We start from the raw sequence: 56836 nt of genomic DNA, 5'->3' as shown, positions 1-56836 counted from the left end.
GGCTACTGGTTCCTGCACGGCCGCAGCGACGACACGCTGAACGTCGCGGGCAAACGGATCGGACCGGCCGAGATCGAGTCCGTGCTGGCGATGCACCCCGCCGTCGCGGAGTCGGCGGTCGTCGGTCTGCCCGACGAGCTCAAGGGCGAGACGATCGCGTGCGTCGTGGTGCTCCGCGCCGGTGAAGGGCCGGGGAGCGCGCTCGCGACGGAGCTGCGCAGTGCGGTGCGTGAACGCCTGGGCGGTGCGTTCACGCCGCACACCGTGGTGTTCGCCGAGGGGTTGCCCAAGACACGGAGCGCGAAGATCGTCCGGCGGGCCGTGCGCGCCGCGCTCACCGGCGACGACGCCGGAGACCTCTCCTCGCTCGAGGATCCTCGGGTGCTCGACGCGATCCGCGCCGCCCGCGAACCTTAGCCAACGGCTCGCGAACGCCGTCCCCATGCGGTCGCCTGCGATGATGCCGGGGTGCTGACCCCCGAGATGCTCGGCCGCACGCTCGCAACGGCACCCGATCCCGAGCTCGCCCGGGTGGCCTTCTCGAGGGTCGGCGACGATCCGACGGCCCGTAAAGCGCTGGCTCGGCCGGAGATCACCGAGAGCGCGGCTCGTCTGCTCGGCTTCTCGAGGGCCGCGGCCGACTTCCTCGTGGCGAACCCGCACGAGGTGCATGCGCTCGCCGACGTCTCGGCACGCGGTGGTGGTGCCCTTCGCGCTGAGCTCGCGGCCGACGTCGATGGTCTCGGCCCGGTCGACGGCCTGCGCCGGTTCCGGCGGCGGGCGATCCTGCGAGTGGCGGCGCGCGACCTCGCTGGCGCGGCGCTCGACGAAGTCGTGGTCGAGATCAGCGCGATCGCAGACGCCTGCATCAACGAAGCGCTCGCCCTGGCGCCGGGCACCGGTGAGCTCGCCGTGATCGCGCTCGGCAAGCTCGGCGGGTACGAGCTGAACTACGCGAGCGACGTCGACCTGCTGTTCCTGCACCGCGACCCCGGTCCCGCGGCTCAGGAAGCTGCCGAGGGCTCGGTGGCCGCCGTGACCGCGATGCTCGCGGAGCCGACCGCCGAGGGCATCGCCCTGCGCGTCGACGTCGCTCTGCGGCCGGGAGGCCGAGCCGGTGCCCTGAGCCGTTCACTCGAGGCCACCCTCGCCTACTACGACCGGGAGTCCGCCATGTGGGAACGCCAAGCGATGATCAAGGCGCGGCCGGTCGCAGGCGATGCGGACCTCGGACGCGCGTTCGTCGAGGGCGTGACGCCGTTCGTCTACCCGCCCGAGCTCGCACCGACCGCGATCGAGGACGTCCGGCGGACGAAGGTGCGGCTCGAGGAGTACATCCGACAACGGGGCAAGGAGTTCACCGAGGTCAAGCGGGGGAGGGGCGGCATCCGCGACGTCGAGTTCGCGGTGCAGCTGTTGCAGATCGTGCACGGGCGCCGTGATGCCCGACTGCGCACCCCCAACACGCTCGCCGCTCTCAGATCGCTGGCGCTGGAGGGATACGTGGCCGACGCGGACGCCGAGATCCTGGCCGACGCCTACCGGTTCCTGCGGCGCGTGGAGCACCGTCTGCAGATCGTGCGGGACCTGCAGACACACGACCTGCCCGCCGGCCGGCACGCGCGCACGACCCTCGCACGCTCGCTCGAACTCCCGGACGCCGACGCCCTCACCGCCGAGTACGATCGGACGACCGGACTGGTTCGATCGATCCACGAGCGCCTGTTCTACCGGCCGCTCCTCGAGTCGTTCGCCGGGCCAGCGCAGCTGCATCCGAGCCACGGCACCGACCGACCGGCCACCGAGGAGCTGCTGGGCGGGCTCGGCTTCGCCGAGCCCGCCCGTTCCTACGACGTGCTGGGCCGCCTCGTCGATCCGACGAGGCGCATCGGGAAGGTGCTGGGCCACCTGTTCCCGGTGATGGCGCCCGCCCTCGCGCTCTCGCCGACACCCGACGCGGCCCTCGTGCGGCTGGAACGCATCGCCGAGGCGGTCGGAGACGGGCGTGCCGTGGCCGACCTCCTCACGACCGACCCGGTCGCGGCCCGCCGCCTCGCCCACGTCGCCGGGGCCAGCTCGTTCGCCACCGACCTGCTGGTGGCCGATCCCTCGCGCATCCAGGGTCTCTCCGACACCCTCCTGTGGGGAGAGACCGATGCCGCCGGCGACCTCGTCGACGCCGTCGCGCGCACGGCCGGGCGTGAGCTCACGCCGCGCGAGACCGGCGAGGCACTGAGCGCGGTGGCCGTGCGCGTGATCGGCGAGGCGCTCGAGGCCGCCGAGCCGCCGGCCGATCTGCCGTTCGCCGTGATCGGCATGGGCAAGCTCGGCGCCCGCGAGCTGAACGTTGCCAGCGATCTCGACCTGATGTTCGTGTACGACGGCGAGGGTTCCGAGACACAGCGTGCCGCCGGGCAACTCGCCGAGCGGATCCTTCGGTCCGTGCGCGATGCGGGTTGGGAGCCCGACTCCGACCTCCGTCCCGAGGGCCGCAACGGGCCGCTCGCGCGATCGATCGCCGGATACCTCGGGTACTGGCAGCGCTACGCGGAGACCTGGGAGTTCCAGGCGCTGCTGCGGGCCCGGGCGGTCGCCGGCGATCCCGACCTCGGGCGGCGCTTCGAACTGAACACCGCCGACGCCGCGTTCCCGCCCGAGGGCATCACGATCGACCGGATCGCCGACATGCGTCGCATGCGCGAACGGATCGAGCGGGAGCGGGTGAAACCGCCCGAGGCGGCGAAGTTCCACTTCAAGCTCGGCATCGGGTCCCTCGCCGACGTCCAGTTCGCGGTCGAGCTCTCGCTGATGCGCCACGGCGGCGAGCATCCCGAGGTCCGTTCGCGGCGGACGCTGGAGGCGATCGACCGGCTCGCCGCGGCGAAGCTGATGAGCGGATCGGTGGCCCGCGATCTCGGGGAAGCGTTCGTCTTCTGCACCGACGTGAAGAACGCGCTCGAGATGGACCGACGGCTGCACGCCGAGGCCGTGCCGCCGAACCCCGCTGAGCAGACGGCGCTCGCCCGTCGCCTCGGCTACGAGGAGTACCCCCGCCAGAGCTTCATCGACGACTACCTGCGCGTGACCCGCCGCGCCCGCCGCGCGATGGAGCGCGTCTTCTCCGAGGAGATCGCATGAGCGAGACAGGCGCGCCGCGGCGCACCGCCCTGGTCACCGGCGCCTCCAGCGGCTTCGGCGTCGAGTTCACGAGGTTGTTCGGGGCCGAGGGCTGGGACGTCGTCATGGTGGCCCGCAGCGGCGCCGCGATGGAGACCGTCGCCCAGGAGGTTGAGGAACGCGACCGTGTCGAGGTCACCGTGCTCCCGAGAGATTTGTCGGCAGCCGGCGCGAGCGCCGAGCTGGTCGCCTCGCTCGATCAGCGCGGGGTCGTGGTCGAGGCATTGGTGAACAACGCAGGGTTCTCCACCTACGGCGAGTTCTGGCGGGACGATCCGGCGACGCAATCCGAACTCCTGCGCGTCAACGTCGTCGCGCTGACCGAGCTCAGCCGCCTGATCGTTCCCGGCATGATCGAACGGCGCCGCGGCCGGGTCCTGAACCTCGGCTCGGTCGGCTCGTTCGCGCCGGCGCCGATGACCGCGGCCTACGCCGCGACGAAGGCCTACGTGCTCTCGCTCTCCCTGGCCATGGCCGAGGAGCTCCGGGACACCGGCGTCACGGTCACGTGCCTGTGTCCCGGTCCGACCGCGACCGGCTTCCAGGGGCGAGCCGACATGGCTGAGTCGGCCTTGATCCGCGATCGGGGGCTCCCGAGCGCCCGTGAGGTCGCCGAGGCCGGTTTCCTGGCGATGAAGGCGGGGAAGCCCTACCTCGTCACCGGTGGGTCCAGCAGGGTGTTCGTGTTCGGCTCGCGCTTCCTGCCGCGGACGACCGCTGCGCGGATCGCCGGCCGTTCGCAGCGGCGCGTCGAGGACTGACCCGGAGCCGACGTCCCCGACCCACGGGAGGAAAGCATGATGCTGAAGGAGTTCAAGCAGTTCGCCGTCAGAGGGAACCTGCTCGAGATCGCCGTCGGTCTGGTGCTCGCGCTCGCGTTCACCGCCATGGTCAACGCGCTGATCGACGGCATCCTGATGCCCCTCATCGCTGCGGTCTTCGGGGAGCCCAGCTTCGACGCCGTGGTGTGGACGATCGGCGACGGTCGCGATGCCACGAGGATCCTGATCGGGTCATTCCTCACGGCGGTCGCGAACTTCCTGATCATCGCGTGGGTGTTGTTCTTGATCGTGAAGGCCGCGAACCGGTTGATGCCCATCGAGGAAGAGGAGGTCGGCCCAACCGAGGTCGAGCTGCTCACCGAGATACGCGACTCACTGCGCGGCCGCAGCGACTGAGCTGGGCTGCGGACTAGGCGGTGGGCGGCTCGGGCACGGCCGCGCCGGTCCTTCCATCGCCGCGCCAGGTCGCGGCGAGCTTCCAGTGCATCTGGAAGAGCCACCATGAGGCACCGGCGAGCGCCAGCCCCGAGACGATGTCGGCGATGCCGCGCTCGCGCTCGGCGGTCTCGCTGAACGAGATCATCGCGCTCGTGTCGGGTGCGACCACGCGGAAGATGCCGTAGCCGGCCTTCACCGCGCCGACCGCGAACAGCACGACGAAGATCAGCACGACGGTGTAGGCGAACGCCTGGAGCACTCGGCCGGCCGGGGAGACGGCGAAGCCGGCGTCGTCGACCAGCGGCCGGCGCCAATCCTGATGGAGTCGATACAGGGCGAACGCGACGACGACGGTGACGCCCGAGGACACGAGCGTACGGATCACGGCGTCGGTCGCGTTGAAGCCGAAGTCACCCATGCCGGTGAGCAGGCCGCCGAGCCCGCCCATGTCCGTCCCCGGCATGCCGCCACCGGCGAGCCCACCCAGGCCGCTCAACAGCTCCTCCTTGCCCGACTCGGGCCCGAGGATCAGCAGCACCACGGCTCCCAGGAAGGCCGTCGCGGCCAGCACCCCGATCACGAGCACCGGCAGCATCGCGACCGAGAGGTAGATCGCCCGGGGGCGCATCGAGGTCTCATCGGGGAGCCGTCGGCCCGTGATCACCGCGACGATCGCCATCAACAGGCCGAGCACGACGAAGCCGGAGACCAGGCTACCGGCGCCACCGTTGAACATGCTCGTTCCCTCCTCATCGGGTATGTCAGCAGGGGTGTCGGCGCTCAGCATCACAGTCCTGGAGGGGTGTGTCGAACACCCCACGGACCCAGGTTCCGGGACCCTGATGATGTCGCACAGGATCCTCAGGTTGGCGCCGAGCACGCCTGATCGGCCTCGAGGTGCGAACCTTCCCATATGAGGAAGCGGACGGGGGCATGGCTCGGTCTGGCCTCCGCCGCGGCTGCGCTCGGCGTGGCCCACCTCGTGTCCGGGCTCATCGGGAGAGCCGAGGCATCACCGATCGTTGCCGTCGGCTCGGCGGCGATCGACCGAGTGCCGCGCTGGCTGAAGGAGTTCGCGATCGGGACCTTCGGCACCGCCGACAAGCTCGTGCTCGTGCTCGTGATGGCCGCGGTCGTGAGCGTGGTCGCGATCGCGGTGGGCATCGCCTCGCTGCGACGGCCGGAGGTCGGCTACGCGAGTCTCGTGCTGCTTGCGACGATCGGGGTGCTCGCGGCACTCACCAGGCCGAACGCCGAGCGGATCGATGCGATCCCCGCGTTGGCGGGCGCAGCCGCCGGTGCGATCACGCTGCGGCTCATGCGGCGCGAGCTCGTGGGCGCAGGTGAGCCGGCCGACACGGCCACGGTCGGGAACCCCGATGCGGTCTCGAGGCGCCGATTCCTGGTCGGAGGGGCCGTCGCGCTCGGCGCCGCCGCACTCGCCGGGGTCGCAGGGCAGTTCCTGTCGCGGCGCTCCGAGGCGGTGGCCTCCCGCTCTCGGGTCGTTGTGCCCACCGAGGTCGCGCCGGCGCCGCCCGTGCCGAGCGGAGTCGACCTCGGCATCGACGGGTTGACCACGTTCACCACGCCGAACGCCGACTTCTACCGCATCGACACCGCCTTGATCGTGCCCACGGTGACCGCCGAGGAATGGCGGCTGCACGTCCACGGCATGGTCGAGCGCGAGCTCACCCTGGACTTCGAGCAGCTCAACGCCCGGTCGCTGATCGAGCGGGACGTGACCCTCGCCTGCGTCTCGAACGAGATCGGCGGCGACCTGATCGGGAACGCGCGCTGGATCGGAGCGCCGCTCGGGGACCTGCTCGCCGAGGCCGGCGTCGATCCGATCGCGGACCAGCTCGTGAGCACGTCGATCGACGGCTTCACCTGTGGCACGCCGGTCTCGGCCGTCACCGATGGGCGCGACGCGATGCTCGCCGTCGCGATGAACGGTGAGCCGTTGCCGATCGAACACGGGTTCCCGGTGCGCATGGTCGTGCCCGGGCTCTACGGGTACGTCTCGGCCACGAAGTGGGTCGTCGACCTCGAGCTCACGACGTTCGATTCCTTCGATCCGTACTGGATCCGGCGCGGATGGGCCGAGCAGGCGCCGATCAAGACGCAGTCGCGTGTCGACACGCCCCGGCACGATTCCTCGGTGAAGGCCGGGGAGATCGTGGTCGCCGGCGTGGCCTGGGCCCAGCGCGTCGGCATCTCCCGGGTCGAGGTGCGGGTCGACGACGGGCCGTGGGCCGATGCGGACCTCGCCGACGTGGCCTCGATCGACACCTGGCGCCCGTGGAAGGTGATCACCCGCGTCGAGCCGGGAGCCCGGCGCCTGCAGGTGAGGGCCACCGACGCCGACGGCGTGACGCAGCCCGAGGCGCGAACGGAGCCCTTCCCCGACGGCGCGACCGGCTGGCACACGATCCTCGTGGACGTCGCGTGATGCTCCGCCGGCTCGCGTTTCGAGGCTCAAGCCGCTGCCGATGATGGGGGTATGCGGATCGTCGCTCCCCCCGATGTGCGCTCCCACGTGATCGAGCGAGGCGGGCTGCTCTTCGTGCGTGTCCGCAGAGCCGCCGGAGTGCACGCGGGGGGGATGGCGACGCTCGAGACCACGACCGAGCCGCCGCCCGACGCTCTGGAATGGCGTCGGTTCGAGGCCCCCGGGATGCTCGTCTTCGTCCCCTACGCCATGCGGCTTCCGCGGACCCTGCACCTGCGGCTGAAGGGAAGGTTCCGCCGGCGCGTCGCAGCCCTCTGGAACGGCTGCACGTACGTGATCTGAGTGCCGAGTGCTGGGCGCGAACGGGTCGGTGGTGGCGGCCGATGACGTCGGGGCGTTCGTCACCGGCGTGGGGGACTCCAAACGGAGGTCCGGTCGCCTCTGGCGATACCTGCTCGAGGGGTGAGTTCGCTTCTTCCGGACGAGGCCTCCTTGAAGGCTACGGGCTCGGGTCGGCGAGCTCGGCGCGCACGCCGAGCAGGCGAACCGGGCGGTCGAGCTCGAACCTCGCGAGCGCATCGAGGGCGTGCTCGACGATCGCGTCGGGGTCTCGGGTCGGCTCCGGCAGCTTGCGGCCGTGGGTCGAGGTGAAGAACGACGAGGTGCGGAGCTTCACGGTCACGCGCATCACGAGCCGGTCATCGGGGAGATCGCCGACGAGCTCTCGGGTGATGCGCTCGGTCTCCCGCCTGATCAGGCCGGGGTCGGTCAGGTCCCGCTGGAACGTGCGCTCGTGGCTCTGCCCTCGTCGCACGTACGGCTCGGCCGTGACCTCTGCGTCGTCGTCGCCGGTGCCGAGGCTGCGGATCCACGGACCGGTGTTCGGTCCGAAGCGCGCCGCGAGGACCTCGTCATCGGCGTTCGCGAGCTCGTCGACCGTGTGGATGCCGAGCTCGTTCAGCTTGTCGGAGGTCTTCCTGCCGATGCCCCAGAGGGCGTCGACCGGCTTCGGACCCATCAGCTCCGGCCACTCCGCGCGGGTGAGTCGGAACACGCCCCGCGGCTTCGCGAATCCGCTGGCGAGCTTCGCTCGATGCCGCGAGTCGCCGAGGCCGATCGAGCACCAGAGGCCGGTACGCTCGAGCACCTTCGACTGGATCTCCCGAGCGATCGCCTCGGGGTCGTCGGTCTCGACCGACATGAACGCCTCGTCCCAGCCGAGCACCTGCACCACGCCCGGGAACGTGCGCAGCGTGTCCATCACCCGCCCGCTCGCCTCGAGGTAGTGCTCGGCGTCGACCGCTAGGAACACGCCGTCGGGACATCGCTTCAACGCGGTGCGCAGCGGCATGGCCGATCGCACACCGAATTCCCGCGCCTCGTACGACGCCGTGGAGACGACGCCGCGCTTCGTCGGGTCGCCGTCGCCGCCCACGATCACGGGCTTCCCGCGCAGCTCGGGGTGTCGCAGCACCTCGACCGCCGCGATGAATTCGTCCATGTCGACGTGGAAGACCCACTTCATGCGCTCCGCTCCGCCTTCGGCTGCTCGAGCGCCCGTCGCGCCACGACGACAGCATGACGCCGTCGACCGACGTCGGCCGTCGGGTTCTGGGTTCTGCTCAGCCTCTCGGATCGATCGCCGGTGCTGCTGCCACCGTATCGGCGCGAAGCCGCATCGCGACCACGAGCAGGCCGAGCAGGATGCCCGCCCCCGTCACCGGCGTGGCGAGGTGCTTGATCTCGGCCGAGTCGGCGAGCAGACCGATCACGAAGCCGGTGACCCCGAGGTTGATCGTCCAGAACACGACTTGGTCCGCCCAGGACCACACGTCGCGGCGCGACGCCGCCGCGATGAACAGCATCCCGAAGATCGCGTTCGTGAGGATGCCGATGAAGGTCGCATGGTCGAGCGCGATCAGCAGCCGTTGCGGTGTCGCGTCGATGTCCTCGCTGTAGCGGACGATCACGTACCCCAGGACCACGAGGGTCGGGACCAGGAACAGGATCGAGGCGGCGCCGAACCTCGCCGGCGACGGTACACCCCACCCCACCGACGCGAGGCGTGAACGGTGCCGTGCCAGCACGATGCCCACGCCGATCACCTCGAAGAGCAGGTTCAGTCCGAGGAGCGGCATCACCTCGAACAGGATGCCGATCGCGAGGAAGATACCGGCCGAGAAGAACAGCCACGCCTGCCAGCGTCCGCCCCGCGTCAGCCCCTCGGTGCCGGGCCCACCGAGCAGCTGCTCGTCGATCGCGACGCCCGCGAGGATCAGGTACCCCACGACCATCATCGCGGGGTGAGCTCCCTGCATGCCCTCGGCCAGGTCGATCACGCCCGACAACATCAGCCCGAGGATCACCCCGAGCACTCCGCCGATCACGAGGTTGACCTGCGAGAGCAGCATCGACAGCCTCGGTACCGTGAGCGTCTGCCCTTTGCGAACGCCGAACGTCCAGACCGCGAACCACACCATCGCGGCGAGCATCAGGGTGCCGGCGACCGGGCGCAGGTCGGTGAGGTCGGCCCAGAACGCCAGCACGTACGCGACCACGGTCGCGATCGAGCCGTCGCGCAGCAGCCGAGGCAGCCGGTCGGCGCCGAAGATCCACACGGTCGCGGCGAAGATCGAGAGCGTGATCCACCCGAGCGTGCCGGAGTGCACGTGCGCCAGGATCGTGCCGTGGCCGAAGTCGACCACGTCGGTGCCGTTCAGGATGCCGATCACCACGGTGAACACGAAGATCGCCATCGCGGCGGCGAGCAACGGCACGACGGCGCGCGCAGGTGTGCGGTCCAACCGGGCCTCCCTCTTCCTTTTGCCGCCGAAGCCTAGGCCGAAGGCGGTAGGCGATTCCAGCGTCCCCGGGCGGAAACGGGCGCGCTCAGGAGCGCACGCCGTCGTGGCCACGGCGATTGGTGAGAGACTTGAACGAGGCACCGATCACCCTTCCGTCCCGCCGTGAGCCTGATCGTCGAAGGCCTTGTGGGAGGAGGGACGGACATGATCGCTGCGTACGCGAGTATCGGACTCGTCTTCATCGGCGTTATCGCCCTAGGCATCGTGACGATGTTCTACGTCATGCTGAGGCAGGCGTAGCACCGGGCACTGCGCCCCTGGCGCTCATCAAGCACGAATCGGCACGGCCGCGCGACGCGTCTTCACCTGACCATCCCCGGATGTGACCATGACGCCGAGGCGGATCGAGCACGTCCAGCGGGTACGCAAGGCAGGTTGTGTGACACGGTCGTGAGCGGCGCCGCGGCCGTCATGGCCGCCGCACTGATCGTGATCGGGTCCGCCGCCGTCTACGGCGGCAACTTCGGCAGGCAGAACGTGCAGGATCGGCTTGCCCAGGAGAAGGTCGTATTCCCACCCCTCGACGCGATGACACCCGAAGAGCGGGCACAGCTCGGGGGTTCGCAGGCCAGACCGTGGACACAGGCCCGCAAGCGGAGGTCGCCCGCTACATCGGCGGACACCTCGCTGAGGTGCAGGGACGGGCCGACACCCTGTTCAAGGGCGAGACCTCTCGATCGATCCTGCTGAACGCCAATGGATGGGACGGGAGCGGTCCGCCAGGGCCGAGCAGGGTTCAACGTTCCAACTGCTCCTTCAGCGAAGCGGTCCGCTGACGCCAGTAGATCTTCATGCGGTCGCGCTCGGCCGCGTCGGCGAGGCGTTCGTGCGAGAGGGTCACGGTGCTCCGATCATGGCCCTTCGCCGCGAACGTGACGTGGACGCGCTGGCCGTCGTCGGCCCAGTCGAACCGGGCCGACTTCGGCTTCGTCGATATCCGCTTCCGCAGTTCGCCGTCGGGAAGCCAGCGCTTGCGTTTGGCCGGCTCGACGAATGCGTCGAAGAGCCGCTCCACCGGCACCGCGACGGTCTTCGACGCGCTCAGGCGGAACCCGTCCACGTGCTGTCCGACCGCGCGTCCGCCACGGGCTCGCTCGTAGCTTCCGGTGATCGCCTGGGCGTTCCAGACCAGCGGCTCCACGCCGAGCTGGTCGGCGACCCAACGCGCGATCTCTCGGTGGGTCAAGTCCGCGGCTCCCCACTCGTCGAGCAGGTCGAACCACTCTTCCCAGCCGCGTCCGGTGCGCTCGCGGATGTTCGCGTCCGATGTCGCGAGCACCGGCTTGTTCGCGGGCTCATGCCCATCGGGTGCCGGTGCCAGCAGCGCGCTGCGCGCCGACGTGTAGCTCTCGCCCGTCTTCTGCATGCGCGTGCGGACGAGGCGCTTGAAGGATCGCTGTGCGGTCATCTCGTGTTCCCTTCGCGGCGGCGACCTCGCGACCCACGCTCACGACGCCCCCGCCGGTTCCAGGGCAACACGGACCGGCGTCCCGAGGGCTCGAGCCCCCTCTGCCCCCGCTTCGGCCGGTGGCGTGAGCACCGGAACCGGGGGTTGGGCGCAGGACGGCGCCGAACCCAAGGTAGCGCCGCCGAGGATCCTCCGCAACCGGAACGCTCGGCGATCAGGCGTCCGGTCGTCGTGACCGGGCGGATCGGTCGATCCAGGCGACCACGGCGATGAGGACCACCACGAGCCCGAGGATCGCCACGACCCAGCCCGCCGCGTGCAGGAATCCGGGCACCGTGGGCCAGGGCTCGGCGCCCTTGCACGCGGCGGTCTCCGTGTTGCAGGTGTAGGCGAACGCCCAGACCCCCAGCACGACGAACGCGATGCCGAGGACGACACCCCTCCAACCGGCGAACCTCGTGAGGCTCAACGCCGTTCCTCCGATCCATCGGGTCCGTCGAGGAGCATCTGACGCTTCGTTTCCGCGCGCAACTCCCCGCCAGTTCGCGCTTCCCTCAAGGAGGAGCATGATGGAAGCTGCGGAAGGAGGCAGCCATGTGCTTGACGTGCGGATGCATGCAGGCCCACCTGCAGATGGGTGAGCACAACATCAGGTTCGAAGACGTAAAGGCGGCGGCCGACGAGAACGGCCGCTCGGTGGCCGAGACGATCGCGATCATCGATCAGACGTGGGCCAAGGACCGCGCGGACCACGCCGAGGAGTACGCGAGCCAGTAGTCCATGCTGGACGACTGGGATCCAGCGTCGGCGCCCGCCCGGGTGGGAGCCGGTCGGAACACGTGCCGCGCCGGTCCGTGAGCACGAGTCGCGAGAACGAGGCGAGCCGCTCCATGAACCGCGCGTGCTCGGGGATGAACCAGTTCCCCACGACTTCTGGGTCTCCAGGGCAGGGACGCCATGTCCGCGGCCCGGAGCCGACGACCTGGCAGGCGAGCGTGAACCCGGCGTCGTTCTTCGTGTACTGGACGCTGGGGATGACGGTCATCAGGACGAACCACGGGAGGTGCCACCGTAGGCATGCTCAGCAGTCTCGAAGAGCAACCGTCGCAAGCTCGCCCGCACAGCATGGGATATCGTGGCGGAGCCCGGGTCTACATGGGAGGAGGCATGGCGTCGGACTCCCCACCGGCCGTGGCTGAGTTCCTCGCCCGGTTCCCGCCGTTCGCGGTTCTGCCGGCTGCGATGGTCGCGGATGTTGCACGCGACGTCCGGTCGAGGTCGTATCCATCTGGGGCGACGATCCTGCGACAGGGCGCGGAGCCGGCCTCTCAGCTTTTCGTGCTCCGTGAAGGCTTCGTCGATCTGTACGACGACGAGCGGGCCGTCGACCACCTCGGCGAGGGCGAGCTCTTCGGACTTTCCGTCCTGTCGGGGCTCGGCCCGGCACTGTCGGCGCGAGCGCGTGACGAGGTCCGCTGCTACCTGATCCCGGCCGATCGCGCGGCCGACGTGCTGGGGACGAGGGAGGGCCTCGCCTACCTCGCGGCCAGCATGGCGCGGTGGACGGAGGCGGCGTCGGTCGAACGACACGTTCGTCGGGCTCAGGCGGGCGACGATCTGGCCGATGCGATCCGGGCAGCGGGTGATGTCGTCGAGGTCGTCACGGCCTCGAGTGGACTGCCGGCGACGATCCGTTCCTTGCTCGACGACGGGGTCGACGCTGTTGACATCGGCCACGTGGTGGGCATGTCGATCGACGAGCTGACCAGGAGGTTCGTCGAGCTGTCGATCGACGAGCTGGGGCCCCCACCCTGTTCGTTCGCCTGGGTCGCCCTCGGAAGTGCTGCCCGCCATGAACAGGCGCTCGGAACCGACCAAGACCACGCGTTGGCGTACGGGTGCGCCGAGGGAGATGTCGATGCCGTGGATCCCTATTTCGCCCGCCTGGCGACCGCGGTCACCGACGGGCTCGAAGCCTGCGGCATCGCGCGGTGTCGGGGCAACGTGATGTCCGAGAACCCTGCATGGCGTCGGACCCATGCAGGGTGGCGAGCTCGATTCGAGCAGTACGTGTCCGACCCCGACGTCATGGCGGCTCGCATCACCGGGATCGCGTTCGACTACCGCAGGGTGACGGGGACCCTCGACATCGAGCCGACGCTCGATGAGGTGATCCGCGGGGCCGGGAAGGACCCCGCGTTCCTCGGCCGGCTCGCGTCGACGGTGCTCGAGTCGCGGGTTCCGGTGGGACGGGTGCGCGATATCGTCGTCAAGCGCAACGGTGACCGCGCGGGCACGCTCGACCTCAAGCACGGCGGCATCACGGTCGTCACGAACCTGGCTCGTTGCTACGCGATCGAGAGCGGCATCACGCAGAACCGAACCCTTGAGCGTCTGCACTCGAGCGCCGCGATGGGGCTGATCCCCGAACGACGGCGCGATGAACTGGAGGAGGCGTTCCGCTTCCTCTGGCGCCTCAGACTGAACCACCACGTCGAGCAGGTCGAGCGGGGGGAGCCCGTCGACGACTCCATCGACCCCGGATCGCTCGCTCCGATCGCTCGCCGGTCGCTGTCAGCGGCGTTGCACGAGGTCGCCGAGGCGCTCGCCGATCTCGAACGGCCTCGGAGACGACGTCACTCGACGTAGGAGGAGCAACGGGCCCCGTTCCGAGCTCAGCTCGGGAAACGCCAGGCCCGACCCCCGTCAGGGTGATGTGTGAACCCCTCCGGACTCGAACGTTCTCCCGGTTCGGTCCGTATCCCTGTCACGCAGCGCGCGTGCCGAGGGGAAGGGTCGTCCCTCGGCCTCGTCCCTACGAGGGAAGGAGCTCGGCATGAGGGTACGGACGATGGGCATCGCGGCCATCGCGGCTTCCGTGACGCTGGTGATCGGCGCCGCGGTTGCGATGGCGGTGAAGACGAACGCCGATGCCCAGCTCAACGGGTACAAGGAAGTGCCGGCGATCTCGACCACGGGCGGCGGACGCTTCGAGGCCGAGATCGGGAACAGCGAAGTGAGCTACACCCTGCGCTATCACGATCTCGAGGGCGGCGACGTGCTCTTCGCCCACATCCACTTCGGGCGGCCCGCCACGAACGGTGACGTGATCGCGTTCCTGTGCGGCGGCGGCGACAAGCCGGCATGTCCGGCGTCGGGCACCGTGCAAGGCGTGATCGACGCCTCCGACGTGATCGGTCCTGAGGACCAAGGCATCGCGCCGGGTGAGTTCCAGGAGCTCGTGAGGGCGATCAGGCGCAACGCGGCCTACGTGAACGTGCACACCGAGGGCTTCCCGACCGGTGAGGTGCGGGGGAACGTGATCCCTTCCTGACGACCCGCGGCGGGCCGTCGACCCACCCCGCCACGGTGCTGCAACGTGGAGAGGCCCCCCGATGCCGGGGGGCCTCTCTCCCATGTGGCGATCGCCCGAGCGGTCGATTGCCCGATCTTCCGAAAGCCCATAGGGTTGCCCGGCAAGGATCCCTCCCCCGAACGGACGTCGGCGTGGTCGGAGATCGGACGATGAACCTCGGCTCGACCCGCGTCGAGATGGCGGGCCGAGGGGAGCGGGCCGAGGCGCTCACCGCCGTGGTCGAGGACCTCGCGGGCGAGTTGTCGCTCCGTCCGCTGCTCGAACGGATCCTCAAGCGTTCGACGGAGCTCCTGGGTTGCGACGCCGGCTCGATCTGCCTCGTCGACGAAGCGGTGGGCGTCTACCGCAAGGAAGCGGACATCGGCATCGCCTGCCAGTCGGGCAAGGTGTTCCCGCTCACCGAGGGAACGACCGGCGCCGTCGTCGCTCGTCGAGGTCCGGTGATCTTCGAAAACTACGGCGACGTCCCCGGGGGTCACGTTCGCCCGGAGGACCGCGAAGAGCTGAAGGGCGTGATCGGCGTCCCGATCTGGTGGCGGGGGTCGATCGTCGGCTCCTGTGTGGTGTTCACCCGCGACCCCGACCGCGTGTTCGTCCACGAGGATGCCGAGCTGCTCGAGCTGTTCGCCAAGCACGCCGCGATCGCGATCACGAACGCCCGCCTGCACGAGGCGGCGGAATCGGAGGCCCGGGCCGAGGCCGCCGCGGCCGAGCGCAACCGCATGGCGCGCGAGGTGCACGACACGGTCGCGCAGGGGCTCGTGTCGGTCCTGTTGCAGATCCGAGGGGCGCAAGGATCGATCGCGGCGGGCCGGCCTGACGAGGCGACTGGCGCGCTGGCTGAGGCGCGAACGGCCGCGGAGGCGGTCTTCGATGAGACGAGGCGCAGCGTGCTCGGGCTCGCGCCGTCACCCTTGGAAGGGCGCTCACTGGAAGAGGCCCTCGAGCTCGAGATCGCGTGGGCGAACCGCACGGGTGTGCTCGAGGCCCGCCTCGTGACGGCGGGCACTCCGAGGGTGCCCGATCACGACGTCGCCCACACGTTGTTCCGGATCGCCCAGGAGGCGCTGACCAACGCGATCCGCCACGCGCGGGCGACCTCGGTCAGGGTCGGGCTCGTGTACTCGCCCACGGGCGTCAGTCTGCTCGTGCAAGACGACGGTGCCGGATTCGATCGGGCACAGGTCGTCGAGGAAGGGGAGGCACACGCTCTCGGTCTCGGCGGGATGGCCGAGCGGGCTCGGTTGCTGGGCGGCACGCTCGAGCTCGAGTCGACACCGGGATGGGGCACCAGGATCCGCGCCTGGATCCCGTCGGCGTCCGAGATGGCTGACGATGCGGACCGGCCCACTCAGCCCGTGCGAGTCCTGCTGGTCGACGACCACGCGATGACGCGTGCCGGCATCGCCCGACTCCTGTCGCGATCCGATCCCACGGTGCGCGTCGTCGGCGAGGCCGGATCGGGGGAGCAGGCGATCCTCGAGTGGCGGAAGCTGCGTCCCGACGTGGTGCTCATGGACCTGCAGATGCTCGACGGTGACGGGATCGACGCGATCGCGCGCATCAGGGCCGAGGATGCGACGGCGAGCATCGTGGCGTTGACCGCGTTCGCCAGCGACGACCTTGTCGCCGGGGCGTTCCGCGCTGGAGCCCGCGGCTACATCGGCAAGGAAGCGTCCGAGGTCGAGCTGGTCAGGGCGGTGCGCGCCGCATCCCGCGGCGAGTTGGTGTTGTCCGGTGACGCGGTCGAGCGGCTCCATTCTCACCTCATCGGCGCCGACGATGCTCACGGCCTCACCGATCGAGAGCGCCAGGTGCTCGCGCTCCTGGAGCGGGGTTCGACGGACCGCGAGATCGCGGCGGCGCTCACGATCTCGGTGAAGACCGTCGAGAAGCACGTCGGCTCGATCCTGCGCAAGCTCGGGGCGCAGAACCGCACCCAGGCTGTTGCCCTGGCGCGCGCGCGCCTCGCGGGGTAGGGAAACCCCCCATCGCCCCAACGGGTGGTCTCCCCGATGCCTCGGCGTAGGGCCCGTCCCTACCCTGGGATCGACCGGCCCCAAAGGGAGCCCCCGTGCCTGTCGTCTCGCTCAAAGACATGCTCGACCGCGCCTTCGAGGAACGCTACGGCGTGGCGGCGTTCAACATCGTCAACGATCTCACGCTCGAGGCCGTGCTCGCCGCCGCCGTCGAGCTCCGTGCGCCGGTGATCGTCCAAACGTCCGTCAAGACCGTGAAGTCGATCGGCCGAGACGTGCTCTTCGGCATGTGGCGCACGATGACGGCCGGCATCGAGGTTCCGGTCACCCTGCACCTCGACCACTGCCCCGAACGCGAGGTCATCACGTCGTGCCTCGAAGCTGGGTGGAACTCGGTGTTGTTCGATGCCTCCGCCCTGCCGGTGGAAGAGAACCAACGCCAGACCGAAGAGGTGGTGGCCGAAGCGCACCGACAGGGCGCGCACGTGGAAGGCGAGATCGAGGGCATCAAAGGGGTCGAGGACGACGTCGGCTCCGACGAGGAATCGGCCCGTCAGTCGCTCGAGGTGGCGCTGGACTTCATCCGCTCGACCGGTATCGACTGCTTCGCACCGGCGATCGGGAACGCGCACGGCATGTACGCCGCCGAGCCGAAGCTCGATGCACAGCGGGTCTCCGACATCGTGGACGCCGAGCCGATCCCGATCGCGCTGCACGGCGGCAGCGGCATGACCGACGCCCAGTTCTCCGACCTGATCGCGCGCGGATGCGCGAAGGTGAACATCTCGACGGCGCTGAAGCGTGTGTACATGCGCTCCAACTTGGAGTACCTGCGGGAGGCCGAGGCCGCCGACACGTGGGACCCCCCTTCGCTGTTCAGGCACGTGCGGGGCGACGTTCTCGAGATGGCCCAGGACCACATCCGTCGGTTCGGGAGCGAAGGCAAGGCCTGGTGACCTCCCTGATCTTCGACTGCGACGGCGTGCTCGCCGATACGGAGCGCTACGGCCACCTGCCGGCGTTCAACCAGATGTTCGAGGAGTTCGGCCTGCCCGTGCGCTGGAGCGAGGAGGAGTACGGCGAGAAGCTCGCGATCGCCGGCGGCAAGGAACGCATGATGAGCCTCCTGACCGACGACTTCGTCCGCGACGCCGGCCTGCCCTCCGATCCCGACGGCCAGAAGGCGGCGGTGGCCGACTGGCACCGACGCAAGACCGAGATATACACCGAGATGGTCGCGGCCGGCCGACTGCCCGGACGGCCGGGCGTGGCGCGGATCACCGCCGAAGCGCTCGATGTCGGGTGGGACCTGGGGGTCGCGTCGACCTCGTCGGAGGCATCGGTGCGGGCAGTGCTCGAACACGTCGTGGGCGCCGATCACGCGGCGCGGTTCGCGTTGGTACTCGCCGGCGACGTGGTCGCCGAGAAGAAGCCGGCTCCCGACATCTACGAGCTCGCGGTGGAGCGGCTCGGCGAGGCCCGCGAGCGGACGCTCGTGATCGAGGATTCCCGCAACGGACTCCTCGCGGCAGCCGGCGCCGGCTTGACCTGCGTGGTCACGGCGAGCAGCTACACGGAGCACGAGGACTTCTCCGACGCGGTCCTCGTCGTCTCTTCGCTCGGGGAGCCGGAGGGGGAGCGCACGAAGGTGTTGGCCAATCGGGGGGGCATCCCCGAGCCGGGGGGCTTCGTCGACCTCGAAGACCTGCAGGCGTGTCTCGCGGCCGGAAGCGTGACCGAACGATGAGCGATCGAGGAGGTGTGGATGGCGGACTCGAGCTTTGAGGGTGTCGAGCTGGTTGTACGGACGATCGCGCAGACCGCGGTCGACAACGAGCAGTACTTCGGCGAGCTGGACGCGGTCGTGGGCGACGGCGACTTCGGGTACTCGATGGCGCGCGGCTTCGAGCTGGTGTTGGCCGACTTCGATGCCTTCGACCGCGACGACATCGGGACGTTCCTGAAGAAGATCGCGGTCGTGATCACCAGCCGCGTCGGAGGAACCTCCGGGCCGCTGTGGGGCACGGGGTTCCTGCGAGCTGGGGCCGTGGCCGCCGACAAGACCGAGCTCACGGCCGACGACGTGATCGCGATGCTCCGCGCGGCGATCGAGGGCATCAAGAAGCGGGGCAACTCGGATCTGGGTGACAAGACCCTGCTCGATGCGCTCCAGCCGGCGGTCGACGAGCTCGAGCAGGCGCTCGCTGAGCGAGACGACGCGGAGGCGGCGATCCGGAAGGCGGCCACCACGGCGCGGGAACGGGCCGAGGCGACCACGGAGATGATCGCCAAGCGTGGCCGGGCCGCCTACACGGGAGAACGCAGCATCGGAACCTTGGACGCGGGGGCGATCGCCGTCGCGATCATGTTCGAGCGGGTCGCCGACGCATGGGCGGCCGACGAGCCGAAGGAGGGAACGTCGTGAAGAAGTTCGTGAACGACCCGAAGGAGTTCGTCCCCGAGATGCTCAAGGGGATCGCGCTCGCCAACCCGGACACGCTGAAGTACGTGCCCGAGTACAACCTGATCATGCGGGCCGACGCGCCCAGCGACGCGAAGGTCTCGATCGTGCAGGGGTCCGGATCAGGGCACGAGCCCGCGCACGTGATGATCGTGGGCAAGGGGATGCTCGACGCCGCGTGCCCGGGCGACGTGTTCGCGGCCCCGCCGATGGACTACGTGCTCGAGACCACCAAGCTGCTCAACTCCGCAAAGGGCGTGCTCCACCTGATCAACAACTACACCGGTGACCGCATGGCGTTCGAGATGGGCGCCGAGATGGCGGACGCCGAGGGCATCCGGATCGGGACCGTGATCGTCGACGACGACGTCGCCGTGAAGGACTCGACCTGGACGGTCGGGCGTCGCGGCGTCGCGGGGAACTTCTTCGTCATCAAGGCGGTGGGTGCGGCGTCCGAGCAGGGCGCCGAGCTCGACGACCTGGTCGCGTTGGGTGAGCGGGTGAACTCGGTCACCCGCACGATGGGCATGGCGCTCACGTCGTGCACGCCGCCAGCGAAGGGGTCGCCGCTCTTCGACCTCGGTGAAGACGAGATGGAGATGGGCGTCGGCATCCACGGCGAACCGGGCCGACGCCGCGAGAAGCTCGCCGACGCCAACGCGATCGTCGACGAGCTCGTGGAGGCGACCGCGTCGGACCTTCCTTTCAACAAGGGCGACAACGTCGCACTGATGATCAACGGGCTCGGCGGCACGCCGATCAGCGAGCTGTACTTGCTCTACGGCCGGGCCCACGATCAGCTCGCGTCGCGAGGGATCAACGTCGGACGCAGCTACGTCGGCGAGTACTGCACATCGCTCGACATGGCGGGGTGCTCGGTCACGCTCGTGAAGCTCGACGACGAGCTCGTGTCGCTGTTCGCTGCGCCGGCCGAGGTCGCCTCACGGGTCTTCTGAGCCGATCCGGCTCCACGGAACGGTGCGCCCCTCGCCGGGGCCACCGTTCCGTCCGCATCGCTTGACGACGGAACGCTCACTACCCCTCGTCGGATCGTGGGGAATCCACGCCTCCGCGTGCCCACGAACGGCTCGGAGGACCAAGTCGATCGGTCGATCGCGACGACGCGATCAGCACCAGTGCAAGCATTCACAGGCCCAGCCTGTCCGATCGATGAAGCCGGCGGTGCCCAGACCCCGCACCCTTGCACTCGGCGGTCTCAGCGTGGTGTAGATCGACCGCCCAGGCACCCAGTCGTGTTCCTCGGGAGCGGTCGACGGGTCGTGTCGCGCGCGTCGGGCATGCGGAACTTCAGGCGGTCGAGCCGGGCTTTCGACCCGGTGGCCGTGGCTGGCGACCACGCGTTCCTGCGAGGATAGAGCCGCCCGCGAGGGGGAAAGGTCGAGCAGCGAGGGGCCGATGGGCGAGGAGATCGTCGGCAGAGAGCGAGAGCTCGAAGCGCTCGAGCGGTTCCTGTCGATGGTGCCCCACGGGGCGTGCGGCCTGGTCCTGGCGGGGGAGCCCGGGATCGGGAAGAGCATGGTATGGCAAGCGGCGCTTCCGCTCGCGAAGCAGCGCGGGTACCGTGTCGCGACATCGCGGCTGGCTGGTTCTGAGGCGACGCTCACGTACGCGGCGCTCGGCGATCTCCTCGCCGACGTGGCTGACGAGCTCGCCGTCGCGTTGCCCGACCCACAACGCCGAGCCCTCGACATCGCGCTGCTCAGGGCGGAGGGTTCCGGGAGGGGCGCTGACCGCCGTGCCGTCTCGACGGCAACGCTGGGCGCATTGAAGCTGCTCGCTGCGGAGCGACCGCTCGTCCTCGCCGTCGACGACGTGCAGTGGATCGACGGAGCGTCTGCCTCGGCGCTGTCGTTCGCCCTCCGACGGTTGACGACCGAGCGTGTCGGCGTCTTGGCGACGTTGCGTGACGCCGGCGGGCTGCACGATCCGATCGCCATCGAAGGCTGCCTGGGCCCGCGCGCGGAACGGATCGTCGTCGACGCGCTGGGGGTCGACTCCATCGCGAAGATCGTGCGGATGTGGACGGGCGCCGAGCTCTCGCGACCGACGCTCGTTCGAGTGCACGAAGCCACGCTCGGGAATCCGCTGTTCGCGCGGGAGATCGTGCGGGCGCTCCGTCGGGACGGGCTCGATCTATTGCCTGGCGAGCCTCTTCCGGCGCCCGACGATCTGGAGGGGCTGTTGCACGCTCGCCTCCGTCGCCTTCCCGCACGGACCCGCAACGCGTTGCTGCTTGCAGCCGCGACGACTCGACCGACAGTGCACGTGCTTCGAGCCGCGACCCCGAGCGCGCAGGCCGATCTCCTCGGTCCCGCCGAAGACGCAGACGTCGTGCGCGTGCGTGGGGACGAAGTCAGCTTCACGCACCCGCTCCTCGCTTCGACCGTGTACCGCCGCGCAACGTCGGCCCGCAGGCGTGATGCGCATGGTCGTCTCGCCGATGCCGTCGACGATCCCGAGGAGCGGGCGCGGCACCTGGCCCTCGCCGCTGCGGAGCCTGCGGCAGACGTCGCCGACGCGCTCGAGGACGCCGCGCATGGTGCCAGCGGCCGTGGCGCTCCCGCGACCGCCGCCGAGCTGGCCGAGCTCGCACGCCGGATGACGCCGGGAGACGATGTCGAGGCGTCGCGGCGACGCGCCATGAAGGCGGCGGAGTACCGGTTCGTCTCGGGCGACGCTGTCGCCGCGCTCGCGCTCGCGGGGGAACTCCTCGAAGTTGCGCCGCCTGGGCCTGGACGTGCGGAGATCGGATACCTGATCTCGGTCTTCAGCTGGAACGACGTCACAAGGCTCCGGCCGGTGCTCGATGCCGTGGTCGCCGATCTCGAGGAGCCGTCGGCGCTGCTCGCATCGGCGATCGCCGATCTCGGTTGGGTCGAGATCCTTGGCGGCGATCTCCGAGCCGCTTCTGCGAAGGCCCGGGAAGCGATCGAGCTCGCCGAAGGGCTTGACGATCCCGGACCCTTGTCGCTGGGCCTCGTCACGGCCGCCTACGCCGAGTACATGCTCGGTCGTGACGTTGCGGGACTATTGGAGCGAGCCCTTGACCTCCAGCTCGACCCCGAGGGTCCCGCGGCAGTCTCGTACTCGCTCGTCAGTGCCCGCAACACGCTCGGCGCGCTGCTGATGTGGTCCGGTGATCTCGACCGGGCACGTAGCGAGCTCGAAGCGCATGCCCAGCACCTCGTCGAGCGAGGCCAGTACCTCCCGTTGTGGGAAGGCTTCATCTATCTGTCCGAGCTGGAGACTCGCGCGGGCAACTTCTCGAAGGCGCTCGAGCATGCCGAGGAGCTGCTCGAGACGATGATGGAAGGCGGGTACGAGCAGGCCAGGGAGACAGGTTTGTGGGTCCGGGCGCTGGCGCTGGCGCACCTCGGGATCGCTGATCGCAGCCGCGGTGATGCGATCGAGGGCCTCTCCCTCGCCGAACGGCACGGGGACGTGTTCCACGTCATCACGAACCGCTCCGTGCTCGGCTTCCTCGAGCTCTCGCTCAGCCATCCCGAGGGGGCGGAGCGATGGCTGTCACCGCTGCCCGAGCTGCTCTCCTCCCGTGGGATCGTCGAGCAGGGCATCTATCCCTTCCCCCCCGATCTCGTGGAGGCGCTGGTGGGCATGGGCGATCTCGACCGCGCCGGGTCGGTGCTCGAGCCGTTCGAGCAACACGCCTCGGAGCTCGCCCGTGCGCCGGCGCTCGCCGCGTCTGCGCGGTGCCGCGGGCTGATGGCCGCCGCGAACGGCGACTTCGATCGCGCGACCACCTCGATCACGACGTCGATCGAGATGCACGCCGGGATGGGCCAGCCGTTCGAGCTGGCCCGGTCGCAGCTCGCGTTAGGTGACGTCCGCCGGCGCGCCAAGCAGAAGCGCTCCGCCCGCGAAGCGCTCGAGACCGCCGTGCGGATGTTCGACGACCTCGGGGCATCGCTGTGGGCGGCCAAGGCACGCAGATCGCTCGCCCGGATCAGCGGTCGGTCCGCGCCTCACGATCTCACCGCGACCGAGCGGCAGATCGCCGGCCTCGTCGCCACGGGGCTCACGAACCGCGAAGTCGCTGACGCGTTGTTCGTGAGCGTGCGGACCGTCGAGTCCAATCTCTCCCGGGTCTACTCGAAGCTCGGGATCGCCTCGCGGAGGGAGCTGCGGGCCGAGATGCTGGAGCCTGAAGGCTCCCGCTAAGGCGCGTCTCGAGCCGCCTGACCGACCTCGCATCGTGGTCCGCACGCCCAAGCATGTGGCGAATCACGGATTCCTTGCCTGCCTCGCGGTCATACGTTCGCTCCATCCGAAGGAAGGAGGCGCAGGATGGATGTCACGGACGAGGCCAGGATCTCGCTCGGAGCGCCGGTGAAGCGGCGGTCCTTCGCCGTGATCGCGGCAGCGTTGACGATCGCGCTGGTGCTGCTGGCGGCCCTGCTGGTGTGGCGCGTCACCGCGATCCCGAAGCCGGATGCACCGCCCGGCTCCCGTGGTGCCGTCGGAACCGTCGGGGTCGAGGACCTGCCGATCATCGGGGACCACAGGCCGGAGAGTCTCTCCGGAGCCGTCCCGGTGCCCGGGACGATCCTAGGACACTCCGCGACAGGACCGCACCCGCCGCAGAAGGATCCGAAGCAAGGATGACTCCCGGAGAGGCACCGCCGCCCGAGCTCACGCCCGGGCGGCGGCCGTTCCGCTACACGTCGTAGTACAGGCCGAACTCGTAGGGGTGCGGACGCAGGGCGACCGCGTCGTGCTCCTCGAGCCGCTTGTACTCGATCCAGGTGTCGATCACGTCCTGCGTGAAGACACCGCCTTCCAGCAGCCACTGATGATCGGCTTCCAGCTCGCCCAGCACCTCGAGCAGCGACCCGGGCACCTGCTTCACGGCCGCGTGCTCCTCAGGCGGCAGGTCGTACAGGTCCTTGTCGATCGGATCGGGCGGCTCGATCTTGTTCTTGATGCCGTCGATGCCGGCCATCAGCATCGCGCTGAACGCCAGGTACGGGTTGCAGCTCGGGTCCGGAGTGCGGAACTCCAGCCGCTTGGCCGACGGGCTCTTCGACCCGAGCGGGATGCGCACACACGCGCTGCGGTTCCGCTGGCTGTACACGAGCTTGATCGGGGCCTCGTAGCCGGGCACGAGCCGGCGGTACGAGTTCGTCGTCGGGTTCGTGAACGCGAGCAGCGCGGGGGCGTGCGCGATCAGGCCGCCGATGTAGTAGCGGGCCGTGTCGCTGATGCCCCCATAGCCGACCTCGTCCCAGAACAGGTTGTCGTCGCCGCTCCACAGCGACTGGTGCGTGTGCATGCCCGAGCCGTTGTCCATGAACAGCGGCTTCGGCATGAACGTCACGGTCTTGCCGGCCTGGTACGCCGTGTTCTTGACGACGTACTTGTACTTCATGACGTTGTCGGCCGTGGTCAGGAGTGTGTCGTAGCGCATGTCGATCTCGGCCTGGCCGGCGGTGCCCACCTCGTGGTGATGCACCTCGATCGTGAGCCCGACCTTCTCCAGGTTCAGCACCATGTCGGTGCGCAGGTCCTGGTACTTGTCCATCGGGGGAAGCGCGAAGTAGCCGCCCTTGAACCGGGGCTTGTAGCCGAGGTTGCCGCCTTCCTCCTCGTGACCGGTCGCCCAGGCGCCCGCCACGGAACCGATGTGGTAGTAGCCCTCGAACTGGCTCTGGTCATAGCGGATCGAGTCGAAGATGTAGAACTCGGCTTCGGGTCCCCAGTAGGAGCGGTCGGCGATACCGGTCTGCTTCAGGTACAGCTCGGCCTTCTTCGCGATGTTGCGCGGGTCACGCGTGTAGTCCTCGCCGGTGACTGGGTCCTTCACGAAGCAGGTGATGTTCAGTGTCGGATGCTTGGTGAACGGGTCCATGTAGGCGGAATCGGGGTCGGGCATCAGCAGCATGTCCGACTCCTGGATCTCCTGGAACCCGCGGATCGACGAGCCGTCGAACGGCTGGCCGTCGGTGAGCTTGGTCTCGGTCAGCTCGTGGGCCGGGACCGACAGGTGCTGCACCTGTCCCGGTAGGTCCGTGAAGCGGAAGTCGACGATCTCGGCTCCCTGCTCCTTCGCCAGTGCGATGACGTCCTTCGCCGTTGCCACCCGCGCTTCCCCCTTCGTCTCGGCGCTCGGTCTCACCGAGCCTAGAGGCGGTCGGGGGTCGCGCTGTTACCTGGCCGTTAACTCTGGGTAACGCTGGCGCGGACCCCGCCGCGCTCCGTGTGCTCGGCAGTGGATGAGACCGCGAGCGGTACGGCAGCGGTTGCTCGGTCGCGCATCCTCCCTGGAAGACACGCCCAGGAGGCCGGTAGTATCTGGGCATGCACGGGAGGGGACTCGCGGATCTCGCGAACGCGCTGTTCATCACCGCCGGCCTGGGGTTGGCGTTCGCATGCGCGTACCTCGTCCGTCGCCCGGGGCCCCGAACGCTCCGGGTGTGGGTGGGCGCGATGCTCGTCGCGGTCCCCGGGCTGCTGATCGGCCTGGTGGCGTCGGATTCCGACCTGGGCGTCCGTGCCGCCTATCGGAACCTGACCGAGGTCCTGCAGGATCCGCTGGTGATCGAGGCGGAGATCGTCGTCCCCCGGCCGAAGGCAGCGGAGTCGGATCCGCCGGTATCGGGCGGGACCGCGGGAACGGCGAGTCCGGCACCCAGCGTCGGCACCACTGAGTCCGGATCCCCTGGGGAGCCGGCGGAAGACCAGGTGGAGCCCGAGCCGGTCCCCTCGCCGGCGCCGACCACCGACGCGGAGCCTCCGCCGCCCAGTCCCACGGAGCCCCCACCCACCCCGAGCCCGACGGAGACCCCGCCGCCGAGCCCGAGCGATACCCCTCCGCCGACCCCGTCGGACACCCCCCCGCCATCTGCGCTTCCGCCTCCGCCTCCTCCGACGCCGAGCGTGGTGCCCGGGGCGTAGGCCCTGGACGAGCTCCACTCAGCACGTCGCTCGTCCGGCGGATGTCGCGACCTCGGTGATCCCGAAGACCGCGACGAGGTCGACGAGGAGTTGAGTCTGCACCGCTGAGCCGGTTCAGACGCCCGCCTCGGCGGGCATCGCGCCCGCCTCGACAGCGGCGGCGAGGACCTCGTAGTCGCGTTCGACCTGGTCGGCGTAGTCTCGCGAGAACGACACCATGGCCCGGTCGAAGCGGTCACTCGTGCCGCAGTAGCTCGCGATCACGGTCGGGTAACCGGTCCGCGCGTGCGCCTTGGCGAGGATCGTGCCGCACAGCTCCGCGTAGTCGACCAGCGTTCGTCCCCGCAGCTGATCGGGGTGCACACCCCCCTTCATGTCACGCAGCTGACGCACGTAGTACGGCCTCGTACCGACGTCGGTCCACCCGAGGAACGGATCACTGACAGATTGGATGCGACGCTGGCCGTCGACCACGTGCTGCCCGTGGTGGACGTGTGTCGCGAGCTTCGGATCGCGCACGACCGACGGCAGCGCCTCCTTGACCTGCAGGAACAGGTGGTCGCCCTCGTGATTGCCTTGGAGCAGCACGATGTAGTCGCGGGTGCCGACGCTGCCCACCCCGACGACCTTGTGGGTGACGTCGAGCACCCCGTAGTCCTTCAGCAGTTCGTGGATGTCGGGGGAGACGGTCGTCAGGTACGACTCGAGCGAGCCCAGGACCGAGTCCCGGATGCGGCTGTTGGGCGCCGTCAGTACCGGCGGATCGTTGTGGAAGCGCCCGCCGCCCTCGTCGGTCATGCGCACGCCGAGCTGCTCCTGGGTCCGTCGGTGGGCGCGCTTGCGCTCGCGTTCAATGAGCTTCACCGTCTCGGGGCTCCAGTGGTCGGGCGGGCCGTCACCTTCCCCGAAGGCCAGGTAGTGCACGTCGAGCCGTGGGAGCGGTCCGGTCAGCGCGAGCAGGGTGCGGTAGGCGCGGGTCGCGCTCGCGCTCGCTTCGGCTCGGAGATCCCGGTCGATCCCGTTCTTCCGCCCGCAGAGCTCCACGCTCACGACCAGGCGCTTCAGGTCCCATTCCCAGCGTCCGCGGGCGGTCTCGTCGAAGTCGTTGATGTCCATCACGAGGCGCCGCTCGGGTGAGGCGTAGAGGCCGAAGTTGGACAGATGGGCGTCCCCGCAGAGCTGCACGACGAGGCCGGTCGACGGCGTCGACCGGAGGTCGATCGCCATGAGGTCCGCGGAGCCACGATAGAACGCGAACGGCGACTCGAGCATGCGGCCGATGCGGATGGGCACGAGCCGCTGCTGGCGTCCGCGGTTGCGGGCGCGGACCACCTCGACCGGGTCCGGACGGTCGTCGGCGGTTCGCCATCGTCCGTGCGTCGCTCGAGGCACGCGCCGTCGCAGCGCCTTGCCCATGGCTTCGCGTTCCTCACGAGGCGGGATCGTCCGGCGGATGTCGCCGGCGCCCTCGATGGGAACGAAGGATGCGTCTGTCATCGATCAGAGGTGATGGTGATCCGCTCGAACGGTCGCGCTTGTACCACGGAACCATGCGCGACGGCCATGTCCCGGCCGAGCCGACAGGGGTCCCGCCCGGGAGGGGGAGCGGACGGGACCCGGGTGGAGCGAGGGGAAGCCGGCTCGCGTCGGCGCGGGCGCCCGAAGGTGCCGCGGCGGTCGCCGACGCGAGCCGGGGAACGGCGGCGGAAGCCGCGTGACCGAGGGGAGTTCGCCCGGGGGGGACGAGTGGCGCGGCTCCCGTGTCGCCGTTCACACCGAGGACATCGGCGCTACAGCAACCTTCGGCACAGAGCCCGGATGGATCATTTCCCGATGGCCCGAGTTGGGTAGTCCCGGAGCTGCGCTCCGATCACGACGGCGTCCATCGTCTGCGGCGGGGTTCGTCACGACGCTCCCGCCTCGGGCGCTGCCGATCGGTAGCCGACCCCGCGCACGGTCTCGATCAGGTGCTCGTGCTCCGGCCCGAGCTTCGCGCGCAGACGCCGCACGTGCACGTCGACCGTGCGCGTGCCGCCGTAGAAGTCGTAGCCCCAGACCTCGCGCAACAGCGCCGGACGCGTGTAGACGCGGCCGGGGTTCGATGCGAGGAACCGCAACAACTCGAACTCCTTGTACGTCAGATCGAGCGGACGCCCGCTCGCCGTGACGCGGAACGTGTCGACGTCGAGCGAGAGAGGGCCGAGACGGGTGACGGAGCCGTCGCCGCTTCCCGCCCGGCGTCGGAGCATCCCGAGGCGCACGCGTACCTCCGCCCCCGGAGCACCCGGGTAGAGGAACTCGTCGGCGACCTCGTGCCAGGGGTACCGCTCGATCGTGTCGCGCTCCACCACGATCATCACCGGCACGCGCGGGTCCCGTCCGCGGAGGGCCTGCAGCACGGTCCACGCCTGGGCCGGATGCTCGGCCGCGTCGACGAGCACCGCCTCGGGTTCGAGGGCGGGCACGTGGCCGACTGAGACCACCGACAGCGGTTCTACCTTCAGGTCTGGCAGCACCTCGGCGAGCGCCGGCAAGACCACCTGCGGCGAGCGGTCCGAGAGCAAGACGAGGCGTCTCATGGCTATGCTCACGATATCGGCTGGGCTCCGTCGACGGAATACGCGGCGAACCCCGCTCGGCAGCCATCCGGCCGGGGCCGGCGGGGGGTCGAAGGTCCCACCGCCTGTGGGAGATGTCCCGAGCAGATGGTGCCGTCCGCCTCCGGTCGCGGCATCCCAGGAGGAGCACGCTGAACCGAGATGTGAGCAACAGAAAGGGGTACGACATGAACAGGAAGACATGGGACCAGCTGATCAGCACCGCCGGCGTGGTTCTCGCCGTCGCGTTGATCGTGCTCGGAGCGCTCGCCGTGTACGGCGGGAACTTCGCGCAGTCCAACGTGACCGACCGACTCGAGCCGCAGAACATCGTGTTCCCTCCCTACGACGCGATGACTCCAGAAGAGCAAGCAGAGATCGGGGACTTCGCCGAGCAGCAGGTCGTCAACGGGGACCAGGCCGAGGCGTACTCGCGCTACATCCAGGGGCACCTCGCGGAGATCAACGAGGGAGCCACGTACTCGGAGACGAGCACTGCTGCCCGTGAGGAAGGCCTCGACCCCGACACGGCGGCCGAGCTTCAGGGCAAGGCCGACACCCTGTTCAAGGGTGAGACGCTCAGGGCGATCCTGCTGAACGCGTACGGGTGGTGGACCGCAGCCACCATCGCGGTGTACGCGGGGTACCTGATGATCGTTGCAGGCATCCTCTTCGCGGTGCTCGCGTTCTTCGGGTTCCGCCACGCGAACCGCGCCGCAGAGGTCCAAGCTGCACCGATGGTCAAGGAAACTGCCGCGGTATAAGGGTCGCTTCTCCACGGAGCCGCCGGGGCCCTCTGGCCCTGGCGGCTCCTGCATCGTGGGTACGCTGGCTCTCGATGACGAGGCATCGGGGAGCGGTCGACCGGCCATGACGACCTTCCAGGGCATCACGTCGCACCACTGGCGCGTGCCGGCGGAGCCGTTCGTGGTGACCACCGACGACGGCGTGCACATCCACGGCACCCGTCTCGGCGAGGCCGACCCGGATCGACCCGCCGTGTTGCTCGCCCACGGCATGATCGGATGGCACCGCAAGCCGCGGTTCGCCGTCTTCGGCGAGCAGCTGACCCCGTGGTTCACGGTCTACGCGATGGACATGCGAGGGCATGGTCACAGCGACGGCGTCTGCGACTTCGGGGGCGACGAGATCCGTGACCTCGACGCGGTCCATCGGCTCGCCCGCGGCGAAGGGCACGCGAGGGTCATCTCCTGCGGCACGTCGATGGGCGCGATCGCCTCGATCCGCCACGGCGCGTTGCTCGGGGGCACCGACGCGGTGGTCGGCATCTCGTCGCTCGCGTACTGGGACTGGCACGACGACGCGCACCCGCGAGCCCGGCGCAACATGCACGCGCGCATCGGTACTCCGGCCGGGCGCGCCGCGCTTCGGGCGTTCGGGGTGCGTATGCCCGACCACTGGGACCCGCCGGAGTCGCCGGAGGACGTGATCGGCAAGATCGCGCCGACCCCGGTGGTGATCGTGCACGGCGCCGACGACCGGCTGTTCCCGCCGTCGCACGCCCACCGGTTGTACGAGGCCGCCGGCGAACCCAAGCGGCTGTTGATCGGGGAAGGGTTCGGTCACGCCGAGGACGGGCTGACGCCGGCGTTCGCTCACAAGCTCGTCGACGTGCTCGGCGAGATGGTGGACCTCACGTGAACGTCCGCCTCTTCGCCGCCCTCCGCGAGATCGCCGGGGACTCGCACGTCGAGGCCACCGGGCACACGGTGGGCGACGTGATCGACGACCTCTCGGCACGGTACGGGGAACGGTTCGCGCAGATCGCCGAGGTGGGGTCGTTCGTCGTGAACGGTGAACGTGCCGCTCGCGATACACCGATCGCTGAGGGCGACGAGGTGGCGCTGCTGCCGCCGGTCAGCGGCGGCTCGCAGGGCCGGGAGCCCGGGTCCGACCGGGACTAGCTCCAGAGCACGGGCTTCCACACCATCAGCACGACGATCACGAGGGTGAGGCCGACGACGACGACGCCCCACGCGGTGGCCTTCGACGCGACGGCCGTGTACTCGGACTCCTCGGCGGTGCCATCGGCGATCGCCTCGGCGATCTCCCGCTGCCTGCGGAACGACGGGGCGTAGACCGCGATCGCGAGGACCGTGAGCAGCACGTAGATCCCGAGCGACAGCTCCAGCCATGCCTGCCGCAACAGATCCCAGTCGATCGACGCCACGAGCAGGAGCCCGGTGATCAGCTGCGCGATGAACGCGGGGGTCGTGATGCGCCGGTCGATCCACGAGACGGTGCGCAAGGCGAACGCTCTGCCCTGGGGGCCGTCGGCCTCACCCCTGCGCACCCAGAGCCCGTAGCTGAGCGAGAACCCGAGGGCGACCACGGCGCCGAGCACGTGCAGGACGAGGAGCAAGGTCCGCATGGGTGGAGGCTAGCCGTCGACGCGTTCGGGCGCACACCCTGCGATACTGGCCGCCCATGCGATTCCAACGAGTGCTGCTCATCGTCAACCCCGTGGCGAGAACGGTGTCCCAGCCCACGCTCGCCGTGATCGAGAAGGCGATGTCGGCCGACTTCCGCCTCGAGGTCACCGAGACGAAGGAACGAGGACACGCGAGCGAGATCGCGACCCAGGCGGTCGACGAAGGCGTCGACCTCGTCGTGGTCTTCTCGGGCGACGGCACGATCAACGAGGTCGTGAACTCGCTCGCCGGCACCGCGACGGCGCTCGGGGTGCTGCCCGGCGGGGCGACGAACATCCTGGTGCGCGCGCTCGGGCTGCCGACGGAGCCCGTCGACGCCACGGGCGTGCTGATCGGGAAGGCGCTCGACGACGAGTCGTTCAAGCTGCACCTCGGTCGGGCCGACGGCCGGTACTTCGCCGTGAACTGCGGGGCCGGGGTCGATGCCGCGGCGATGGCCCGCATGGATGCGAAGTTCCCGAAGACGAAGGCGAAGTTCGACCGGGTGGCGTTCCGCAGCGTCGCGTGGGAGCTGATGGTGGGCTACGCGGGCAAGCTCCCCGACCTCGAGGTCTCGATCGACGGCGGCGCGGTGGAGCCGTCGCTCTCGGTGATGGTCGGGCGCACCGATCCATACACGTACTACAAGGATCGGGGCCTGCGCATGACGCCACAGGCATCGCTCGAGACCGGGCTCGACGTGTTGAGCGTTCGGAAGCTCGCGAGGCGCAACGTGCCCCGCATCGCTGCGCAGGTGTTCGGCTCGGCCCGCCACGTCCAGAGCCGCGACATCGACTACCGCCATGACGCGTCGAACGTGGTGGTCACGTCGGACCGTCCGTTCCCGGTGCAGGTCGACGGCGATTCGCTCGGCGACCACCAGCGGCTCGAGATCGAGCTCGCTCGCGAGGCGCTCTGGGTCGTGGCCTGAGGGCGGCCCGGCGCGCCACGACTCGCCGACGATGCCCATCGCCTAGCATGTCGCGATGCTGCAGCGCTTCCTCGGGATGTCTCGCCGCCGCTCGAGGAGGGCACCCCTCGTAATCGCAGCCGCGCTGATCGTCTCCTCGGCGTGGACGGTCTCTGCGGCTGCCGCCGGTCGCCCGAACATCCTCGTGATCGTCACCGACGACCAACGAGTCGAGACGCTCGCAGCGATGCCGCATGTGCGGAAGGAGCTCCGCGCCGAGGGCACGTCCTTCCGCAACGCCTTCGTCCCGAACTCGCTCTGTTGCCCGAGCCGCGCCTCGATCCTCACCGGTCTCCATTCGCATACGACGGGGGTGTTCGACAACGTCGCTCCACACGGGGGCTTCGCGGCGTTCGACGATCGGCTCTCGATCGCCTCGGTCCTCGACGACGAGGGCTATCGAACCGCCTTCATCGGCAGGTACCTGAACGGCTACGTGGGAGCGACCTACGACAACTGGAGCTACGTGCCGCCGGGTTGGGATCGCTGGTTCGCGGTCCCGACCGGCTCGTACCAGGGCTACTCGGCGGCCTCCGACGGGTCGTTGGTCGGTCCGTTCGGCCACGGCCCCCGCGACTACTCGGCCCGTGTGATGACGCGGACCGCCAGGCGGTTCATCGACGAGGGTCGGCGTCGGTTCTTCATGCTCTTCATGGCGACGGCACCGCACTCCGGTCCCGAGAGGATCGATGGGGTGAAGGTCGCCACGCCGGCCCAGCGAGACGTGGGTCGGTTCGATGGTCTCCCTCGATGGCGACCCCCGACCTTCGGGGCGGCTGACGACGTCTCGGACATGCCGGCGTACCTGCGGCTCCGGCGGTGGAGCCACCAGGCGGATCGCCGGATCGACCTGATCCGCCAGCGCCAGCTCGAGAGCCTGTACTCGCTCGATCGTCAGCTGGGCTCGCTCCTGCGCGCCGTGCCTCGGAACACGCTCGTGATCTTCACGAGCGACAACGGCTTCATGTGGGGTGAGCATCGCTGGCGCTCGAAGCAGGTTCCGTACGAGGAGAGCATCAGGGTCCCGCTGATCGTCCGGTGGCCGGGCCACGTCGGGCGCGATGTCGATCCGCGCCTCGCCCTGAACATCGACATCGTGCCCACGATCCTCGGCGCGGTCGGCCTCGATCCGGACACGCCGACCGGCATCAAATCGCGGGGAGGGCGCGTCCCGCCCGAGGGACTCGATCTGTTCGGCGGCCGGCGTCGGCGGGCGTTCGTGCTCGAGCACCTCGAGGGGTCCGGGGGCGCCGTCCCGTCGTACTGCGGGGTGCGGACGAAGCGCTGGATGTACGCGAGGTACTCGGCAGCGCGCTCTGAGGACGACGGGTTCGAGGATCTCTACGACATCCGCGACGACCCGTTGCAGCGGCGCAACCTCGCCTCGCTCAGCGCTGCCGACCGCGCCCACGAGCGCCTCAGGTCGATGGCGAGGGAGCTCTGCTCCCCCCCGCCACCCGGGTACGACTGGCGCGACTGACGTGGGTGAGCAGCTCTCAAGTGCGCGGGCTGTCCGCCGCTTCCCGTTCGTGGATGCCGCACTCCCACTTGGACAGTCCCGCCCAGCGGCCCGCGCGTTCGGGCTCACCCGCGAACCGCAGGCGCGTGCACGGCGCGCATCCGATCGACGCGTACCCGAGGTCATACAGTGGGTTGTGCGGCAGGTCGTGCTGCTTCAGGTAGGCCCACGTGTCGCGGCGCGTCCACGCCGCCACCGGGTTCACCTTCACGATCGTGCGTCCGGGTTCCAGCTCGTACTGCTCCACGAACGGTGCCGCCGCCCGCGTCGGTGACGAGTCGCGCCGGAACGCGGTGATCCATCCGTCGAGCCCGCGCAGTGCCTCGAACATCGGCCGCACCTTGTTGAGATCGCAGCATCGCTCGGGGTCGCGCTCGAAGAGTCGATCGCCGTAGCGTTCCGCCTGCTGCTCGACCGTGAGCTCCCCGTACAGATCGATCACGTTCAGCCCGAGGCGTTCGGCGAGCTGTTCCTTGAACGCGAGCGTCTCCGCGAATTGGAACCCTGTCTCGAGGAAGAGCACCGGCACGTCGGGGCGGATCTCCGAGGCCATGTGCATGATCGCGGTGCCCTCGGCCTGGAACGCCGACGCGATCGCGCTCTTGCGGAGCCCCGACGACTCGAGTGCCCACACGAGGATCTCGCGCGGATGCGCGTCTTCGAAGGCGATGTTCAGGTCGACGAGTTCGTCGTCGGGAAGCAGGGTTCGCATGCGGACGGGCCCCCTCGGGTCCGCGGAGCATACCGCGTATGCTGTGCGCGGTCGTCCACCCCCCGGCGACCGGTGACGCCACCCATCGAAGGAGCCTGCAGAGATGTCCGATACGTACCCCATCGCGCCCCACGGCGGCACGCTCGTCGACCTGCTCGTCGGGAACGACGCCGCCTCCGCGCTCGCCACCGAGGCCGCGAACCTGCCCAAGCTCGTGCCGAACGAGCGCGAGCTCTCCGATCTCGAGATGCTCGCGGTCGGCGCGCTGAGTCCGCTCACCGGGTTCCAGGGCGAGGCGGACTACTACTCGGTCCTCGACACGATGCACCTCACGAACGGCCTCGCCTGGGCGATCCCCGTCGTGCTCGGGGTCACCGAGGAGCAGGCGCACCGGTTCGGCGGAGGCGGCGCCGTCGCGCTGACGCCCGCCGAGGGGGGCGACCCGATCGCGGTGCTCCGCGTCAGTGGGTCGTTCAAGCGCGATAAACAGAAGGAGGCCGTGGCGGTCTACCGCACCGACGAGGCCGAACACCCGGGCGTGAGGGCCGTCTACGACTCGGGCGACTACTGTCTCGCCGGCGACATCGAGGTGCTGTCGCTGCCGGTCCATGCGGACTTCCAGTCCTACCGGCTCACGCCGGCCGAAACCCGAGCTGAGTTCGCGAGGCGTGGGTGGAAGACGGTCGTCGGGTTCCAGACCCGTAACCCGATCCACCGTGCGCACGAGTACATCCAGAAGTGCGCCCTCGAGATCGTCGACGGGTTGCTCGTGCACCCCCTGATGGGTGCCACGAAGAGCGACGACGTGCCGCCCGACGTGCGCATGCACTGCTACGAGGCGCTGTTCGAGGGGTACTACCCGAAGGACCGCGCGATGGTGTCGATCTTCCCGGCAGCGATGCGGTACGCGGGGCCTCGCGAGGCGATCTGGCACGCGATCTGCCGCAAGAACTACGGCTGCACGCACTTCATCGTGGGCCGCGACCATGCCGGGGTCGGTACCTATTACGGCACGTACGACGCCCAGCAGATCTTCAACGAGTTTCAGCCCGCTGAGCTGGGCATCACGACCCTGAACTTCGAGCACTCGTTCTGGTGTGAGGCGTGCGAGGGCATGGCCTCTCCGAAGACCTGCCCCCACGGCGAGGAGACGCGCATCTCGCTGTCGGGCACGAAGGTCCGCGAGATGCTCCGTCAGGGGGAGCGACCCCCGCAGGAGTTCTCCCGGCCCGAGGTCGCCGACATCCTCATCGCAGCGATGCAGGCGCGGGAAGGCTGAGGAAGGCGGAACATTCGATACAGATACGTATCGCCATCGATACGTATCTGATATCATCGCAGCGTGAACGCTGCTGCGATGCTGCGCATGGCTCGTCGGCGGGCCCAGCTCTCTCAGCGTGAGCTGGCGCGCCGAGCGGGTGTTCCCCAGGCCACGATCTCTCGTATCGAGAACCGCGTGGTCTCACCGACGCTCGACACGCTCGACCCGCTCATCCGTGCCTGCGGCATGCAGCTGCGCCCCGTGGAGGACGTGACGGCGGGGATCGATCGATCCCTGATCCGCGACGCACTCCGACGCACCCCCGTCGAGCGCTGGCACTACTCCGTCGATGCATCTCGGCGCCTCGGCGCGATGCGGCGCCGGGCGCGGGAGGTGTCCGCATGAAGGATGAGCGCTTCGACCCCGACCACATCCTCGCGACGTTGAACCGTCACCAGGTTCGGTACGTGGTGATCGGCGGCCTCGCAGGGAATCTGCGCGGAACGCCGGTCGTCACCCACGATCTCGACCTCTGCTACGACCGGGCTCGGGACAACCTCGACCATCTCGTCGCCGCGCTCGCGGAGCTCCGAGCCGAGTTGCGAGTGGATCGAAAGGTGGACGACGTCGAGTTCCCGCTCGACGCCCGCGCTCTCACCCTAGGTGACACGTTCACCTTGAGGACGCCCTACGGCGCCCTCGACATCTTCGGCACCCCGTCGGGAACCGCGGGCTACCAAGACCTCATCGCGGGAGCGACGAGGTACGAGTTGGCCGAGGGCCTGCAGGTCGACGTGGCAGGTCTCGACGACCTCGTGCGCATGAAGGTGGCGGGCCAGCGGCCGACGGACATCGCCCACCTGGCACACCTCGAGGCGTTGCGCGACGAGATCGAGCGTGCCCGGGCGGATGGGATCGATCCCCAGCAGGGGGTGTGATCCCGAGTTGAGGCGCCGGAGGGTCACTGGTAGCCTCGACCGAACGTCCTCCCTGGTCATAGGCCCGTGAGTGCCCGTCGTAAGGAGTCGACGATCCGTTCCCGAGCTTCCCTCAGCCTGATCCTCGCGTGTGCCCTCGTCGGTGCCATGGTGACGATGCCGGCGAGCGCCGACACCGAGGCCGAGCTGGGGGCGGCGGAACAGGACCTGCAGTCCGCTCGCGCCGAGCTCGACCGCATCAACCAGCGCTGGCAGGACGCCGAGGCCGACCTCGCCCGGTCCGAGGATGCGGCCGATGCCGCGCAGCAGCGCATCGACACGCTGCAGTCCGAGCTCGCGACGATCCAGCGGGAGCTGAACCGTCGCGCCGCGGCGCTGTTCATCGCCGGCGGCAGCCCGCAGGCCCTCGCCCTGCTCACGTCGGATTCCGTCGGTGACGCGGTCGACCGCCTCGAGTTCGCGTCGGCGGTGGCCGAAGGGGACAGCGACCTCGCGAACCGGGTGAGCGTCGAGACCCAGGAGCTCGCGTGGCAGCAGGAGCAGCTCGCCGATGCGATCGCCGAGCAGGAAGCCGCCGCCGCCGACCTCGCGACCCAGCAGCAGGCGATCCAGGCGGAGCTGGAGCGCTTCGCCTCTCGCGTCGGTGAGCTCGAGGACCGACTCGCCGAGGAAGAGGCCGCGGCCGCCGCGGCCGCCGACAACACCAGGGGCGCCGGAGGCGGCTCGACCGACGGCGAGGGCGGTGGGACCCCTCCGCCGGTGACCGGTACCGGCTGGATCCAGACCTGCCCCGTGAACGGTCCGAACTCGTTCGTCGACTCGTTCGGCGACCCGCGGCCGGGCGGTCGCTCGCACGCCGGCATCGACATGATCGCCGCCCAGGGCACCCCGGTGGTCGCCGTGCACTCGGGCACCGTGCACCGCACGGGCAGCTCGATCGGCGGGCTCGGCGCCGTGGTCTTCCACGACGGCAGTTCCGACTGGACCTTCTACACCCACTTCGACTCGTACGGCGCGTACGGCGAGGGCTCGCACGTCTCGGCGGGCAGCACGATCGGCTACGTCGGGAACACGGGGACGACCGTCTATCACCTGCACTTCGAGTACCACCCGGGCGGGGGGGCTGCGATCAACCCCTACACCGCGCTCCTCGGCGTCTGCTGAGACCGGCGGGCGACGGTCGCCCCGCCGCCGTAGGATGTGCCGCGTGACCGACGAGCAGGATCATCCCGCCAACCGCCGAATCGACCGGATCCGCGAGCCCGGCTTCGTCGAGGGACTCGACGCGCTCGGCCTGCAAGACCTGCGCGCGCGCCGCGACGAGTGCCTCGCCGAGCGCGAGTATCTCTCGCTGCTGCGTCGACTCGTGCAGGGCCGGGCCGAGATCCTGCAGGCAGAGCTCGAGAGCCGGGACAGCGACGGCGATCGCGCCTCGTTGATCGAGCGTCTGTCCACGATCCTCGCCGGCGACGAGCCGCAGACCGCCTCTCGAGGCGAGGCCGTGCGCATCGGCCTGCCCGAAGACGAGATGCTGCTGGCGCGCCGTCGCATCGAGCGGCTCGTGGCCGACACGGGCATCTCCGACCCGACCGAGCTCGACGACGAGCGTCTCGCCGCCGCGGTCGAACTGCTCACCGCCGAGGAGCACGAGGTGTCAGAGGCGCGCCGCGACGTCATCGGGGTGCTCGACACGCTGCAGGCGGAGCTGATGCGCCGGTACAAGGAGGATCCCACGCTCGTCCTGCAGTAGCGAGGCAGGCGTTCTCGCCGCCCGTGTCCCCCGGGTGGGGGAGCACCCCTCCTCCCGACACCCACTCCGAGCGGCGGATGCGGCGGTCAGCCGTCCCCTCCTCGAGAACCCCTCGCGCGTCCGATGGCGCCGCGGCGTGATTGCCGCCAGAGTGTGCTCGTCACGACGGGCCGGGGGGCTTGCACATCATGTCAGTCACGCACATCACACGGGCGCCGGGGGCATCGGTGTCGAGCGACACCGAACTTCCCGCCCTCCATGCGCAGCTCGTTGTCTTCGCGCGGGAGATCGGATCGCTCTACCAGGCCGAACGCGCCCGCACCCTCGAGCTCGAGGAGGCGCTCGAGGGGATCCGCGACATGTACGTGGCGACGATGACGTCGCTCGCCAAGGTGGTCGAGGCCAAGGACGCCACCACGCGTGGCCATCTCGATCGCACGCACAGATACGGCCTCGCCCTCGCCGAGCGCGTCGACCCCGAACTCGCAGCCCGTCCCGAGGTGGGGTACGGATTCTTCCTCCACGACATCGGCAAGGTAGGGATCCCCGAAGCGGTGCTGTGCAAGCGAGGTCCCCTCGACGAAGCCGAGTGGGCCGTGATGCGTGAGCATCCCGCGATCGGGGCTCAGATCGTCTCGCCGATCCGGTTCCTCGCGGGCGCCGTCGAGATCGTGCGGACCCATCACGAACGATGGGACGGCCTGGGCTATCCGCGGGGACTCCGCGGCGAGGAGATCCCGCTCGCGGCCCGCATCTTCGCGATCATCGATTCCTTCGACGCGATGACGAGCGACCGTCCGTATCGCGCCGCGATGAGACTCGATCAGGCGCTCGAGGAGATCCGCTCCGGGGCGGGCTCCCAGTTCGACCCCGATGTGGCGAGCGCGTTCCTCGACCTCGTGCACGAGGGCGGGCTGCTCGACGGATCACCAGCGGCACCGCTCGCGGCCGCGGTCTAACGCCGCTCGCCGCCCGCCGGGGGCGGGGTAGGCTCGCATCGATGGTCGCCGCCGTGCCGATCGCTCGTGTGGTTCGTTCCGGGCTCGAGGAATCGGTGCACTTGGGCCACGTCGCCGTCTGCGACATCGAGGGTCGCCTCTTGGCGCGGGCGGGCGACCCCGAGCGACCCGTGTTCATCCGGTCCTGCGCCAAGCCGCTGCAGGCGGCCGTGTCGCTGGCCGCGATCGGCGACGAGCCCCTGCCGGACCGCGAGGTCGCCGTGATGTGCGCCTCGCACAACGGAGAGCCCGTGCACCTCGGTGCGGTCCGCGCGCTCCTCGAACGGGCGGGGCTCGGCCCCCAGGCGCTCCGGACGCCGCCGTCGTATCCGCTCGACGACGACGAGATGGCGCGGGCCCAGCATCGACACGCGCTGTTCAGCGACTGCTCGGGCAAGCACGCAGGCATGCTGCTCGCCAGCACCCGGGCGGGCTGGGACCCTGCCACGTATCCCCGGCGCGCCCACCCCTTGCAGCGACGGGTGCTCCGGGCCGTGCGACGGGCGACGGGCGTCGACGACGTCGCGGTGGGAGTCGACGGCTGCGGCGTGCCCGTGCACGGCGTGCCCCTGCGTGCGATCGCGAACCTATACGCACGGCTCGGGGTCCCTGAGCGGCTCGGCGAGCTCGAACCCAGGGTGGAACGCGCGACCGAGGCGATGCTCGCCGAGCCCTACCTCGTGGGCGGCCGCAACCGATTCGACACCGCCCTGATGCAGGCGGTTCCCGGCGTGATCGCCAAAGAGGGCGCCGAGGCGCTGCTGTGCGTCTCCGTCCCCGATCTCGGCATCGGGGTGGCGCTCAAGGTCGCCGACGCCGGGTTCCGAGCCGCGGGGCCGGCGATGGTCGAAGTGCTGACCCAGATCGACGTGATCGACGCGGCGCAGCGGCGGAAGCTCGCGCCGCAGGCTCGGCCTCCGGTCCGCGGCGGGGGCGAGGTCGTCGGGGCGATCGAGCCCGTCGTGACCCTCCGACGCCACTGATCTCGCTCCTCGTTCGCGGCGACCTCGCATACCATCGGCGTGATGAACGACAACGCCCGCGTCGCCGTCCTCAGCGTGCACACATCGCCCATGGACCAACCGGGAACCGGTGATTCCGGCGGCATGAACGTCTACGTGCGCGCGGTGGCCGAACGGCTCGCGAGCCGAGGCGTGGCCGTCGACCTCTTCACGAGATGCCGCGGGGGCGATGACCACGAGGTGAAGATCCTCGGCCCCGGTATCCGCGTGGTGAGCGTGAAGGCGGGACCCTGCGAGGTGCTGCCGAAGGGGGAGCTTCCCCGGTACCTGCCCGAGTTCCTCGGCGGGGTGCTGCGCGTGGCCCACGAGGACGGCCGCGGCTACGACATCGTGCATAGCCACTACTGGCTCTCCGGCTGGGTCGGGCGGGCGGTCAAATCGTCGCTCGGCGCGCCGCTCGTCGCGTCGTTCCACACCCTCGGCAAGGTCAAGAACTACTCGCTGGCCCGCGGGGAGCCTCCCGAGCCCGCGGTGCGGCTCGCGGCGGAGCAGGCCGTGATCGACGAGGCCGATCGCGTGCTCGCCCCGACGCCGACCGAGGCCGCGCAGCTCGTCGGCCTGTACCGAGCCGACCCGGGCAGCGTGCGGCTCGTGCCGCCGGGCGTCGATCATCTGCTGTTCGTGCCCGGCGACCGTGCCCGCGCTCGGGAGCGCCTGCATCTGTCGGGGCTCCGTCTCGCCCTGTACGTCGGCCGCTTGCAGCCCCACAAGGGCCCCGACGTCGCCGTGCGCACACTCGCCGAGGCCGTCGCCCGCGATCCCGAGGCCGCCGGCGACCTCGTCCTCGCGATCGTGGGCGGGCCGAGCGGCCCGGACAAGGGGGCCGAGGTCGCGAGGCTGCTCGAGCTCGCCGCGGCGCTCGGCGTGAGCGAGCGCGTGATGCTGTTCCCGCCGCAGCCGCAGTCCAAGCTCGTCGACTTCTACACCGCCGCCGACGTGGTGCTCGTGCCCTCGCGGTCGGAGTCGTTCGGCCTGGTTGCCCTCGAGGCGCAAGCCTGTGGCACCCCCGTGGTCGCCGCCGACGTCGGCGGATTGCCGTACGTCGTCGAGGACGGCCGGAGCGGCTTCCTCGTCGAGGGGCACGACCCGGGCGACCACGCCGACCGGCTGCTGGAGATCCTTCGGGACCCTCGGCTCCAGTCGACGTTCGGCGACGAGGCGGCCCGGCAGGCGCTGCGATTCACCTGGGATGCGACGACCGATCAGGTGGTGTCGGTGTACGACGAGGTGCTCGCACACCGTCGCTGACCTGCGCGTTCATCGTCCGCTGGAGCGTTCGTCACCGTCCGTTGGGATTTGTCACTCTACTTGCTGTGCCTGCTACCAGCGCATTCATGCTCTGACCTGCGGAAACGCCGAGTTGACCGTGCCTGGTCCCGACCGTACAGTTCGCCTCGCTCCAAGCAGTCGAAGCATCGACGCGAGGAGACCGGACGAGGTTCCGGAGCCGCCGAAAGGCGGAGACGGAACCGGGAGAACCGACGAAGGCCGCAAGGCCAGACGCGGGACTCCGGGGAGCCGACGAAGGCCGCGAGGCCGGAAGCGGAGCCTCCCGGGCCAGGCAGACGCCGCAAGGACGAAGCCGGGTCCGGCCCCCGGCGGCACACCTTCGGGTGGGTCGCAGGGGAGCCCCGCCGCCGCGGGAGCGCCGCAAGGCGAGCCGGCGGGCGGCAGGCGATCGGAGCGCCTTCGGGCGAGCCGAACCCGCCGGGCCGACCGGTCACCGCCGCGACGAGGCGGAGGTTGCTTGGAGCACCTGAGCCCGAGAGGCTGACGGTGGCTGGGAGCTTCGGTTCTCGGCGAGCCGGAAGGTCTCTCGGGCTCATTCTTTCCTCGGGCGCGCTCGGCCGCTACCGTGCGGGCATGACGTCGGAGGTGAGCGAGGGTCGGACCAAGCGAGGCGACGCCGCCGAGCGCCGCGACCGCATCGTCGATGCCGCGATGCGTCACTTCGCGGAGCACGGCTACCGTGGAGGGCGCGTCGAGGACATCGCGGCCGACGTCGGGGTGGCCAAGGGCACCGTCTTCCTCGACTTCGGCTCGAAGGAGGGTCTCTTCCTGGCGGCCTATCAGCGCGCGGTCTCGATGTTGCCCGCGTGGCTCGACGCTCCCGAGGAGGTCACGGCCGAGGGGTTCTGGGCGACGCTCGACTGGTGGCTCGAGCACACGGAGGACTTCGTGGAGCAGGACCCGGTGCCCAACCGCATCGCGGTGATCGGCCGCTACGACGCCGGGATGGGCGTCCGACGTCCGATCGACCGCTTCATGCGCAGCGAGGATCCGTACGGCACGCTCGAGTTCGTGGAGTTCGGCGTGCGCAGCGGCGAGGTCCGCGACGACGTCGATCCCGAGATGCTCGCGTCGACCCTCGATTGGGTCGCCGAGCGGTTCCAGGATGCGTTGGTCTCGGCCGATCTCGACCCCGGGCTGATCCACAGGCGGCCGGAACGGCGCGAGATGCGCATCAAGGAGTTCGTCGAGATCCTGCGTCACGGCATCCAGGCCGCGCCGGACGAGGCGTGAGGCTTCGGTCTCGGCGCGTGCGGTAGGTTGTGCCCCATGAGCAGCGACGGTGCACGCAGGGTCGCGTTCCTCGGCGGCGGCAAGATGGCCGAGGCGCTGATCTCCGGCCTGATCCGGTCGGGCGGGCGCACGGTCGACGAGATCATGGTGACGAACCGCCGTGAGGAGCGCGCCCAGGAGCTCGCGGGCAAGTACGGCATCACGGCGACCCTCGACAACGCCGAGGCGGTGCGCTGGGCCGACGTACTCGTGCTGATGACGAAGCCCCAGGACATCGAGGTGCTGCTGCAGCAGATCCGAGAGCACGTCCGGCCCCGCGACACGGTGATCAGCTTCGCCGCCGGCGTCCGCACGTCGTTCGTGCAGAAGCAGCTGCCCGACGGGGTGCCGGTGGTGCGTGTGATGTCGAACGTGCCGGTGATGGTCGACGAAGCGATGTCGGTGATCTCGGCGGGACGCTCGGCGGACGAAGCCCACCTCGCGATCGCCGAGGAGCTGCTCGGCACGGTGGGCAAGGTGTTGCGGCTGCCCGAGCAGCACCTCGACGCCGTCACGGCGACGAGCGGCAGCGGCCCTGCCTACTTCTTCCTGTTGGCCGAGGCGATGATCGAGGCCTGTATCCTGCTCGGGCTGTCGCGCGACGTCGCGACCGAACTCATCATCCAGACGATGCTGGGCTCGGCGAAGATGCTCCGCGACACGGGCACGCACCCCGTGGAGCTGCGCGAGATGGTGACGTCGCCCGGCGGGACGACGATCGCGGCGATCCGTCACCTCGAGGAAGCCGGTGTTCGGGCCGCGTTCCTGAACGCGATCGACGCCGCGCGCCAACGCTCGCTCGAGCTGGCGCAGGGTGGCGACGACGAGGACTGAGGAGACGACGACGATGGGTCGAGGCGATCTGGCGAAGGTGCGGTCAGCGAAGGACCGTCAGCGGAAGAAGAAGGCTCGCGACGGACGCAAGGCCGTCGAGGCCGGCAAGGCGCGGAGGGCCGCGAAGAAGAAGTAGGACGCCTCTCGCGGCCGAGTGCCTCAGCGGGACCCGAGGCGATTGCGCAGCGTGCCGACACCCTCGGCGGCCAGCTCGATCAGTGCACCCGGCCACAACCGACGGGCGGGGTCCGCGTCGTCGGCGACCGGTGGGAAGGGGCCGAGCGCGAACGCGTCGCCGCGCTCGAGCACCGCGTGCTGCGAGACCGCGGAGATCAGCTCGAACAGCGACGACGCGGCGCCGTTGAGATTTCCCTTCATCACGTCGTGGTCGTCGACCTTCACCTGCACGAATATCGCCTGGGGGTCGAGGTCCTCGGCGGTGACGACGCACGGGCCCACCGAGATCGGCACCCCCTCGGCCGAGGGGACCGGGGCCCCGTCGGCCGAGCGGGCGCGCCAATCGTTCACGAGCGTGTAGCCGAAGATGTCGGCGCGCACCGCGTCGGCGCTCACCTTCGACGCCTCGTTGCCGATCACCGCGGCCACCATCGGCTCGTAGTCGAGCCAGGCCGCGCCGCCGGGCCACGGCACCGGCTGCTCGGGACCGACGATCCGACGCTCGACGTCCATCGCGCGCGGTGAGAGCAGGGAGTGCGGGAACAGCGGGGTGAGGATGCGCGGCTTCGGCACGCGCCAGTTCCACGCGTCGTCGCGCTGCAGGGCGGCACGGGCGGCATCCATCACGCTGCCTCGGCTGCTCGAGACCAGACCCTCGAGGGTGGTGGGGAAGGCCGGATGCCCGACGGCATCGGGCAGGTCGACCACCTCGCCCTCGAGGATCGCTCCCAATCGCCGGTGCCCCCCCCGGTCGTAGGTCACGAGCCTCATGTGGGAGCCGAAGCATACGCCTGCACGGCGACGATTTCCCGGTTTCCGCTCGCCGGATCGCCGGCACTCATCGCTGCAGGTCAGACACGGTGCGGGTTGCCCCAATCGTAGGTCAGCGGGGCTCGTGGGCGGCCCTCGGGACGCTCGGATACGATGGCGTTCGTCACAGGGTTCTCCACATCCGGAGCCATAGGAACGCCAGAAGGGGGCGAGCTTCCGATGAGCGAGAAGTTCCGAATCACGTACGCGACGTTGTCGGCGGACAACGAGGAGTTGCAGCGGGCCTACGACGAGGCCGTCGAGCGGGTCAAGGCCGACCTGGGCAAGGACTACCCGGTCATCGTGAACGGCGAGGAGCGTTGGCGCGAGGACCGCTACGAGGAGCCGTCGCCGATCGACAAGGAGATCGTGATCGGGCGCTTCTCGCAGGCGACGCCCGAAGACGTCGAAGACGCCGTCGCGGCCGCGAAGGCGTTCCAACTCGAGTGGGATCGTATGGGCTGGCAGGAGCGTGTGCGAATCCTGCGCAAGGCCGCCGACATCATGGAAGAGCGCCTGTTCGACCTTGCGGCGCTCATGGCCTACGAGGTCGGCAAGAGCCGCCTCGAGGCGCTCGGCGACGTGCAGGAGACGGCGGAGCTGATCCGATGGAACTGCGACGAGGTCGAGAAGCACGAGGGCTTCCGGGTGCCGATGAGCGGGCTGGGCGCCGCCGGCGACTACTACGACGTGCTGCGCCCCCACGGCGTTTGGGCCGTGATCAGCCCGTTTAACTTCCCGATGGCCCTGTCGGGTGGACCGTCGAGCGGCGCGCTGGTCGCCGGCAACGCCGTCGTGTTGAAGCCGTCGAACCAGGGCGCGCTGCTCGGATTCAAGCTCTACGAGTGCTACCGCGACGGGGGCGTTCCCGCCGGAGCGTTCCACCTGGTCACCGGGCGCGGGGCGGTCGCCGGCGAGGCGCTGTGGCGCCACCCCGACGTGAACGGCATCACATTCACCGGGTCCTACCCGGTCGGCATGGACATCTACAAAAACTTCGCGACGAACGTGCCGAAGCCCGTGATCTGCGAGATGGGGGGCAAGAACCCGACGATCGTCACGAAGAACGCCGACCTCGACAAGGCGACGACCGGCGTGATGCGCAGCGCTTTCGGATTCGGCGGGCAGAAGTGCTCGGCGTGCAGCCGGGTCTACGTGGAGCGCGAGGTCTACGACGACTTCGTCTCGCAGCTCAAGACGAAGACCGAGCAGATCAAGGTCGGCAACCCGATCGAGCGCGACGTGTTCCTCGGGCCGATCATCAACGAGGCCGCTCTCGACACCTACGAGGAGGCCGCCGAGGAAGCCCAGAAGAACGGCACGATCGTCACCGGAGGCCAGCGCATCACCGAGGGCGACCTCGGTCGTGGACTCTTCGTCGAGCCGACGATCGCCGAGGCGCCGGAGGACAGCTGGATCTGGCACAAGGAGCTGTTCGTGCCGTTCGTCGTCGTGGCGCCGTTCGACGAGCTCGACGACGCGATCGAGAAGGCGAACGCCACGGAGTACGGGCTGACGGCCGGGCTCTTCAGCGAGGAGCAGGGCGAGGTCGATGAGTGGCTCGACCGCATCCAGGCGGGGGTCGTCTACGTGAACCGGCAGGCCGGTTCCACCACCGGCGCGTGGCCGGGGGTGCAGCCCTTCGGCGGCTGGAAGGGCTCAGGGACGACCGGCAAGGCGGGCGGCGGACCGTACTACGTGCTGCAGTACCTGCGTGAGCAGTCGAGGACGGTGATCTCCGAGTGAGCCTCGAGGACATGGAGCTCGAGGGCCTGGCGGCGCACGCCAGGCCCAAGCTCATCACGGAGGTGCCCGGCCCGGAGGCGATGGCGCGGATCGAGCGGGACCGCCGGGTCACGTCGCCGTCGCTGCCGCGCGCCTACCCGTTCGTGCCGCGGCGTGGCTCTGGCTCGATCGTGGAGGACGTCGATGGGAACATCTTCCTCGACCTCAACGCGGGCATCGCCGTGACGAGCACCGGGCACTGCCATCCGACGGTGGTGGAGGCCGTCCAGCGACAGGCGACCCAGCTGCTGCACTACTCGGCGTCGGACTTCTTCCTGCCGATCTACTCCGACGTCTGCGAGCGTCTCGACGCGATGGCCCCGTTCGGCGGCGGGCGCGCCCGCTCGTTCCTCACGAACTCGGGCACCGAGGCCGTGGAGGCCGCGATCAAGCTCGCGCGATACGCCACCGGGCGCCAATACCTGATCGGCTTCTACGGGTCGTTCCACGGCCGCTCGATGGGCTCGGTCACGTTGACGGCGTCGAAGGCGCGCTACCGCACGGGCTTCGGGCCGATGATGCCGAGCGTCTACCACTCGTTCTACGGCGACTTCGACTACCTCGAGCAGGTGTTGTTCAAGCGTGTCGTCTCGCCGACGGAGGTCGCCGCGATCGTGGTCGAGTCGTGGCTCGGTGAGGGCGGGTACGTGCTGCCGCCCGACGGGTGGTTCATCCACCTGCGGGAGCTCTGCGACCGCCACGGCATCCTGCTCGTCTGCGACGAGGTGCAGTCGGGCATGGGGCGCAGCGGCACGATGTGGGCGATCGAGCAGGAAGGCATCGCCCCCGACATCGTCACGGCCGGCAAGGGCATCGCGAGTGGCCTTCCGCTCGGCGCGATGATCGCTCGTGACGACCTGATGACGTGGGAGCTCGGTGCGCACGGCTCGACCTACGGCGGCTCGCCGGTCTCGTGCGCCGCGGCCCTCGCGACGTTCGAGGTGATCGAGCGGGAAGGGCTGCTCGACAACGCGAGGTCGGTCGGGGAGATCTTCCTCGAAGGGCTCCGCAGCATCGCCGAACGGCACCCGATCATCACCGAGGTACGGGGGCGGGCGCTGTGGATCGGGCTCTCGTTCGCCGACCACGATCTGGCCACGGCGGTCGAGCAGGCGTCGTTCCGCAGGGGGCTGCTGGTGCTCGGGTGCGGCGACGATGCGATCCGCATCTCGCCGCCGCTGGTGTTCCGCGAGGACCAGGCGCGGGCTGCGCTCGAGATCTTCGAGGAAGCCGTGGCCGAGGTCGAAGCCGCCCCCTGAGGGGCGGGGCGCGGGCATGACCTCGCTCGTCGAGACGCTCACGATCGACTGCCGCGACCCGGGGCGGATCGCCGGGTTCTGGTGCACCGCGCTGGCCTACGAGCTCGAGGCTGTCGACGACGAAGACGCCTGGATCCGGGACCCGTCGGGCCGCGGGTGGCCGCTGCTGTTCCAGATCGTGCCCGAGGGAAAGTCGGTCAAGAACCGCCTGCATCTCGATCTCTCCCCGCCCTCGACGATGCGGGAGGAGGTCGATCGACTCGTCGACGCCGGTGCGCGCGTCGTACGCCGGGTCGAAGAGGGCGGCAGCTACTGGACCGTGCTCGTCGACCCCGAGGGCAACGAGTTCTGCGTGCTCCGCGGCCCGAAGGACGATCCCCCGAAGGAGCGGCCGTCGAGCCGGGGTGGATGGGGATGAGCAAGGTCACGACGATGCAGGACGCCGTGCGCGAGCTCGTGCACGACGGTGACACCGTGGCGATCGAGGGCTTCACGCACCTGATCTGCTTCGCGGCCGGACACGAGATCATCCGGCAACGCCGGCGCGATCTCACGCTCGCCCGCATGACGCCCGACGTCGTCTACGACCAGATGATCGGCGCAGGCGTCGCCTCGAAGTTGGTCTTCAGCTGGATGGGCAACCCCGGGGTCGGCAACCTGCACGCGGTACGGCGTCGCATCGAGAAGGCCGACCCCGAGCCGCTCGAGGTCGAGGAGTACTCGCACTTCGGCATGGTGTGCCGGTACATGGCGGGCGCCGCGAACCTGCCGTTCTTCCCGATCCGCAGCTACTACGAGAGCGACATCCCGAAGGTCAACCCGAGGATCGTGCCGATGACCTCGCCCTACGACGACGGCGACCAGGTCTACGTGGTGCCTCCGCTCGAACCGGACATCGCGATCGTGCACGCGCAACGCGCGGACGCTGTGGGCGATACGCAGATATGGGGCCTCATGGGGTGTCAGAAGGAGGTCGCGTTCGCGGCGCACAAGGTGATCGTGGTCGTCGAGGAGGTCGTCGACGAGGCGGTGATCAGGCGTGACCCGAACCGCACGGTGATCCCGGGAGCCGTGGTCGACGCGGTGGTCGAGGAACCGTTCGCCTGCCACCCGTCCTTCGCCCAGGGCTATTACGACCGCGACAACCACTTCTACCTCGAGTGGGATCGCATCGCGAAGGAGCAGGAGACGCTCGACGCCTGGCTCGACGAGTGGGTCTACGGCCTTGCGAACCATCGCGAGTACGTGCAGAAGTACGGCGATGCGCACTGGGACGCCCTGCGGCCCGAGCCGGCGCCGTCGGGCGAGGTCGACTACGGGCGGTACGCGTGAGCGACACCGCAGCCGACCTCGGGTACTCGAAGTCCGAGCTGATGATCGCGGCCAGCGCGCGCCTGCTGGGTGGCGTCTCGAACTGCTTCGTCGGCGTCGGGCTCCCCAACATCGTATGCAACCTCGCCCAGCGAACGGTCGCCCCGGAGCTCCAGCTCGTGTACGAGTCGGGCGTCTACGGCGCGCGACCGGAGCGGCTTCCCCTGTCGATCGGAGACCCGACGCTCGCGACGGGCTCGACCGCGGTCACGAGCATGTTCGAGCTGTTCGCCTTCTACCTGCAGGCCGGACTGATCGATGTGGCGTTCCTGGGCGGCGCCCAGATCGACCGCCACGGGAACCTCAACACGACCGTGATCGGCGACTACGAGCATCCGAAGGTCCGGCTGCCGGGCTCGGGTGGCGCATGCGAGATCGCGATCCACGCCCGCCAGGTCCTGGTGATCATGCGGCAGGCGCAGCGCTCGTTCGTCGACAGGATCGATTTCCGCACCTCACCGGGACACAGCGGCGACCCCGTGCACGACGCCGCGCGCGGCTGGTGGGGAAGCGGGCCGACGAGCGTCGTGACCGATCTCGCCACGTACACCTTCGACGACGCCAGCGGGGAGATGACCCTGCGCACCCTGCACCCGGGCGTCACGCTCGATGACGTGCGGGCGAACATGGGCTGGGAGCCGAAGGTGGCGGAGGACCTGGGCGGAACGCCGGCGCCGACCGACGAAGAGCTGCGGCTGATCCGCGAGGAGCTCGACCCGGGCGGGGTCTACACGAAGTGACGCCCGGCCGAACCGAGCTGCTCGAGCCCCCGGTCTGGTACGCCCCCCTGCGATCGCCGTCGTGGCTCGTGCCCGTTGCCAGGGACGGAGCACCGACGGTCGCCTTCTGCGCCGAGGCATGGGACGAGCGGGTGGTCGATGCGACGGGTCGCGACCTGCGGCTCGGGCTCCCCGTGTACCTCGCGGAGGCGGCGAGGTTCGGCACGACCGCCAGACCGTTCGCGGGCCGGTCGCCCCTCTCCGGAACCCAGACGCGGCCGGATGCCGCCGTGACCGTCCGGAGCGCCGTCGTGGCCGACGGCGGCGGGTCGATCAGGCTGCAGGTGCTCGAGGCGGCCGGCGAGGTCGTCGCCGAGGTGGTGCGGGGGGCGCACGACGAGGACACGCTCGGCGCGGCGCTCGGGGGGCTCCCGCGGGCCGTCACCGACGCCCTGGCGCCGACGGGGATCCGTTCGGCTTGGAGCTCTCTGTACTCGGTGCCGACCGGTGCCGCGCTGGCAGCGTACGTGCGCGGCCAGCGGGCGTGCCTGAGGCTGAGCGAGGGCGTGTTGCCCGCGTCGGCCGATGCCGACCCGGTCATGGCTCGCCGGGCAGACGTGCGAGCGGTGCTCGAGGTGCTGGGGGCGCTGGCGACGAGCAACCCCCGGCCCTTCCCCGCGATGCTGTTCTTCGGCGCCCTGGTTGCCGCGCACGACGCCGGATCTCCGGTGGTCGGCGACTTCCGGATGCAGGCGAGCGTGCGCTGGACGGCGGCGACCGACCCGGCCGACCCCGTGTACGCGATCGCGGCGCTCGTGATGCGGGTGTTCGGCGATCTGGAGGCGAGCGAGCGAAGGATGGATGCCCTGCGAACGCGCGACGACGGTTCGATGCGTCGGTGGCTCGCCGAGGTTCAGACGGTAACGTGAGCGGCATGCACCCCGACGAGGAGCGTCTGACCGACGGGCAGGAGGCGCCGTGGTTGCCCGATGCCGGGCCCGAGCCCGAGTGGGCCGAGGCGATCCGCGAGGGCCGGAAGGCCCGGGGCGACCGGCTCCGCGAGGTCTTCGCGACGTTCGACGACGATCACCGGCCGATCCCGCCTCGTCGAGCCCGGGACGAGGGGGGCTCGTGAGCCACGTCTTCCCGAGGGTCCTCGACCGCGAACTCCCGGAGGCCGTCGCGGCCGACGGCGCGTGGATCACCGCGGCCGACGGCCGGCGCTTCCTGGACGGGGCCGGCGGCGCGGTCGTGGTGAACGTCGGGCACGGGGCACGTGCCGTGATCGACGCGATCGAGACCCAGCTCGCCCGCACGCAGTACGTGCACGGCACGATGTTCACCACGGGCGTGCTCGAGGACTACGCCGACGATCTCGCGCCGCTTCTGCCCCTCGACGAGCCTCGCCTCTACCCCGTGTCGGGGGGCAGCGAGGCCGTCGAGACCGCGCTGAAGCTCGCCCGCGCGTATCACCTGGCGCGCGGCGAGGGATCGCGCTTCGTCGTGATCGGGCGCCGCAGCGCGTACCACGGCAACACCCTCGGCGCTCTCGACGCGAGCGGCAAGGAACCGCTCCGAAAGCCCTACACGCCGTGGCTCGGCCGGTTCCTGCACGCGCCGGCGGCCTACGAGTACCGGTGCGAGAACCCCCAGCACCCCGAGGCGTGCGGGGCCTGGCACGCCGGCGAGCTCGAGCGCATGATCGCGCAGGCGCCGCCGAACTCCGTGGCGGCGTTCATCGCCGAACCTGTCGCGGGCGCGACGCTCGGCGCGGCCGTGCCCTGCGAGGACTACTGGCCGTCGGTCGTCGACGTGTGCCGACGTCACGGCGTACTCGTGATCGCCGACGAGGTGATGACCGGCATGGGTCGCACCGGTCGCTGGTTCGGCGTCGATCACTGGGGGGTGCGCCCGGACATCCTGACAGCGGGCAAGGGCACGACGAGCGGGTACGTGCCGTTCGGGTTCGCCGCGGCCAGCGGTGAGGTCTTCGAGGCGGTCTCGACCACAGGGTTCGTCCACGGCTTCACGTGGTCGCACAATGGGCTGGGGGCCGCGGCGGCCGGCGCCGTGCTGCGGGAGCTGCGCGACCGAGACCTGGTCGGGCGTTCGGCGGCGCTCGGGCAGCGACTGCGGAGGGAACTCGCCGAGACCCTCGCCGACCTGCCGATCGTGGGCGACGTGCGCGGGCTCGGCATGATGATCGGCATCGAGCTCGTGCGCGACCCCGAGACCAAGGAGCCGTTCGCGCGAGCCGAGCGGGTGACCGAACGGGTCGTCGCCGCGGCGCGCGATGCCGGCCTCCTGCTGTATTCCTCGACCGGGCACGTCGACGGGCGCGACGGCGACCTGCTGATGCTGGGTCCGCCGTTCGTGCTCACGGACGAGGACGCGGCCGAGCTGGTGGCGCGCACGGCGGCCGCGGTCCGTTCGGTCGCGTGAGCGCCACCGCGGGTCTCGTGGTCGCCCCCGAGGCGAGGATCTACGACCACGGCCCGGGCCACCCCTTGCGACCGCAACGGGTGCTGCTGACCTGGGACCTGATCGCGGAGTACGAGCTCGACCGAGCCCCCGGCGTTGTCCGGCTCGGCGCGGAGCCGGCCGACGACGACTCGTTGATGCTCGTGCACACCCGGGAATACATCGATGCCACCCGCGAGGCGGGCCACGGCGCCGAAGGTTCGTGGGGGCGGTTCGGGTACGGGCCCGGCGACAACCCGATCTTCGATCGCATGCACGAGGCGGGCGCGATCGTCGCCGGCGCGAGCCTCGCCGCCGCCCGCGCGGTGCTCTCGGGCGAGGTCGCCCACGCGTTCAACGCCGCGGGCGGGCTGCACCACGCGATGCCCGGCCGGGCCTCGGGGTTCTGCGTCTACGACGATCCGGCGATCGCGATCGCGTGGGTGCTCACCCAGGGCGTGGAGCGCATCGCCTACGTCGACGTCGACGTGCATCACGGCGACGGTCCGCAGGCGATCTTCTGGGACGATCCCCGCGTGCTCACGGTGTCGATCCACGAGTACGCCCCCGAGATCGGCTTCTTCCCGGGCACGGGCGGGCTCTCGGAGCGGGGCGGGCCGAACGCACCAGGCTCCGCCGTGAACCTGCCGCTGCCCCCGGGCACGAGCGACGAGGGGTGGCTGGAGGCGTTCCGCACGGCGGTGCCCTCGATCGTGCGGGACTTCGGCCCCGACGTGCTCGTGACCCAGCTGGGATGTGACACGCATACGAGCGATCCGCTGGCTCATCTCGGGCTCACGACCGGCGCGTACCGGACGACCGCGTCGGTGCTGCACGAGCTCGCGCACGACGCCGCGGGTGGACGCTGGATCGCGACGGGCGGCGGCGGCTACCAGTGGGCCCGGGTCGTGCCGCGTGCGTGGACGCTCTACTTCGCCGAGATGGCCGGGGCGACGCCGCCCGACGAGATCCCCGAGGGGTGGATCGAGCGCGCCGAGTTCGAGCTTCGCGCCGAGGTGCCGACCACCCTCTCCGATCCACCGGCCCGCCCGTCGCCGGCGGACGAGGAGGCGCCGGCAGTGGCCGCCGCCGCAATGGGCGGCCGATCGTGGGGCCGGAACGAGCCGCTGCGTTCCGACGAGGAGAGCTCTTCGTGAGCACGGCGAGCCCGTCCCTCGCCGCCCGCACGAAGCTCGTCTGCACCCTCGGCCCGGCCACGAACACACCGGCGTTCGTCCGCGGCCTCGTGACTGCCGGTGCGTCGATCTTCCGCGTGAACTTCTCCCACGGCACCCCCGACGACCACGCCCGTGCCGTGGGCCTCGTACGCGACGCGGAGTCCGAGGGCGACCGGGCGCTCGCCGTACTCGCCGATCTGCCCGGGCCCAAGGTGCGGCTCGGCACGCTGGATCCCGACCCGTTCCGCTTCGCGCCGGGGCAGGCGTTCGAGCTGCGGCCCGGCGGCTCGGGCACCGAGCATGGCACCTCGACGACCTACCCTGGCCTGGCCGACGACCTGCGACCCGGGGATCGTGTGCTGCTGGCCGACGGCGCGGTCGAGCTGTTGGTCGCGAGCATCGACGGCGCCACGGTGCGCACCCAGTGCGTCCGGGGCGGCACCGTTCGATCGGGACAAGGGGTGAACGTGCCCGCGGAGCGGCTCGGGTTGCCCGCGGTGACCGAGCGCGATCGGGAGGGGCTCGCACGGGCGCTCGATCTCGGGGTCGACCTGGTGGCACAGTCGTTCGTGCGGGGCGCGGACGACCTGCACGAGTTGCGGGCGCTGATGGGCGACCGGCTCGTGCCGATCGTCGCGAAGATCGAGACGAAGCCGGCGATCGAGCACATCGCGTCGATCCTCGAGGTCACCGACGCGCTGATGGTGGCCCGCGGCGACCTCGGGGTCGAGTTGCCGATGGAGCAGATCCCGCTGCTGCAGAAGGACCTGCTGCGTGCCGCGCGCGCCGCGAGCCGCCCGGTGATCGTGGCGACCCAGATGCTGGAGTCGATGATCCGGGCTCCGAGGCCCACGCGCGCGGAGGCGACCGACGTGGCCAACGCCGTGCTCGACGGGGCGGACGCAATCATGCTCTCGGGCGAGACCGCGATCGGGGAGTACCCGTTCGAGGCGGCTGCGGCCGCCACGAAGATCGCCACGGCCATGGAGGCCCGCGGTCGCGACTACCGCGCCGCTCAGCCGGAATGCCGTCACACGGGTGAGGCCGCCGCCGTCGCCCACGCCGTCGCCGACGTGGCCACGACGGAGCCGGAGGTGGTGGCGATCACCTGCTACACAGAGACCGGCCGCACGGCGCGGCTGCTGTCGGCCGAGCGGCCGGCGAGGCCGATCTTCGCCTTCATCCCCGACGAACGGGTGCGGCGGGTGAACACGTTGAACTGGGGAGTGGTGCCGCTCCCGGCCGATCACCCCGACGACACCGACGCGATGATCGCGTTGATGGACGAGGGGCTCCGTCGCCGCTCGCTCGTGGTCCCCGGGGAGCTCGTGGTGATGGCCGCGTCCTCTCCCGCGGGACGCACGACCACGAACATGTTGAAGCTCCACCAGGTGGGCTCGCCCGCGCGCTGAGCGATTCTACCGCTCAACGAGTCTGGAAGAGACTACCTACGTACCGGCCGTGTCACCGGCGGGAAGGTCCCGGTCGAGGGCCTCGATCACCCAGCCCTGCAGCCACGTGAGGTAGCCGTAGAGCGCGAACATCTCGCGCTCGTCGTCCGCGAAGTCCCTCTCGGTCGAGGCCTCGGTGACCCCGAGCCTCGTGCCGACGACCAGCCGGATCGAGTTGAGCGAGCCGAGCCAGGCCAGCAACTCGTCCTCGGTGAGCTCTCGCCGGTCGAGGGTGCGGTCGACGGTGTCGAGGGCCTCCAGCTTGCCGAGCAGGAGCTCGTCGCCGTGCTGCTGCTCGTACTCGAGGTTGCCGAGCACGTCCTCCTCGGCCAGCGCCGGCGGGAAGAGCCGAGCGACGGCGGGGTCGCTGGACGGGTTCTCCGACGTCAGCAGCACCCGGAGCTGTCCGGTGAACATGCGCACCGCGTCGCGTTCCTGGTCGGACAGGCGCACCGAGAAGCGGCCGGGTCCCGTCCGGTGCACCGGGCCCCTGCGCCGGCGCACCTAGCGGTCCTTCTGCATCGTCGCCCACAGCCCGTACGCGTGCAGGCGGGCCACATCGCGCTCGGCCTCGTCCCGGGTGCCGTTCGACACCACGGCCTTGCCCTTCGTGTGCACGTCCCACATCAGCTTCTCCGCCTTCGCCCGCGGATAGCCGAACAGCTTCTGGAAGACCCAGGTCACGTACGTCATCAGGTTGATCGGGTCGTTCCAGACGATCACGATCCACGGCACGTCGGATTCGATGTTCTCGATCGTCTCGGGACGACCGATCTCGACCGGTGCGGTGCTCGCGCTCGTCATCGCTTCGCCTGGGTCGCTCGCACGCCGGTCCGACGCGCCTGGCGCACTCCCCAACGGTACAGGGGCGGGGTGAGCACGCGGAAGGCTTGGAACGGCGAGACCCACCGAGGCACGGCGTACTCGGGGGCGATGCCCTCGCGGACCACCTTCACGATCGCGTCCGCGACGCGGTCGGCCGGCACCACCGCCCACGACGGCAGCTCGTCCTGCGGGAACCCCTCGGTCGCGACGAACCCTGGGTTCACCGCGGTCACGTGTACCCCTCGGGACTCGGCGTCGTAGTTCGCCGACTCGCTCGCCGCGACCACGGCGTGCTTGGTCGCCGAGTACAGGCCGGTGCCGGGAGTCGCGAACCTGCCCGCGAGCGAGGCGACGTTCACGACGTGCCCCCGGCCCGTGCGCAGCATCTCCGGCAGGAACGCCCGCATCCCGTACAGCACGCCGAGCAGGTTGACCTCGACGACCTCGCGGATCCGCTCGTAGGCGAGGTCCTGGATCGCGCCGCCGCCCGGGACGCCCGCGTTGTTCACGAGCACGTCGGCATGGCGTCCGTAGACCTCGTGGACCACCGCCGGCAGCCCGCCGATCTCGCGCGGCTCGGTCACGTCGACCCGCAGGGCGAGCGCCGAACCCCCGGCCCGTTCGATGCGGTCCGCGAGCGCCTCGAGGCGCTCGAGCCGTCGGGCGGTCAGCACGACACGGGCGCCCCGCCTCGCGAACGCGATCGCGGTCGCCTCGCCGATGCCTGAGGAGGCGCCCGTGACGACCACGACGGCGCCCTTCACCTCCATCGAGCAGCCCTTCGAGGCGAGCGACGAGGACCGGTTTCTCGAACATCGGCCATGCAGCACGGTATCGGAGACGGGACAGGGTTGAGCGGCGGCCACGCATCTCGCCCAGTGAACCCCAGCGGAGTTGAGCGCTGAGGCGACGGCTGAGCCTGCGCTTGACCGAGGAAGCAACCCTATTTACTGTAGGCCGAACAACCGAAGTGGCAAATTCCCGCGATCGGCGGGGCAAGGGATGGAACGAAGGGAAAGGACATCGCCATGAATGGTTTCACCCGTGAGCACCGCGTGCCCAAGCGAATGATCGCGAGTTTCGGGGCGCTCGCCCTCGTGACAGGCATGTCGCTTGTCGCCGCCGGACCCGCGGCGGCGGATCCGGTGCGCTTCGGCACCTTCCCGATCGACTGCGGTTCCTACGGCACCTTCGAGATCGTCTCGAAGCCGGGGATGAGCCAAGTGGTGCTGGCCGACGGCCAGCCGAGCACGAGCGTCGCGCTGCTCCTCGATTACGAAGGTCAGGTCGATGGCGAGCCGATCCTCTTCGCTGGAAGGCAGTACCGGCCACCGGGCAT

The 56836-nt window shown here is 70.0% G+C and carries 59 protein-coding genes (1 of these 59 cut by a window edge); 45 read left to right on the top strand and 14 right to left on the bottom strand.

The window, feature by feature from the left end:
* The 4 genes in view from VFI59_03345 to mscL are tightly spaced (at most 51 nt apart) and all read left to right on the top strand, a layout consistent with a single transcriptional unit that may run on beyond the window.
* On the top strand, positions 1-417 hold the final stretch of the coding sequence (locus tag VFI59_03345; GenBank protein HET6712727.1) for an AMP-binding protein. 1536 nt of this gene lie to the left of the window's left edge; only the last 417 of its 1953 coding nucleotides appear in the window; the start codon falls outside the window, past its left edge; its stop codon occupies positions 415-417.
* A gap of 51 nt (positions 418-468) precedes the next feature.
* Entirely contained in the window at positions 469-3138 is a 2670-nt protein-coding gene (locus VFI59_03340) for a DUF294 nucleotidyltransferase-like domain-containing protein (GenBank protein ID HET6712726.1), read from the top strand.
* Entirely contained in the window at positions 3135-3938 is an 804-nt protein-coding gene (locus VFI59_03335; GenBank protein ID HET6712725.1) for an SDR family NAD(P)-dependent oxidoreductase, read from the top strand. The genes VFI59_03340 and VFI59_03335 overlap by 4 nt, the downstream gene beginning before the upstream one ends.
* A 39-nt stretch (positions 3939-3977) precedes the next feature.
* Entirely contained in the window at positions 3978-4355 is a 378-nt protein-coding gene (gene mscL, locus VFI59_03330; GenBank protein ID HET6712724.1) for a large conductance mechanosensitive channel protein MscL, read from the top strand.
* 13 nt (positions 4356-4368) lie between these two features.
* On the opposite strand, the gene VFI59_03325 is transcribed toward mscL, so the two are convergent.
* Positions 4369-5133, bottom strand: a complete 765-nt coding sequence (locus VFI59_03325; protein HET6712723.1) for a hypothetical protein — start codon at positions 5131-5133, stop codon at positions 4369-4371.
* Positions 5134-5310: 177 nt separating this feature from the next.
* Between VFI59_03325 and VFI59_03320 the strand changes: the two genes are divergently transcribed.
* Positions 5311-6846, top strand: a complete 1536-nt coding sequence (locus VFI59_03320) for a molybdopterin-dependent oxidoreductase (protein HET6712722.1) — start codon at positions 5311-5313, stop codon at positions 6844-6846.
* Between the two features lie 51 nt (positions 6847-6897).
* Positions 6898-7188: a hypothetical protein gene (locus VFI59_03315; protein ID HET6712721.1), complete on the top strand. Its 291-nt coding sequence runs from the start codon at positions 6898-6900 to the stop codon at positions 7186-7188.
* Positions 7189-7345: 157 nt separating this feature from the next.
* Here VFI59_03315 and VFI59_03310 read toward each other — a convergent pair whose 3' ends face one another.
* The gene (locus tag VFI59_03310; GenBank protein ID HET6712720.1) at positions 7346-8371 is read right to left on the bottom strand and encodes a DNA polymerase IV; all 1026 of its coding nucleotides are present in this window, start codon (positions 8369-8371) and stop codon (positions 7346-7348) included.
* Between the two features lie 97 nt (positions 8372-8468).
* Positions 8469-9650 carry a hypothetical protein gene (locus VFI59_03305; GenBank protein HET6712719.1) on the bottom strand — a complete coding sequence of 394 codons (1182 nt, stop codon included), beginning with the start codon at positions 9648-9650 and terminating at the stop codon, positions 8469-8471.
* A gap of 162 nt (positions 9651-9812) precedes the next feature.
* On the opposite strand from VFI59_03305, the gene VFI59_03300 reads away from it, so the two are divergent.
* Entirely contained in the window at positions 9813-9950 is a 138-nt protein-coding gene (locus tag VFI59_03300; protein ID HET6712718.1) for a hypothetical protein, read from the top strand.
* Between the two features lie 496 nt (positions 9951-10446).
* Here VFI59_03300 and VFI59_03295 read toward each other — a convergent pair whose 3' ends face one another.
* Both VFI59_03295 and VFI59_03290 read right to left on the bottom strand, forming a co-directional pair.
* Positions 10447-11118, bottom strand: a complete 672-nt coding sequence (locus VFI59_03295; GenBank protein HET6712717.1) for a hypothetical protein — start codon at positions 11116-11118, stop codon at positions 10447-10449.
* 214 nt (positions 11119-11332) lie between these two features.
* Positions 11333-11587, bottom strand: coding sequence for a hypothetical protein (locus VFI59_03290; protein ID HET6712716.1), 255 nt, complete (start codon positions 11585-11587; stop codon positions 11333-11335).
* Between the two features lie 146 nt (positions 11588-11733).
* On the opposite strand from VFI59_03290, the gene VFI59_03285 reads away from it, so the two are divergent.
* The 10 genes from VFI59_03285 (at position 11734) to VFI59_03240 (ending at position 23578) form a co-directional block, all read left to right on the top strand.
* Positions 11734-11895 (top strand): hypothetical protein, encoded by a 162-nt coding sequence (locus VFI59_03285; protein HET6712715.1) that lies wholly within the window; start codon positions 11734-11736, stop codon positions 11893-11895.
* A gap of 390 nt (positions 11896-12285) precedes the next feature.
* A complete protein-coding gene (locus VFI59_03280) occupies positions 12286-13767 on the top strand; it encodes a DUF294 nucleotidyltransferase-like domain-containing protein (protein HET6712714.1) in 1482 nt (493 codons plus the stop codon).
* Positions 13768-13954: 187 nt separating this feature from the next.
* Positions 13955-14452 (top strand): CHRD domain-containing protein, encoded by a 498-nt coding sequence (locus VFI59_03275; GenBank protein HET6712713.1) that lies wholly within the window; start codon positions 13955-13957, stop codon positions 14450-14452.
* A gap of 173 nt (positions 14453-14625) precedes the next feature.
* Positions 14626-16473 carry a response regulator gene (locus VFI59_03270; protein ID HET6712712.1) on the top strand — a complete coding sequence of 616 codons (1848 nt, stop codon included), beginning with the start codon at positions 14626-14628 and terminating at the stop codon, positions 16471-16473.
* A gap of 95 nt (positions 16474-16568) precedes the next feature.
* Positions 16569-17429: a class II fructose-bisphosphate aldolase gene (locus tag VFI59_03265; protein ID HET6712711.1), complete on the top strand. Its 861-nt coding sequence runs from the start codon at positions 16569-16571 to the stop codon at positions 17427-17429.
* A complete protein-coding gene (locus VFI59_03260; protein HET6712710.1) occupies positions 17426-18220 on the top strand; it encodes an HAD-IA family hydrolase in 795 nt (264 codons plus the stop codon). Before VFI59_03265 ends, VFI59_03260 begins: the two co-directional genes overlap by 4 nt.
* Positions 18221-18238: 18 nt before the next feature.
* The gene (dhaL, locus tag VFI59_03255) at positions 18239-18898 is read left to right on the top strand and encodes a dihydroxyacetone kinase subunit DhaL (protein ID HET6712709.1); all 660 of its coding nucleotides are present in this window, start codon (positions 18239-18241) and stop codon (positions 18896-18898) included.
* Entirely contained in the window at positions 18895-19890 is a 996-nt protein-coding gene (gene dhaK, locus VFI59_03250) for a dihydroxyacetone kinase subunit DhaK (protein HET6712708.1), read from the top strand. The genes dhaL and dhaK overlap by 4 nt, the downstream gene beginning before the upstream one ends.
* Before the next feature lie 460 nt (positions 19891-20350).
* Positions 20351-23134 (top strand): AAA family ATPase, encoded by a 2784-nt coding sequence (locus VFI59_03245; protein ID HET6712707.1) that lies wholly within the window; start codon positions 20351-20353, stop codon positions 23132-23134.
* A 126-nt stretch (positions 23135-23260) separates the two neighbouring features.
* Positions 23261-23578 (top strand): hypothetical protein, encoded by a 318-nt coding sequence (locus VFI59_03240; protein ID HET6712706.1) that lies wholly within the window; start codon positions 23261-23263, stop codon positions 23576-23578.
* A 52-nt stretch (positions 23579-23630) separates the two neighbouring features.
* Here the strand turns inward: VFI59_03240 and glnA are convergent, their stop codons facing one another.
* A complete protein-coding gene (gene glnA, locus VFI59_03235; GenBank protein ID HET6712705.1) occupies positions 23631-25052 on the bottom strand; it encodes a type I glutamate--ammonia ligase in 1422 nt (473 codons plus the stop codon).
* A 218-nt stretch (positions 25053-25270) separates the two neighbouring features.
* Here glnA and VFI59_03230 point away from each other — a divergent pair, with 218 nt between their 5' ends.
* Entirely contained in the window at positions 25271-25867 is a 597-nt protein-coding gene (locus VFI59_03230; GenBank protein ID HET6712704.1) for a hypothetical protein, read from the top strand.
* 114 nt (positions 25868-25981) lie between these two features.
* Here the strand turns inward: VFI59_03230 and VFI59_03225 are convergent, their stop codons facing one another.
* Both VFI59_03225 and VFI59_03220 read right to left on the bottom strand, forming a co-directional pair.
* Entirely contained in the window at positions 25982-27364 is a 1383-nt protein-coding gene (locus VFI59_03225) for a DUF2252 domain-containing protein (protein ID HET6712703.1), read from the bottom strand.
* Positions 27365-27771: 407 nt separating this feature from the next.
* A complete protein-coding gene (locus VFI59_03220) occupies positions 27772-28446 on the bottom strand; it encodes a response regulator transcription factor (GenBank protein HET6712702.1) in 675 nt (224 codons plus the stop codon).
* A 206-nt stretch (positions 28447-28652) separates the two neighbouring features.
* Here VFI59_03220 and VFI59_03215 point away from each other — a divergent pair, with 206 nt between their 5' ends.
* The 3 genes from VFI59_03215 (at position 28653) to VFI59_03205 (ending at position 30389) form a co-directional block, all read left to right on the top strand.
* A complete protein-coding gene (locus VFI59_03215) occupies positions 28653-29228 on the top strand; it encodes a hypothetical protein (protein HET6712701.1) in 576 nt (191 codons plus the stop codon).
* Positions 29229-29334: 106 nt separating this feature from the next.
* Positions 29335-30126 carry an alpha/beta fold hydrolase gene (locus VFI59_03210; protein HET6712700.1) on the top strand — a complete coding sequence of 264 codons (792 nt, stop codon included), beginning with the start codon at positions 29335-29337 and terminating at the stop codon, positions 30124-30126.
* Complete coding sequence (locus tag VFI59_03205) at positions 30123-30389, top strand: MoaD/ThiS family protein (protein HET6712699.1); 267 nt, start codon at positions 30123-30125, stop codon at positions 30387-30389. Before VFI59_03210 ends, VFI59_03205 begins: the two co-directional genes overlap by 4 nt.
* On the opposite strand, the gene VFI59_03200 is transcribed toward VFI59_03205, so the two are convergent.
* Entirely contained in the window at positions 30386-30856 is a 471-nt protein-coding gene (locus VFI59_03200; GenBank protein ID HET6712698.1) for a DUF2269 family protein, read from the bottom strand. The genes VFI59_03205 and VFI59_03200 overlap by 4 nt on opposite strands.
* Positions 30857-30912: 56 nt before the next feature.
* On the opposite strand from VFI59_03200, the gene VFI59_03195 reads away from it, so the two are divergent.
* Positions 30913-31827 carry a diacylglycerol kinase family protein gene (locus tag VFI59_03195; protein HET6712697.1) on the top strand — a complete coding sequence of 305 codons (915 nt, stop codon included), beginning with the start codon at positions 30913-30915 and terminating at the stop codon, positions 31825-31827.
* A 55-nt stretch (positions 31828-31882) separates the two neighbouring features.
* On the top strand, positions 31883-33346 hold the full coding sequence (locus VFI59_03190; protein ID HET6712696.1) for a sulfatase: 1464 nt from the start codon (positions 31883-31885) through the stop codon (positions 33344-33346).
* 16 nt (positions 33347-33362) lie between these two features.
* On the opposite strand, the gene VFI59_03185 is transcribed toward VFI59_03190, so the two are convergent.
* Positions 33363-34097: a phosphoadenylyl-sulfate reductase gene (locus VFI59_03185; GenBank protein HET6712695.1), complete on the bottom strand. Its 735-nt coding sequence runs from the start codon at positions 34095-34097 to the stop codon at positions 33363-33365.
* A gap of 103 nt (positions 34098-34200) precedes the next feature.
* Between VFI59_03185 and sat the strand changes: the two genes are divergently transcribed.
* From sat to VFI59_03130, 11 genes are all read left to right on the top strand, one after another.
* Positions 34201-35376, top strand: a complete 1176-nt coding sequence (sat, locus tag VFI59_03180; protein ID HET6712694.1) for a sulfate adenylyltransferase — start codon at positions 34201-34203, stop codon at positions 35374-35376.
* Between the two features lie 63 nt (positions 35377-35439).
* Positions 35440-35763, top strand: coding sequence for a helix-turn-helix transcriptional regulator (locus tag VFI59_03175; protein HET6712693.1), 324 nt, complete (start codon positions 35440-35442; stop codon positions 35761-35763).
* Positions 35760-36296, top strand: a complete 537-nt coding sequence (locus tag VFI59_03170) for a hypothetical protein (GenBank protein HET6712692.1) — start codon at positions 35760-35762, stop codon at positions 36294-36296. Before VFI59_03175 ends, VFI59_03170 begins: the two co-directional genes overlap by 4 nt.
* 66 nt (positions 36297-36362) lie before the next feature.
* Complete coding sequence (locus VFI59_03165; protein HET6712691.1) at positions 36363-37460, top strand: peptidoglycan DD-metalloendopeptidase family protein; 1098 nt, start codon at positions 36363-36365, stop codon at positions 37458-37460.
* A gap of 43 nt (positions 37461-37503) precedes the next feature.
* Positions 37504-38046 carry an aerial mycelium formation protein gene (locus VFI59_03160; GenBank protein ID HET6712690.1) on the top strand — a complete coding sequence of 181 codons (543 nt, stop codon included), beginning with the start codon at positions 37504-37506 and terminating at the stop codon, positions 38044-38046.
* Positions 38047-38234: 188 nt separating this feature from the next.
* Positions 38235-39005, top strand: a complete 771-nt coding sequence (locus VFI59_03155) for an HD domain-containing phosphohydrolase (GenBank protein HET6712689.1) — start codon at positions 38235-38237, stop codon at positions 39003-39005.
* 41 nt (positions 39006-39046) lie between these two features.
* Positions 39047-40027, top strand: coding sequence for an asparaginase (locus VFI59_03150; GenBank protein HET6712688.1), 981 nt, complete (start codon positions 39047-39049; stop codon positions 40025-40027).
* Between the two features lie 42 nt (positions 40028-40069).
* Positions 40070-41314, top strand: a complete 1245-nt coding sequence (mshA, locus tag VFI59_03145) for a D-inositol-3-phosphate glycosyltransferase (protein HET6712687.1) — start codon at positions 40070-40072, stop codon at positions 41312-41314.
* 615 nt (positions 41315-41929) lie between these two features.
* Positions 41930-42589, top strand: coding sequence for a TetR/AcrR family transcriptional regulator (locus VFI59_03140; protein ID HET6712686.1), 660 nt, complete (start codon positions 41930-41932; stop codon positions 42587-42589).
* 36 nt (positions 42590-42625) lie between these two features.
* Positions 42626-43462 carry a pyrroline-5-carboxylate reductase gene (gene proC / locus VFI59_03135; GenBank protein ID HET6712685.1) on the top strand — a complete coding sequence of 279 codons (837 nt, stop codon included), beginning with the start codon at positions 42626-42628 and terminating at the stop codon, positions 43460-43462.
* Positions 43463-43475: 13 nt separating this feature from the next.
* The gene (locus tag VFI59_03130; protein ID HET6712684.1) at positions 43476-43598 is read left to right on the top strand and encodes a hypothetical protein; all 123 of its coding nucleotides are present in this window, start codon (positions 43476-43478) and stop codon (positions 43596-43598) included.
* Between the two features lie 23 nt (positions 43599-43621).
* Here the strand turns inward: VFI59_03130 and VFI59_03125 are convergent, their stop codons facing one another.
* Entirely contained in the window at positions 43622-44410 is a 789-nt protein-coding gene (locus VFI59_03125; protein HET6712683.1) for a fumarylacetoacetate hydrolase family protein, read from the bottom strand.
* Positions 44411-44629: 219 nt separating this feature from the next.
* On the opposite strand from VFI59_03125, the gene VFI59_03120 reads away from it, so the two are divergent.
* From VFI59_03120 to pyk, 10 genes are read left to right on the top strand one after another with little or no spacing between them, the layout of a single operon-like run.
* Entirely contained in the window at positions 44630-46195 is a 1566-nt protein-coding gene (locus VFI59_03120; protein HET6712682.1) for an aldehyde dehydrogenase family protein, read from the top strand.
* Positions 46196-46206: 11 nt separating this feature from the next.
* Positions 46207-47493, top strand: coding sequence for an aminotransferase class III-fold pyridoxal phosphate-dependent enzyme (locus tag VFI59_03115; GenBank protein ID HET6712681.1), 1287 nt, complete (start codon positions 46207-46209; stop codon positions 47491-47493).
* Between the two features lie 16 nt (positions 47494-47509).
* Positions 47510-47911 carry a VOC family protein gene (locus VFI59_03110; GenBank protein HET6712680.1) on the top strand — a complete coding sequence of 134 codons (402 nt, stop codon included), beginning with the start codon at positions 47510-47512 and terminating at the stop codon, positions 47909-47911.
* A complete protein-coding gene (locus tag VFI59_03105) occupies positions 47908-48825 on the top strand; it encodes a CoA-transferase (GenBank protein HET6712679.1) in 918 nt (305 codons plus the stop codon). The genes VFI59_03110 and VFI59_03105 overlap by 4 nt, the downstream gene beginning before the upstream one ends.
* Positions 48822-49604, top strand: a complete 783-nt coding sequence (locus VFI59_03100) for a CoA-transferase (protein HET6712678.1) — start codon at positions 48822-48824, stop codon at positions 49602-49604. The genes VFI59_03105 and VFI59_03100 overlap by 4 nt, the downstream gene beginning before the upstream one ends.
* Positions 49601-50512, top strand: coding sequence for a hypothetical protein (locus VFI59_03095; GenBank protein HET6712677.1), 912 nt, complete (start codon positions 49601-49603; stop codon positions 50510-50512). Before VFI59_03100 ends, VFI59_03095 begins: the two co-directional genes overlap by 4 nt.
* Positions 50509-50718 (top strand): hypothetical protein, encoded by a 210-nt coding sequence (locus VFI59_03090; GenBank protein HET6712676.1) that lies wholly within the window; start codon positions 50509-50511, stop codon positions 50716-50718. Before VFI59_03095 ends, VFI59_03090 begins: the two co-directional genes overlap by 4 nt.
* A complete protein-coding gene (locus VFI59_03085) occupies positions 50715-52025 on the top strand; it encodes an aminotransferase class III-fold pyridoxal phosphate-dependent enzyme (GenBank protein ID HET6712675.1) in 1311 nt (436 codons plus the stop codon). Before VFI59_03090 ends, VFI59_03085 begins: the two co-directional genes overlap by 4 nt.
* Positions 52022-53200 (top strand): acetoin utilization protein AcuC, encoded by a 1179-nt coding sequence (locus tag VFI59_03080; GenBank protein HET6712674.1) that lies wholly within the window; start codon positions 52022-52024, stop codon positions 53198-53200. Before VFI59_03085 ends, VFI59_03080 begins: the two co-directional genes overlap by 4 nt.
* Entirely contained in the window at positions 53197-54633 is a 1437-nt protein-coding gene (gene pyk / locus VFI59_03075; protein ID HET6712673.1) for a pyruvate kinase, read from the top strand. The genes VFI59_03080 and pyk overlap by 4 nt, the downstream gene beginning before the upstream one ends.
* Before the next feature lie 36 nt (positions 54634-54669).
* Here pyk and VFI59_03070 read toward each other — a convergent pair whose 3' ends face one another.
* From VFI59_03070 to VFI59_03060, 3 genes are read right to left on the bottom strand one after another with little or no spacing between them, the layout of a single operon-like run.
* Positions 54670-55176: a DUF2017 family protein gene (locus VFI59_03070; GenBank protein ID HET6712672.1), complete on the bottom strand. Its 507-nt coding sequence runs from the start codon at positions 55174-55176 to the stop codon at positions 54670-54672.
* On the bottom strand, positions 55177-55476 hold the full coding sequence (gene clpS / locus VFI59_03065; GenBank protein ID HET6712671.1) for an ATP-dependent Clp protease adapter ClpS: 300 nt from the start codon (positions 55474-55476) through the stop codon (positions 55177-55179).
* Positions 55473-56267: an SDR family NAD(P)-dependent oxidoreductase gene (locus VFI59_03060; protein ID HET6712670.1), complete on the bottom strand. Its 795-nt coding sequence runs from the start codon at positions 56265-56267 to the stop codon at positions 55473-55475. The genes clpS and VFI59_03060 overlap by 4 nt, the downstream gene beginning before the upstream one ends.
* 258 nt (positions 56268-56525) lie before the next feature.
* On the opposite strand from VFI59_03060, the gene VFI59_03055 reads away from it, so the two are divergent.
* Positions 56526-56836, top strand: a 311-nt coding sequence (locus tag VFI59_03055; protein HET6712669.1) for a hypothetical protein, incomplete at its 3' end; no start/stop codon positions are given.

The sequence above is a fragment of the Actinomycetota bacterium genome, from assembly GCA_035697485.1.
In the GTDB taxonomy this organism is placed as follows: domain Bacteria; phylum Actinomycetota; class UBA4738; order UBA4738; family HRBIN12; genus JAOUEA01.
Note: the sequence above shows the minus strand (reverse complement) of the source record. Positions and strands in the feature narration are given on the sequence as shown.

Coding starts and splice junctions, on each gene's coding strand:
- VFI59_03285 (HET6712715.1), top strand. CDS start 11,734: ATGCAGGCCCACCTGCAGATGGGTGAGCACAACATCAGGTTCGAAGAC.
- VFI59_03185 (HET6712695.1), bottom strand. CDS start 34,097: ATGCGAACCCTGCTTCCCGACGACGAACTCGTCGACCTGAACATCGCC.
- VFI59_03220 (HET6712702.1), bottom strand. CDS start 28,446: ATGAGACGCCTCGTCTTGCTCTCGGACCGCTCGCCGCAGGTGGTCTTG.
- VFI59_03110 (HET6712680.1), top strand. CDS start 47,510: ATGACCTCGCTCGTCGAGACGCTCACGATCGACTGCCGCGACCCGGGG.
- clpS (HET6712671.1), bottom strand. CDS start 55,476: ATGACGAGCGCGAGCACCGCACCGGTCGAGATCGGTCGTCCCGAGACG.
- VFI59_03210 (HET6712700.1), top strand. CDS start 29,335: ATGACGACCTTCCAGGGCATCACGTCGCACCACTGGCGCGTGCCGGCG.
- VFI59_03280 (HET6712714.1), top strand. CDS start 12,286: ATGGCGTCGGACTCCCCACCGGCCGTGGCTGAGTTCCTCGCCCGGTTC.
- VFI59_03335 (HET6712725.1), top strand. CDS start 3,135: ATGAGCGAGACAGGCGCGCCGCGGCGCACCGCCCTGGTCACCGGCGCC.
- mscL (HET6712724.1), top strand. CDS start 3,978: ATGCTGAAGGAGTTCAAGCAGTTCGCCGTCAGAGGGAACCTGCTCGAG.
- VFI59_03315 (HET6712721.1), top strand. CDS start 6,898: ATGCGGATCGTCGCTCCCCCCGATGTGCGCTCCCACGTGATCGAGCGA.
- VFI59_03240 (HET6712706.1), top strand. CDS start 23,261: ATGGATGTCACGGACGAGGCCAGGATCTCGCTCGGAGCGCCGGTGAAG.
- VFI59_03125 (HET6712683.1), bottom strand. CDS start 44,410: ATGAGGCTCGTGACCTACGACCGGGGGGGGCACCGGCGATTGGGAGCG.
- VFI59_03105 (HET6712679.1), top strand. CDS start 47,908: ATGAGCAAGGTCACGACGATGCAGGACGCCGTGCGCGAGCTCGTGCAC.
- VFI59_03140 (HET6712686.1), top strand. CDS start 41,930: ATGACGTCGGAGGTGAGCGAGGGTCGGACCAAGCGAGGCGACGCCGCC.
- VFI59_03225 (HET6712703.1), bottom strand. CDS start 27,364: ATGACAGACGCATCCTTCGTTCCCATCGAGGGCGCCGGCGACATCCGC.
- mshA (HET6712687.1), top strand. CDS start 40,070: ATGAACGACAACGCCCGCGTCGCCGTCCTCAGCGTGCACACATCGCCC.
- VFI59_03120 (HET6712682.1), top strand. CDS start 44,630: ATGAGCGAGAAGTTCCGAATCACGTACGCGACGTTGTCGGCGGACAAC.
- proC (HET6712685.1), top strand. CDS start 42,626: ATGAGCAGCGACGGTGCACGCAGGGTCGCGTTCCTCGGCGGCGGCAAG.
- VFI59_03275 (HET6712713.1), top strand. CDS start 13,955: ATGAGGGTACGGACGATGGGCATCGCGGCCATCGCGGCTTCCGTGACG.
- VFI59_03215 (HET6712701.1), top strand. CDS start 28,653: ATGAACAGGAAGACATGGGACCAGCTGATCAGCACCGCCGGCGTGGTT.
- VFI59_03325 (HET6712723.1), bottom strand. CDS start 5,133: ATGTTCAACGGTGGCGCCGGTAGCCTGGTCTCCGGCTTCGTCGTGCTC.
- VFI59_03060 (HET6712670.1), bottom strand. CDS start 56,267: ATGGAGGTGAAGGGCGCCGTCGTGGTCGTCACGGGCGCCTCCTCAGGC.
- VFI59_03295 (HET6712717.1), bottom strand. CDS start 11,118: ATGACCGCACAGCGATCCTTCAAGCGCCTCGTCCGCACGCGCATGCAG.
- VFI59_03150 (HET6712688.1), top strand. CDS start 39,047: ATGGTCGCCGCCGTGCCGATCGCTCGTGTGGTTCGTTCCGGGCTCGAG.
- VFI59_03170 (HET6712692.1), top strand. CDS start 35,760: ATGAAGGATGAGCGCTTCGACCCCGACCACATCCTCGCGACGTTGAAC.
- VFI59_03230 (HET6712704.1), top strand. CDS start 25,271: ATGCACGGGAGGGGACTCGCGGATCTCGCGAACGCGCTGTTCATCACC.
- VFI59_03310 (HET6712720.1), bottom strand. CDS start 8,371: ATGAAGTGGGTCTTCCACGTCGACATGGACGAATTCATCGCGGCGGTC.
- sat (HET6712694.1), top strand. CDS start 34,201: ATGTCCGATACGTACCCCATCGCGCCCCACGGCGGCACGCTCGTCGAC.
- VFI59_03130 (HET6712684.1), top strand. CDS start 43,476: ATGGGTCGAGGCGATCTGGCGAAGGTGCGGTCAGCGAAGGACCGTCAG.
- VFI59_03200 (HET6712698.1), bottom strand. CDS start 30,856: ATGCGGACCTTGCTCCTCGTCCTGCACGTGCTCGGCGCCGTGGTCGCC.
- VFI59_03195 (HET6712697.1), top strand. CDS start 30,913: ATGCGATTCCAACGAGTGCTGCTCATCGTCAACCCCGTGGCGAGAACG.
- VFI59_03115 (HET6712681.1), top strand. CDS start 46,207: ATGGAGCTCGAGGGCCTGGCGGCGCACGCCAGGCCCAAGCTCATCACG.
- dhaL (HET6712709.1), top strand. CDS start 18,239: ATGGCGGACTCGAGCTTTGAGGGTGTCGAGCTGGTTGTACGGACGATC.
- VFI59_03155 (HET6712689.1), top strand. CDS start 38,235: ATGTCAGTCACGCACATCACACGGGCGCCGGGGGCATCGGTGTCGAGC.
- VFI59_03245 (HET6712707.1), top strand. CDS start 20,351: ATGGGCGAGGAGATCGTCGGCAGAGAGCGAGAGCTCGAAGCGCTCGAG.
- VFI59_03320 (HET6712722.1), top strand. CDS start 5,311: ATGAGGAAGCGGACGGGGGCATGGCTCGGTCTGGCCTCCGCCGCGGCT.
- VFI59_03190 (HET6712696.1), top strand. CDS start 31,883: ATGCTGCAGCGCTTCCTCGGGATGTCTCGCCGCCGCTCGAGGAGGGCA.